Source organism: Actinacidiphila alni, assembly GCF_900112845.1.
Taxonomy (GTDB): Bacteria; Actinomycetota; Actinomycetes; order Streptomycetales; family Streptomycetaceae; genus Actinacidiphila; species Actinacidiphila alni.
The window spans coordinates 114,559-170,666 of record NZ_FONG01000005.1 but is presented as its reverse complement, the minus strand read 5'-3'; the positions used below and the strand labels follow the sequence as shown (position 1 = coordinate 170,666).

The 56,108-nt window shown below is 72.0% G+C and carries 56 protein-coding genes, 3 tRNA genes and 1 pseudogene (2 of these 60 only partly in view); 26 read left to right on the top strand and 34 right to left on the bottom strand.

The annotated features are described in order from the left end of the window. The 6 genes from BM076_RS10585 to BM076_RS10560 form a co-directional block, all read right to left on the bottom strand. Positions 1-478: the 5' portion of a TetR/AcrR family transcriptional regulator gene (locus BM076_RS10585; RefSeq protein WP_177246399.1), read on the bottom strand. Its footprint begins 86 nt before the window's first position; 478 of the gene's 564 nt are visible here — the first part of the coding sequence; it begins with the start codon at positions 476-478; its stop codon lies off the left edge, out of view. Positions 479-556: 78 nt separating this feature from the next. Further along, on the bottom strand, positions 557-985 hold the full coding sequence (locus BM076_RS10580; RefSeq protein WP_093713186.1) for a MaoC family dehydratase: 429 nt from the start codon (positions 983-985) through the stop codon (positions 557-559). Continuing rightward, positions 985-1,446 carry a MaoC family dehydratase N-terminal domain-containing protein gene (locus BM076_RS10575; protein ID WP_093713185.1) on the bottom strand — a complete coding sequence of 154 codons (462 nt, stop codon included), beginning with the start codon at positions 1,444-1,446 and terminating at the stop codon, positions 985-987. The genes BM076_RS10580 and BM076_RS10575 overlap by 1 nt, the downstream gene beginning before the upstream one ends. Before the next feature lie 159 nt (positions 1,447-1,605). Continuing rightward, positions 1,606-1,770 carry a 50S ribosomal protein L33 gene (rpmG, locus tag BM076_RS10570; protein ID WP_004571794.1) on the bottom strand — a complete coding sequence of 55 codons (165 nt, stop codon included), beginning with the start codon at positions 1,768-1,770 and terminating at the stop codon, positions 1,606-1,608. Positions 1,771-1,856: 86 nt separating this feature from the next. Further along, positions 1,857-1,929: transfer RNA gene (locus tag BM076_RS10565), tRNA-Met, on the bottom strand. A gap of 45 nt (positions 1,930-1,974) precedes the next feature. Then, positions 1,975-2,047: transfer RNA gene (locus tag BM076_RS10560), tRNA-Thr, on the bottom strand. 310 nt (positions 2,048-2,357) lie between these two features. Between BM076_RS10560 and BM076_RS10555 the strand changes: the two genes are divergently transcribed. Continuing rightward, positions 2,358-3,767: an amidohydrolase family protein gene (locus BM076_RS10555; protein ID WP_107416949.1), complete on the top strand. Its 1,410-nt coding sequence runs from the start codon at positions 2,358-2,360 to the stop codon at positions 3,765-3,767. Positions 3,768-3,776: 9 nt separating this feature from the next. Next, positions 3,777-4,439: an NAD(P)H-binding protein gene (locus BM076_RS10550; protein WP_093713183.1), complete on the top strand. Its 663-nt coding sequence runs from the start codon at positions 3,777-3,779 to the stop codon at positions 4,437-4,439. A gap of 2 nt (positions 4,440-4,441) precedes the next feature. On the opposite strand, the gene BM076_RS10545 is transcribed toward BM076_RS10550, so the two are convergent. Together BM076_RS10545 and BM076_RS10540 are read right to left on the bottom strand one after the other, a co-directional pair. Further along, entirely contained in the window at positions 4,442-5,287 is an 846-nt protein-coding gene (locus tag BM076_RS10545; protein WP_093713182.1) for a MerR family transcriptional regulator, read from the bottom strand. A gap of 112 nt (positions 5,288-5,399) precedes the next feature. After that, positions 5,400-5,481: transfer RNA gene (locus BM076_RS10540), tRNA-Tyr, on the bottom strand. 223 nt (positions 5,482-5,704) lie between these two features. Here BM076_RS10540 and BM076_RS10535 point away from each other — a divergent pair. Beyond that, positions 5,705-6,193, top strand: a complete 489-nt coding sequence (locus tag BM076_RS10535; protein WP_093713181.1) for a YajQ family cyclic di-GMP-binding protein — start codon at positions 5,705-5,707, stop codon at positions 6,191-6,193. A 99-nt stretch (positions 6,194-6,292) separates the two neighbouring features. Here BM076_RS10535 and BM076_RS10530 read toward each other — a convergent pair whose 3' ends face one another. From BM076_RS10530 to BM076_RS10460, 15 genes are all read right to left on the bottom strand, one after another. Continuing rightward, the gene (locus tag BM076_RS10530; RefSeq protein ID WP_093713180.1) at positions 6,293-6,958 is read right to left on the bottom strand and encodes a hemerythrin domain-containing protein; all 666 of its coding nucleotides are present in this window, start codon (positions 6,956-6,958) and stop codon (positions 6,293-6,295) included. Between the two features lie 114 nt (positions 6,959-7,072). Further along, entirely contained in the window at positions 7,073-7,525 is a 453-nt protein-coding gene (locus BM076_RS10525; protein WP_093713179.1) for a peroxiredoxin, read from the bottom strand. A gap of 51 nt (positions 7,526-7,576) precedes the next feature. Continuing rightward, positions 7,577-8,470 carry a MarR family winged helix-turn-helix transcriptional regulator gene (locus BM076_RS10520; protein WP_177246398.1) on the bottom strand — a complete coding sequence of 298 codons (894 nt, stop codon included), beginning with the start codon at positions 8,468-8,470 and terminating at the stop codon, positions 7,577-7,579. A 28-nt stretch (positions 8,471-8,498) separates the two neighbouring features. Beyond that, complete coding sequence (locus BM076_RS10515) at positions 8,499-8,891, bottom strand: YccF domain-containing protein (RefSeq protein WP_093713177.1); 393 nt, start codon at positions 8,889-8,891, stop codon at positions 8,499-8,501. Further along, positions 8,888-9,745 carry a zinc metalloprotease HtpX gene (gene htpX, locus BM076_RS10510; protein WP_093713176.1) on the bottom strand — a complete coding sequence of 286 codons (858 nt, stop codon included), beginning with the start codon at positions 9,743-9,745 and terminating at the stop codon, positions 8,888-8,890. The genes BM076_RS10515 and htpX overlap by 4 nt, the downstream gene beginning before the upstream one ends. A gap of 138 nt (positions 9,746-9,883) precedes the next feature. Beyond that, positions 9,884-11,455 carry an NADH-quinone oxidoreductase subunit N gene (locus BM076_RS10505; protein ID WP_093713175.1) on the bottom strand — a complete coding sequence of 524 codons (1,572 nt, stop codon included), beginning with the start codon at positions 11,453-11,455 and terminating at the stop codon, positions 9,884-9,886. Beyond that, positions 11,455-13,020, bottom strand: coding sequence for a complex I subunit 4 family protein (locus tag BM076_RS10500; protein WP_177246397.1), 1,566 nt, complete (start codon positions 13,018-13,020; stop codon positions 11,455-11,457). The genes BM076_RS10505 and BM076_RS10500 overlap by 1 nt, the downstream gene beginning before the upstream one ends. Before the next feature lie 7 nt (positions 13,021-13,027). Then, entirely contained in the window at positions 13,028-15,022 is a 1,995-nt protein-coding gene (locus BM076_RS10495) for an NADH-quinone oxidoreductase subunit 5 family protein (RefSeq protein ID WP_093713173.1), read from the bottom strand. Then, positions 15,019-15,423 carry an NADH-quinone oxidoreductase subunit NuoK gene (gene nuoK, locus BM076_RS10490; protein WP_093713172.1) on the bottom strand — a complete coding sequence of 135 codons (405 nt, stop codon included), beginning with the start codon at positions 15,421-15,423 and terminating at the stop codon, positions 15,019-15,021. The genes BM076_RS10495 and nuoK overlap by 4 nt, the downstream gene beginning before the upstream one ends. Then, positions 15,423-16,010, bottom strand: coding sequence for an NADH-quinone oxidoreductase subunit J family protein (locus BM076_RS10485; protein ID WP_093713171.1), 588 nt, complete (start codon positions 16,008-16,010; stop codon positions 15,423-15,425). Before BM076_RS10485 ends, nuoK begins: the two co-directional genes overlap by 1 nt. Further along, the gene (locus BM076_RS10480; protein ID WP_093713170.1) at positions 16,007-16,576 is read right to left on the bottom strand and encodes a NuoI/complex I 23 kDa subunit family protein; all 570 of its coding nucleotides are present in this window, start codon (positions 16,574-16,576) and stop codon (positions 16,007-16,009) included. Before BM076_RS10480 ends, BM076_RS10485 begins: the two co-directional genes overlap by 4 nt. A gap of 3 nt (positions 16,577-16,579) precedes the next feature. Further along, positions 16,580-17,542 (bottom strand): complex I subunit 1/NuoH family protein, encoded by a 963-nt coding sequence (locus tag BM076_RS10475; RefSeq protein ID WP_093713169.1) that lies wholly within the window; start codon positions 17,540-17,542, stop codon positions 16,580-16,582. Beyond that, positions 17,539-18,576 (bottom strand): NADH-quinone oxidoreductase subunit C, encoded by a 1,038-nt coding sequence (locus BM076_RS37960; protein WP_093713168.1) that lies wholly within the window; start codon positions 18,574-18,576, stop codon positions 17,539-17,541. Before BM076_RS37960 ends, BM076_RS10475 begins: the two co-directional genes overlap by 4 nt. After that, positions 18,573-19,223 carry an NADH-quinone oxidoreductase subunit B gene (locus tag BM076_RS10465; RefSeq protein ID WP_093713167.1) on the bottom strand — a complete coding sequence of 217 codons (651 nt, stop codon included), beginning with the start codon at positions 19,221-19,223 and terminating at the stop codon, positions 18,573-18,575. The genes BM076_RS37960 and BM076_RS10465 overlap by 4 nt, the downstream gene beginning before the upstream one ends. After that, on the bottom strand, positions 19,214-19,582 hold the full coding sequence (locus BM076_RS10460; protein WP_245795955.1) for an NADH-quinone oxidoreductase subunit A: 369 nt from the start codon (positions 19,580-19,582) through the stop codon (positions 19,214-19,216). Before BM076_RS10460 ends, BM076_RS10465 begins: the two co-directional genes overlap by 10 nt. 248 nt (positions 19,583-19,830) lie before the next feature. Here BM076_RS10460 and BM076_RS10455 point away from each other — a divergent pair, with 248 nt between their 5' ends. After that, the gene (locus tag BM076_RS10455) at positions 19,831-21,027 is read left to right on the top strand and encodes a sensor histidine kinase (protein WP_093713165.1); all 1,197 of its coding nucleotides are present in this window, start codon (positions 19,831-19,833) and stop codon (positions 21,025-21,027) included. A 132-nt stretch (positions 21,028-21,159) separates the two neighbouring features. Next, positions 21,160-22,479: a sensor histidine kinase gene (locus BM076_RS10450; RefSeq protein ID WP_093713164.1), complete on the top strand. Its 1,320-nt coding sequence runs from the start codon at positions 21,160-21,162 to the stop codon at positions 22,477-22,479. Positions 22,480-22,792: 313 nt separating this feature from the next. Here the strand turns inward: BM076_RS10450 and BM076_RS10445 are convergent, their stop codons facing one another. After that, entirely contained in the window at positions 22,793-23,212 is a 420-nt protein-coding gene (locus BM076_RS10445; protein ID WP_218160063.1) for a hypothetical protein, read from the bottom strand. 195 nt (positions 23,213-23,407) lie between these two features. On the opposite strand from BM076_RS10445, the gene BM076_RS10440 reads away from it, so the two are divergent. Continuing rightward, a complete protein-coding gene (locus BM076_RS10440; protein ID WP_245795954.1) occupies positions 23,408-24,055 on the top strand; it encodes a TetR/AcrR family transcriptional regulator in 648 nt (215 codons plus the stop codon). Positions 24,056-24,159: 104 nt separating this feature from the next. Here the strand turns inward: BM076_RS10440 and BM076_RS10435 are convergent, their stop codons facing one another. Continuing rightward, on the bottom strand, positions 24,160-25,128 hold the full coding sequence (locus BM076_RS10435; protein WP_093713161.1) for a quinone oxidoreductase family protein: 969 nt from the start codon (positions 25,126-25,128) through the stop codon (positions 24,160-24,162). Positions 25,129-25,334: 206 nt separating this feature from the next. On the opposite strand from BM076_RS10435, the gene BM076_RS10430 reads away from it, so the two are divergent. From BM076_RS10430 to BM076_RS10420, 3 genes are all read left to right on the top strand, one after another. Further along, complete coding sequence (locus BM076_RS10430) at positions 25,335-25,994, top strand: response regulator transcription factor (RefSeq protein WP_093713389.1); 660 nt, start codon at positions 25,335-25,337, stop codon at positions 25,992-25,994. A 125-nt stretch (positions 25,995-26,119) separates the two neighbouring features. Beyond that, positions 26,120-28,087 (top strand): 2-oxoacid:acceptor oxidoreductase subunit alpha, encoded by a 1,968-nt coding sequence (locus tag BM076_RS10425; RefSeq protein WP_245795953.1) that lies wholly within the window; start codon positions 26,120-26,122, stop codon positions 28,085-28,087. Further along, positions 28,080-29,144: a 2-oxoacid:ferredoxin oxidoreductase subunit beta gene (locus tag BM076_RS10420; RefSeq protein WP_093713159.1), complete on the top strand. Its 1,065-nt coding sequence runs from the start codon at positions 28,080-28,082 to the stop codon at positions 29,142-29,144. Before BM076_RS10425 ends, BM076_RS10420 begins: the two co-directional genes overlap by 8 nt. Before the next feature lie 158 nt (positions 29,145-29,302). Here the strand turns inward: BM076_RS10420 and BM076_RS10415 are convergent, their stop codons facing one another. Then, positions 29,303-29,659, bottom strand: coding sequence for a winged helix-turn-helix transcriptional regulator (locus BM076_RS10415; RefSeq protein ID WP_093713158.1), 357 nt, complete (start codon positions 29,657-29,659; stop codon positions 29,303-29,305). 106 nt (positions 29,660-29,765) lie between these two features. Here BM076_RS10415 and BM076_RS10410 point away from each other — a divergent pair, with 106 nt between their 5' ends. The 3 genes from BM076_RS10410 to BM076_RS10400 all read left to right on the top strand — a co-directional run bounded on the left by BM076_RS10410 (position 29,766) and on the right by BM076_RS10400 (position 33,275). Next, positions 29,766-30,623: an NmrA family NAD(P)-binding protein gene (locus tag BM076_RS10410; RefSeq protein WP_093713157.1), complete on the top strand. Its 858-nt coding sequence runs from the start codon at positions 29,766-29,768 to the stop codon at positions 30,621-30,623. Positions 30,624-30,738: 115 nt separating this feature from the next. Further along, complete coding sequence (gene rarD, locus BM076_RS10405) at positions 30,739-31,683, top strand: EamA family transporter RarD (RefSeq protein ID WP_093713156.1); 945 nt, start codon at positions 30,739-30,741, stop codon at positions 31,681-31,683. A 167-nt stretch (positions 31,684-31,850) separates the two neighbouring features. Further along, complete coding sequence (locus BM076_RS10400) at positions 31,851-33,275, top strand: Ig-like domain-containing protein (RefSeq protein ID WP_093713155.1); 1,425 nt, start codon at positions 31,851-31,853, stop codon at positions 33,273-33,275. An 83-nt stretch (positions 33,276-33,358) separates the two neighbouring features. Here BM076_RS10400 and BM076_RS10395 read toward each other — a convergent pair whose 3' ends face one another. Continuing rightward, positions 33,359-33,781, bottom strand: a complete 423-nt coding sequence (locus BM076_RS10395; protein ID WP_093713154.1) for an ATP-binding protein — start codon at positions 33,779-33,781, stop codon at positions 33,359-33,361. 362 nt (positions 33,782-34,143) lie between these two features. Here BM076_RS10395 and BM076_RS10390 point away from each other — a divergent pair, with 362 nt between their 5' ends. Both BM076_RS10390 and BM076_RS10385 read left to right on the top strand, forming a co-directional pair. Next, the gene (locus BM076_RS10390; RefSeq protein WP_093713153.1) at positions 34,144-35,019 is read left to right on the top strand and encodes a helix-turn-helix domain-containing protein; all 876 of its coding nucleotides are present in this window, start codon (positions 34,144-34,146) and stop codon (positions 35,017-35,019) included. Next, positions 35,016-35,216, top strand: a complete 201-nt coding sequence (locus tag BM076_RS10385; protein WP_093713152.1) for a DUF397 domain-containing protein — start codon at positions 35,016-35,018, stop codon at positions 35,214-35,216. The genes BM076_RS10390 and BM076_RS10385 overlap by 4 nt, the downstream gene beginning before the upstream one ends. An 89-nt stretch (positions 35,217-35,305) precedes the next feature. On the opposite strand, the gene BM076_RS10380 is transcribed toward BM076_RS10385, so the two are convergent. After that, complete coding sequence (locus tag BM076_RS10380) at positions 35,306-36,115, bottom strand: NAD-dependent protein deacetylase (RefSeq protein ID WP_407640643.1); 810 nt, start codon at positions 36,113-36,115, stop codon at positions 35,306-35,308. On the opposite strand from BM076_RS10380, the gene BM076_RS38295 reads away from it, so the two are divergent. Next, positions 36,042-36,533, top strand: a complete 492-nt coding sequence (locus BM076_RS38295; RefSeq protein WP_407640642.1) for a hypothetical protein — start codon at positions 36,042-36,044, stop codon at positions 36,531-36,533. The genes BM076_RS10380 and BM076_RS38295 overlap by 74 nt on opposite strands. Here the strand turns inward: BM076_RS38295 and BM076_RS10370 are convergent. From BM076_RS10370 to BM076_RS10355, 4 genes are all read right to left on the bottom strand, one after another. Beyond that, on the bottom strand, positions 36,523-37,452 hold the full coding sequence (locus tag BM076_RS10370; RefSeq protein ID WP_093713150.1) for an ABC transporter permease: 930 nt from the start codon (positions 37,450-37,452) through the stop codon (positions 36,523-36,525). The genes BM076_RS38295 and BM076_RS10370 overlap by 11 nt on opposite strands. Beyond that, positions 37,439-38,398, bottom strand: a complete 960-nt coding sequence (locus BM076_RS10365; protein ID WP_093713149.1) for an ABC transporter ATP-binding protein — start codon at positions 38,396-38,398, stop codon at positions 37,439-37,441. The genes BM076_RS10370 and BM076_RS10365 overlap by 14 nt, the downstream gene beginning before the upstream one ends. 91 nt (positions 38,399-38,489) lie before the next feature. Further along, positions 38,490-39,788, bottom strand: a complete 1,299-nt coding sequence (locus BM076_RS10360) for a LolA family protein (protein ID WP_093713148.1) — start codon at positions 39,786-39,788, stop codon at positions 38,490-38,492. 279 nt (positions 39,789-40,067) lie between these two features. Further along, a complete protein-coding gene (locus tag BM076_RS10355; protein WP_093713147.1) occupies positions 40,068-41,087 on the bottom strand; it encodes a polyprenyl synthetase family protein in 1,020 nt (339 codons plus the stop codon). Positions 41,088-41,452: 365 nt separating this feature from the next. Here BM076_RS10355 and egtA point away from each other — a divergent pair, with 365 nt between their 5' ends. The 11 genes and pseudogenes from egtA (at position 41,453) to BM076_RS10305 (ending at position 53,586) form a co-directional block, all read left to right on the top strand. Further along, positions 41,453-42,736, top strand: a complete 1,284-nt coding sequence (gene egtA, locus BM076_RS10350) for an ergothioneine biosynthesis glutamate--cysteine ligase EgtA (RefSeq protein WP_093713146.1) — start codon at positions 41,453-41,455, stop codon at positions 42,734-42,736. Positions 42,737-42,964: 228 nt separating this feature from the next. Then, a complete protein-coding gene (gene egtB, locus BM076_RS10345; RefSeq protein WP_093713145.1) occupies positions 42,965-44,266 on the top strand; it encodes an ergothioneine biosynthesis protein EgtB in 1,302 nt (433 codons plus the stop codon). Then, positions 44,266-44,985 (top strand): annotated as a pseudogene (gene egtC, locus BM076_RS37365) (ergothioneine biosynthesis protein EgtC); the annotation flags it as partial. The gene egtB and the pseudogene egtC, both read left to right, overlap by 1 nt. Before the next feature lie 162 nt (positions 44,986-45,147). Then, a complete protein-coding gene (egtD, locus tag BM076_RS37360) occupies positions 45,148-46,125 on the top strand; it encodes an L-histidine N(alpha)-methyltransferase (protein ID WP_245795982.1) in 978 nt (325 codons plus the stop codon). A 201-nt stretch (positions 46,126-46,326) separates the two neighbouring features. Then, positions 46,327-47,007, top strand: coding sequence for a Crp/Fnr family transcriptional regulator (locus BM076_RS10335; protein WP_093713143.1), 681 nt, complete (start codon positions 46,327-46,329; stop codon positions 47,005-47,007). A 194-nt stretch (positions 47,008-47,201) separates the two neighbouring features. Beyond that, entirely contained in the window at positions 47,202-48,008 is an 807-nt protein-coding gene (locus BM076_RS10330) for a hypothetical protein (protein ID WP_093713142.1), read from the top strand. After that, a complete protein-coding gene (locus BM076_RS10325; protein WP_093713141.1) occupies positions 48,005-50,242 on the top strand; it encodes a hypothetical protein in 2,238 nt (745 codons plus the stop codon). Before BM076_RS10330 ends, BM076_RS10325 begins: the two co-directional genes overlap by 4 nt. After that, a complete protein-coding gene (locus BM076_RS10320; protein ID WP_093713140.1) occupies positions 50,239-51,507 on the top strand; it encodes a hypothetical protein in 1,269 nt (422 codons plus the stop codon). Before BM076_RS10325 ends, BM076_RS10320 begins: the two co-directional genes overlap by 4 nt. Continuing rightward, the gene (locus BM076_RS10315) at positions 51,504-52,007 is read left to right on the top strand and encodes a Pycsar system effector family protein (RefSeq protein ID WP_245795950.1); all 504 of its coding nucleotides are present in this window, start codon (positions 51,504-51,506) and stop codon (positions 52,005-52,007) included. Before BM076_RS10320 ends, BM076_RS10315 begins: the two co-directional genes overlap by 4 nt. Before the next feature lie 44 nt (positions 52,008-52,051). After that, on the top strand, positions 52,052-52,927 hold the full coding sequence (locus BM076_RS10310; protein WP_093713387.1) for a class I SAM-dependent methyltransferase: 876 nt from the start codon (positions 52,052-52,054) through the stop codon (positions 52,925-52,927). Between the two features lie 77 nt (positions 52,928-53,004). Beyond that, positions 53,005-53,586: a TetR/AcrR family transcriptional regulator gene (locus BM076_RS10305; RefSeq protein ID WP_245795949.1), complete on the top strand. Its 582-nt coding sequence runs from the start codon at positions 53,005-53,007 to the stop codon at positions 53,584-53,586. 73 nt (positions 53,587-53,659) lie between these two features. Here BM076_RS10305 and nuoN read toward each other — a convergent pair whose 3' ends face one another. Together nuoN and BM076_RS10295 are read right to left on the bottom strand one after the other, a co-directional pair. Beyond that, positions 53,660-55,300, bottom strand: a complete 1,641-nt coding sequence (gene nuoN / locus BM076_RS10300; protein WP_093713138.1) for an NADH-quinone oxidoreductase subunit NuoN — start codon at positions 55,298-55,300, stop codon at positions 53,660-53,662. Between the two features lie 26 nt (positions 55,301-55,326). Further along, positions 55,327-56,108, bottom strand: partial view of an NADH-quinone oxidoreductase subunit M gene (locus BM076_RS10295; RefSeq protein WP_093713137.1) — the 3' portion only. The gene runs 814 nt beyond the window's last position; only the last 782 of its 1,596 coding nucleotides appear in the window; its start codon lies beyond the right edge, outside the window; the stop codon is at positions 55,327-55,329.

Genomic DNA, 56,108 nt, shown 5'->3' with positions numbered 1-56,108 from the left:
TGCCGTACGCCAGGAAGGTCGTCGTGTCGTCGATGTTCGCGCCCAGCTCGATGTGCACGGTGTCCCACAGCGCCTGCCACCCGGCGCGGACGGAGACGCCGAATTCGTGGTCGCCGGACGCCTCGGCCGCGGCGACCGCGACATAGATCTGCATCTGCATCAGCAGCCGTTCCGGATCCTCGTGGATCAGCTTCTGATACGCGGTCGCCATCGCCTCCAGCTTCTCCTGGGGGTCCTGGCTGCCGGACTCCTCGGCGGCGTCGACGAAGACCTTGCGGGTGGTCTCCATGCAGTGGTCGGCCGCCGCGAGGAACATGGCCTGTTTGTTCGGGAAGAGCCGGAAGAGATACGGCTGCGAGACGCCCACGCGGCGGGCGATCACCTCGGTGGAGGTGCCGTGGTAACCGCCGCGGGCGAATTCGCTCATCGCCGCGCGGACGACGCTCTCGCGCCGCTCGTCTGCGCTCATCCTGACCATGCCGACTAGGTTAGTGGTCCATAACTAACCTAGTCAACCCATGGGACGCTTCTCGTGCGTCGTCCGATGTCCTCCGGCTCAGGCGAGCCGGACCACCGCGCGGGACATGCCGAGCACCTTCTGGTCCGCCGAGGTGGCGACGAGGTCGACCCGGACCTGACCGTCGTCCAGCTTGGCGGCGACCTTGGCGCTGACCTCGATGACCGCGCCCTTGTCGTCGTTCGGCACGACGACCGGCTTGGTGAAGCGCACCCCGTACTCCACGACCGCGCCCGGGTCGCCGGCCCAGTCGGTCACCACCCGGATCGCGGACGCCATGGTGAACATGCCGTGCGCGATGACGTCGGGCAGGCCGACCTCGCGGGCGAACTTCTCGTTCCAGTGGATCGGGTTGAAGTCGCCGGACGCGCCCGCGTACTGCACGAGCGTGGCGCGGGTCACCGGGAAGCTCTGCGCGGGCAGTTCGTCGCCGACCTCGACGTCCGCGTATCCGATCGTCGCCGCCATCAGGCGCCCTCCCCGTCCTGGGCCGCGCGGGCGACCAGCTTCGTCCAGGCGGTCACCACGTGCGCGCCGGACGCGTCGTGGACCTCGCCGCGGATGTCGATGATGTCGTTGCCCGCGAGCGACTTGACCGCCTCGATGGTGGAGGTGACCGTCAGCCGGTCGCCGGCCGTCACCGGGCGCGTGTAGGCGAACTTCTGGTCGCCGTGCACGACGCGGCTGTAGTCCAGGCCGAGTTCGGGGTCCTGGACGACCTGGCCCGCGGCCTTGAAGGTGATCGAGAAGGCGAAGGTCGGCGGCGCGATGACATCGCGGTGGCCGAGCGCCTTCGCCGCCTCCGGATCGGTGTACGCGGGGTTGGCGTCGCCGACCGCCTCGGCGAATTCGCGGATCTTCTCCCGGCCGACCTCGTAGGCGGGGGTGGGCGGATAGCTCCGCCCCACGAAGGACTGGTCCAGAGCCATCGGCACCTCCGGTGCGGGACGTGTGTGCTGATTGCGTGCGGTGATTCCGTGCGGTGATTCCTGTGCCGAATCCCGTGCGCGGCCAATGCCGCGAGGCCGCCCCCGGCGACGGGGACGGCCTCGCGGTACTGCTACGGCCTGATGTGCGAGCGGGCTGCGTCAGCGCGTTTCGCGGTGCGCGGTGTGCGCGTTGCAACGCGGGCAGTGCTTCTTCATCTCAAGACGGTCCGGGTCGTTGCGCCGGTTCTTCTTGGTGATGTAGTTCCGCTCCTTGCACTCCACGCAGGCCAGCGTGATCTTCGGGCGGACGTCGGTGGCGGCCACGTGAGTGCTCCTTGACGAACGGGGGTGATTTGAACATGAGAATAGTAGCCGATTGAGGGACCGATCCCACAATCGGCTACGGAGAGTAGCGGCGACCGGACTTGAACCGGTGACACAGCGATTATGAGCCGCTTGCTCTACCGACTGAGCTACGCCGCTTCGACGAACTGGCCCCCGCCTGGCGGCGGGGAACCGATCCATCAGAGCCCCAATACGGAATCGAACCGTAGACCTTCTCCTTACCATGGAGACGCTCTACCGACTGAGCTATTGGGGCGAGCGAGGAAGACATTACACGGTCCGCAGCGATACGTGAAATCCGTATCGGGCAGGGCACATCGGGCGTCGTGGAGCCCGCGGACCCGGCGCGGCGTCCGGCCCCGCGGCCCGCCCCCGGGCGCTCCGGCGACGCGCCCCCGACGTCCTCGCGGCGCGCCCGCGCGCGACCCCTCCGGTACGACTAATGCCCTCCTGTGCCTTCCTGCGAGGTGTGTGCCGTGCTGACCCCTAGGCTCTGCTTTGCGTGATCTTGTGCCTTGCGTGACCTTGCCTCCCGCCGCCCGCCCTGCACGCACCGGAGGAGCGCGATGACCGACAGCCCTCGCGACAGTGCCCGCGGCACCGCCGCGGAAACCACCACCCTGCTGCTGTGCGGCGCCCGGCTGACCGACGGCCGGACCGTGGACGTACGGCTCAGCGGCTCCCAGATCGAGGCGGTCGGCACGGCCGGCAGCCTCGCGCCCGCCGCTTCCCCCCGTACCCCGTCGCACGCGCCCGATGCCCGGGCCAACGGCGCCCGTACGGATTCGCGTACGGATCCCCGTACCGCTTCACGTGCCGATTCCCGTAGTGACGCCCGCGCGGATTCCCGCGCCGCCGCCCGCGCGGACTTCCGTACCGACTCCCGTGCGGGCGACGGCACCCGGATCGACCTGCGCGGCTATCTGCTGCTGCCCGCGCCCGCCGAGCCGCACGCGCACCTGGACCTGGCGCTGACCGCGGGCGCCGCGGGCCCGCCGTCCGACGACCCCGCCGATGTGCAGCGCCGCGCCACCGAGGCCGCGCTCCTCCAACTCGGCCACGGCGCCACGGCGGTGCGCAGCCACGTCCGGATCGGCGACGTCCAGGGGCTGCTCGCGCTGGAGGCCGTCCTCCAGGCGCGGCGGGCGCTGCGCGGCCTGGTCGAGGTGCAGGCCGTCGCCGTACCGCGGGTGCTGACCGGCGCGGCCGGCGCCAACGGGCTGGCGATGCTGCGCGACGCGCTGAAGATGGGCGCCACGGTGGTGGGCGGCTGCCCCGATCTCGATCCCGACCCGAGCGGGTACGCCGAGGCCGTCGTCTCGCTGGCCGGCGAGTTCGGGGTGCCGGTCGATCTGCACACCGCCGCCGACGATCCGGGCCGGCTGGCCCGGCTCGCCGCGATGGCGGGCGGGCTGCGGCCGGGCGTCACGCTCGGGCCGTGCCAGGGCCTGGCCGCGCTGCCGCCGGAGGCCGTCGACTGCGCGGCGCAGCGGCTGGCCGCCGCCGGGATCTCGGTCACCGCGCTCCCGCAGGGCGGCTGCGGCGGTCTCGGCTCGGCCCGGCGCGACGCCGCGCTCACCCCGGTGCGCCGGCTGCGCGCGGCGGGTGTCCGGGTCACCGCGGGCAGCGGCGCGCTCGGCGACCTCGCCAATCCGGTCGGCCGCGGCGACCCGTTGGAGGCCGCCTTCCTGCTCGCCTCCTACGGCGAGTGCGGCGCGGCGCAGGCGTACGACACGGTCAGCGGCCGGGCCCGCGCCGTCCTCGGGCTGCCGGAGGTACGGGTCGAGGCCGGCTTCCCCGCCGAGCTGCTCGCGGTGCGCGGGGACGGTGTCGAGGGCGTTCTCTCCCTCGCCTACAGCCGGATCGTCATCCACCGCGGCCGGGTGGTCTCCCGTACCAGTGCGGTGCGCGAATACTGCGACTCGGCGAGCGAGGCCGTCCTCGACCTCCCCCGCCAGTCGCACCGCGAGGCGTAGCGTCGCGGTATGCGCATCGTGATCGCTGGTGGACATGGACAGATCGCCCTGCGGCTGGAGCGTCTGCTCGCCGCGCGGGGGGACAGCGCGGCCGGGCTGATCCGCGACCCCGCCCAGGCCGACGACCTGCGGGCGGCCGGGGCCGAACCCGTGGTGCTCGATCTGGAGTCGGCCGGGGTCGAGGAGGTGGCCGCGGCCCTGGCCGGCGCCGACGCCGCCGTCTTCGCGGCCGGCGCGGGCGCGGGCAGCGGCGCCGAGCGCAAGCAGACCGTGGACCGCGGCGCGGCCGTACTCTTCGCCGACGCCGCCGAGCGCGCCGGGGTCCGCCGCCACCTCGTCGTCTCCTCGATGGGCGCCGACGCCGACGCCTCGGGCAGCGACCCCGTCTTCGCCGCGTATCTGCGGGCCAAGGGCGCCGCCGACGACGACATCCGGTCCCGTACGGGCCTGGACTGGACGGTCCTGCGCCCCGGCGCCCTCACCAACGACGCGGGCAGCGGCCTGGTCCGTCTCTCCCCCACCACCGGCCGCGGCGCCGTCCCCCGCGACGACGTCGCCGCCGTCCTCGCCGAACTCCTCCACACCCCCGCCACCGCCGGCCTCACCCTCGAACTCGTCTCCGGCAACGACCCCGTCCCGGCAGCGGTCCGCGCCGCCGCCGGGACGTCCTGAGGTCAGATCCGGACCACCGGCTGCTGGAGTTCGGTCACCCACGCGTCCCGGTCGTCCGGGCACTCCAGGCTGACCTCGCGCGGATAGCCGTCCGCGCGGTAGCCGTTGTCGTCGATCCAGCGGGCCAGCGCCTGCACGGTGGGCAGTACCGCGTCCATCGACCCGCGGTGCACGACGGTCGCCGCCTGCGCGACCTCCGGCAGGTCCCGTACGCGGAAGGGGCCGTCGTCGCGCAGCGGCCCGGCGACCTGGACGGCGGCGTGGACGGTGATCCGCCCGTCGGCCCCGCCGGCGGTGTCCCCGGCGTCCCCGGTGTCCTCGTACAGGGCGACGCCCGGTCCCGCCAGGTCGACCCGCGCCGCCGCCAGCTGGCGGAACAACTCCTCGTAGAGCGGCCCGATCACGGGCCCGATGTCCTCGGGCTCGTAACTCGGGGCGATCCCGGTCAGCTCCGCCACCCGCACCGCGGGCACGCTCTTGAGCACCACATCATTGGTCGGCATGCGTCCCTCACTCTCGATTGCCCGGAGCCTCGCCTCGACCTGGGCCAGTCGCGCTTCCGCCGCCGCCATCGCCGTCTCCAGCTCGGCCCGCCGCAGCCGCAGCATCCCCCGCAGCTCCTCGGCGCCGACCTTCTCGTCCACGATGTCCCGCACCTGCCGCAGGGTGAACCCCAGATCCTTGAGCGCCACGATCCGGTTCAGCCGCGCCAGCTGCGCACCCTCGTAGGAGCGGTACCCCGTGCCGGCATCCACCCGCACCGGCCGCAGCAACCCCATGGCGTCGTAATGCCGCAGCATCCGCACCGACACCCGGCCGTGCCGGGCGAAGTCCCCGATTCCGAACATGACCCCTATCCGACCGCCTGACACGGTGTGAGAGTCAACCCGCCGCTTCTCCCCGGAACGACCAAAGGGGCCCGCGCCCAGCAAAAAAGCTGGTCACAGGCCCCTCAAGGTGTGGCGGCACGTGGATTCGAACCACGGTAGGCTAAGCCGACGGATTTACAGTCCGCTCCCATTGGCCACTCGGGCATACCGCCATGGGACGACGCCCGCGGATCCGCTGGTGGGCGGGGTGCCGGGGCGACGACGTAAACGATACCCGATGCGCGGGGGTGGTCCGCCACCGGATTGATCAGTGGCGGGCGTCGCGACCCCGGCAAGATCCACACGGCAGGCCCTAGTCTTTGGGGATGGTGGTCCGGGGACGGGCCGCTTTTGTGATGGAAGACAGGCACGCGACACGCAAGGAGCCCACTGAAGATGGCCGACTCCAGTTTCGACATCGTCTCGAAGGTCGAGCGGCAGGAGGTCGACAACGCCCTCAACCAGGCCGCCAAGGAGATCTCGCAGCGGTACGACTTCAAGAACGTCGGGGCCTCGATCGCCTGGTCGGGCGAGAAGATCCTGATGGAGGCGAACTCCGAGGAGCGGGTGAAGGCGATCCTGGACGTCTTCGAGACCAAGCTGGTCAAGCGCGGGATCTCGCTGAAGGCGCTGGACGCGGGCGAGCCGCAGTTGTCCGGCAAGGAGTACAAGATCTTCGCGTCGATCGAGGAAGGCATCTCCCAGGAGAACGCCAAGAAGGTCGCCAAGATCATCCGGGACGAGGGTCCCAAGGGCGTGAAGGCCCAGGTGCAGGGTGACGAGCTGCGGGTCAGCTCGAAGAGCCGGGACGACCTCCAGTCGGTGCAGGCGCTGCTCAAGGGCAAGGACCTGGACTTCGCGCTGCAGTTCGTCAACTACCGCTGACGGCAAGGACCCGGCGGGGCGTGTGCGCGTCCCACCGGGTCCAGGCGTGCGGCCAGACGTACGGCCGGGTGTGCGGCAAGGAGCGAGCCGCGTCGGCCGTCAGGCTTTGCCGTACTCCACCGACCAGGGGTTCAGCTCGGCGTACTGCTGCTTCCACGCGTTGCGGTACTGGGCCGCGAGCGGCGGCGGGAAGATGGCGAGCACCTCGGCCGTACGCTCCGGGGTGGCGCCGTCCAGCAGCCAGGGGATGTAGCGCGGCGCGAGGCCGAGGCCGATCTGATTGCGCTGGCTGTCGGCGAACAACGCCCAGTCGGCCGGGGAGAGTTCGCGCTCGATGAGCGGCAGCGCGGCATCCTCCTCGTGGGTGAGGTGGGCGTTGATCTCGGTGGCGAAGGCGTCGACGGTGTCGCCGAGGCCGGCGTGGCCGCCCTCCTGGTCGGCGAGGGCCGCGTCGATCGCCGCGATCAGCGGGTCGATGCGGTCGTGCTCGGCCTCCATCGCGTCGAGGAGTTCGAGGTCGTCGTCGCGGCCGGCGAACTGGCCGCGCAGCTTCGGCCACAGCACGTCGTCCTCGGCCGAGTGGTGGATGGTCAGGAACCGCTTGAAGAGGTCCCAACCGAAATGGGTCGCGGTGAGCCGGGTCGGGTCGTCGCCCGTGACGGCGGCGGACTTGGCGATGATCGCCACATCGCGCCGCAGTCCGTCGTGGAAGGCGTACATCATCGTCAGGTCGACGTATTCGCCCGGCTGGTGCGGAGTGGTCATCAACATGTCTCCCTGGAACTGAAGTTGCCAGTGGATCAGTAGGAACCCGCCACACCGAGGCTATAGTCAGCCCGGAGAATCGTCAATCTGTATATCTATCTCGCACTTGAACCATTACTGGAGCTGCTTGACGACCTTCAGCGCGTCCTCGATGTGCCCGCCGATGTTCATCTGCGAGGAGAAGGCGTGCCGGATGACGCCCTCGCGGTCGATGACGAAGGTGACCCGGCCGGGCATGACGCCGCCGAGGCTGGTCGCGCCGTACTGCTTGCGCACGGCCTTGTCGGTGTCCGCGAGCAGCACGAACGGCAGCCCGTGCGCGCCGGCGAACTGCTCATGGGTGGCGACCGAGTCGGAGCTGACCCCGATCACCTCGGCGCCGGCGTCGGTGAAGCTCTCGTAGCTGTCGCGGAAGGTGCACGCCTCGGTGGTGCAGCCGCGGGTGTTGTCCTTGGGGTAGAAGTACAGCACCACGACCTTCTCGCCGAGGAAGTCGCCGAGGCTGACGGGCTTGCCGGACTGGTCGGGCAGGGTGAAGTCGGGTGCCTTGGTGCCGACTTGGAGCATGCTCACGGTGATACCTCCAAAATGAGGAAGCGATGTGGGGGAAAAGCGTGATCAGACGTCCGCGCGCAGCAGCTTGGTGAGCAGCGCCTTCAACTCGGCCCGCCCTTCGGTGCCCAGGGTGCGGCCCATGTCCGCCTCCGCCGCCTCGACGGCCCGCCGGGCGGTGGCCAGCGCCGTACGGCCCGCGTCGGTCAGCCGCAGGGCGTAACGGCGGCGGTCGGCCGGGTCGCGCTCGCGCACCACCCGGCCCGCGCTCTCCAGGTCGTCGACGATTTGCAGGATCGCCTGCTCGCTGATGCCGAGCCTGCGGGCGAGCAACTGCTGCGAGCAGGCGTCGTCCGCGAGAACCGTGAGCGCCCCGAAGTGCCGTGCTTGCAGGCCGACATCGGTCAGCGCGTCCTCGATGCGGCGCCGGACGAAATGGTGCGACTGGGCGATCAGCGAGCCCGTACGGAACACGCCGTCGGCGGCGGGCGTACGGGCCAGCAGGGTGCCGAGCAGCGCGTCGAGACGGGCCCGCTCGGCGGGGTCGAGGGCGGCGGTGAGGCGGTCGTCGCCCGCGGCCATCGCGGGCTCCATCGCCTTGACGGCGCTGCGGCCGTCGTCGGTGAGGGCCAGGACGTACGAGCGGCGGTCGCCGGGATTGCGGGCCCGGGTGACCTGCCCGGCCCGCTCCAGACGGTCGATCAGCTTGACCATGGTGGTGCGGTTGATGCCGAGGCGCTCGCCGAGGTCCTGTTGCGAGTACGCGGCGGGCGCGGTGAGGGCGTCGAGGATCTGGAAGTCGCGGGCGCCGGCCGCGCCCTCGCCCCGGCCGTCGCCGAAGTCGGGCGCGAGGCGGTTGGCGCGGATGTACGCGCGGCGCAGCAGATGCGCCGCGTATTCGGCGAGGGCGGGCGGGAGTTCCGCGTCCGCGGTCTCGACACTGAGCGCGTAGTCGTCCACCGGCCGCACCTCCGCTGGTGAGAGTAGCTCAGCGGGTGGCGAACGGCCGGTCCGTGGGCACGATCTCCTTGCCCAGCGGCATCAGCGACAGCGGGATCAGCTTGAAGTTGGCGATGCCGAACGGGATGCCGATGATCGTCACGCACAGCAGCACACCGGTGACGATGTGGCCGAGCGCCAGCCACCAGCCCGCGAGGATCACCCACAGCACATTGCCGATGAGCGAACCCGCGCCCGCGTCCCGCCGCTCGACGGCGGTGTAGCCGAACGGCCAGAGCGCGAAGATCCCGATCCGGAAGGCGGCGATGCCGAACGGGATGCCGATGATCGTGACGCACAGGAGGAGTCCTGCGAGGAAGTAGCCGAGGCACATCCACAGACCGCAGAGGATGAGCCAGATGATGTTGAGGATCGTCTTCACCGCTGGCCTGCCATGTCTTCGAGGCGGGAGATGCGCTCGGCCATCGGCGGATGGGTCGAGAACAACTTCGAGGCGTCGCCCGGGCGGAAGGGGTTGGCGATCATCATATGGCTGGCGGTCTCCAGGCGGGGCTCGGGCGCCAGAGGTCGTTGCTTGGTGCCCGCGTCCAGCTTGCGCAGCGCGGAGGCCAGCGCGAGCGGGTCGCCGGTGAGCCGGGCCCCGGAGGCGTCCGCCTCGTACTCCCGGGAGCGGGAGACGGCGAGCTGGATGAGGGTGGCGGCCAGCGGGCCCAGGATCATCATCATGAGCATGCCGATGATGCCGGGGCCGTCGTCGTCGTCCGAGCGGCCGACCGGGATCAGCCAGGCGAAATTGACCAGGAACATCACCACGGAGGCCAGCGCGCCCGCGACCGAGGAGATCAGGATGTCCCGGTTGTAGACGTGGCTCAGCTCGTGCCCGAGCACCCCGCGCAGCTCCCGCTCGTCCAGGATGCCGAGGATGCCCTGGGTGCAGCAGACCGCGGCATTGCGCGGATTGCGGCCGGTCGCGAACGCGTTGGGCGCCTCGGTCGGCGAGATGTACAGCCGGGGCATCGGCTCACGGGCGGCCGTGGACAGCTCCCGCACGATCCGGTACAGCTCGGGCGCCTCGAATTCGCTGACCGGACGGGCGCGCATCGCGCGTAGAGCGAGCTTGTCGCTGTTCCAGTACGCGTACGCGTTCGTGCCCAGCGCGACGACCAGCGCCACGATGAGTCCCGTACGGCCGAAGAAGCTGCCGATGACCAGGATGAGGGCCGACAGACCGCCGAGGAGTACGGCGGTCTTCAACCCGTTGTGCCGGCGGTGCACGGTGCGCCCTCCAGATGCGTGCGTCGGGGGGAACCTCTCCCCCTTAGGAGAACCTCCTGTCCAGAACAACGCCACCCGAGCGCCGCTGGTTCCCTCACGCGCACGCAGCGCTACCGCCCCACGGGGATCACCCGCAGGTCACAGGAGCGAGCCCTGGGCGTAGCGCAGGATCAGCTGCGGGGCGCCGGACAGCACGATCCCGGCGGCCGCCGTCAGCGCAATGGCGGCGACGAGGCCGACGGGCGTACGGGACACGGCGGTCGCGCCGCCGTCCGCCGGGAGCTCCGCGAGGGACGCGGAACCCTCGGGCGCGCCCTCCGGGCGGGCGAAGAGCAGCGCCGTCCAGCGCAGGTAGTAGACCAGCGCGATGACGACGTTGACGGCCATGATCACCGCGAGCCAGCCGTGCTGGGCGCCGACCGCGGACGAGAAGACCGCGACCTTCGCGAACAGGCCGATGATGCCGGGTGGCAGCCCGGCCAGGCACAGCAGGAAGAAGCCGAGCGCGAGGGCGGCGGCCGGGCGGGACGCGTACAGGCCGCGGTAGTCGCTCAGCCGGCCCAGCGGCGCGGTGCGCGAGACCAGCGCGGCCACGGCGAAGGCGCCGAGATTGACCACCGCGTACATCAGCGCGTACGCCACGGTGGTGCCGATTTCGTGCGCCGGGCTGTCGGCGTCCGAGGCGGCGGCCAGCGGCACCAGCAGATAACCGGCCTGGCCGATGGAGGACCAGGCCAGCAGGCGTACGGCGCCGCGCTCGACGCCGGGCCGCTGCCGGAGCGCCCCGACGTTGCCGACGGTCATGGTGAGCGCGGCCAGCACGCCGAAGGTCGGGCCCCACACGTCGTCGTAGGGGCGGAAGGCGATCACCGACACCAGGATCAGCCCGGAGAAACCGGCCGCCTTGCCGACCACCGACAGATACGCGGCGACCGGCAGCGGTGCGCCCGCGTAGGTGTCGGGCACCCAGAAGTGAAAAGGCGCCGCGGCGAGTTTGAAGGCGAACCCCACCAGAGTGAGGGCCGCGCCGACCTTCGCCAGGGTGGCGAGCTGCGCGGGCGCGTGGGCGAGGCCGTCCGCGACGGCCGCCAGGTGCAGGGTGCCGGTGGCCGCGTAGACGAAGCTGATGCCGAGCAGCGAGACGGCGGTGGCGGCGACCGAGGACAGGAAGAACTTCAGCGCGGCCTCGCTGGAGAGCCGGTCGCCGCGCCGCAGCCCGACCAGCGCGAAGGCGGGCAGCGTCGTCACCTCAAGGGCGACGATCAGGGTGGCCAGGTCGCGGGAGGCGGGCAGCAGGGCGGCGCCGGCGGCCGAGGACAGCAGCAGGAACCAGTATTCGCCGGCCGGGAGGTCGTCCTGGGTGTTGACCGACAGCAGCGCGGTGAGCAGCGCGCCGCCCAGCACCAGGGCCTGGACGACCAGCGTGAAGTGGTCGGCCGCGTACGAGCAGCCGGCCGTCGCCGTCGCCTGCCCGTCGTGCAGCGGCCGCATCTTCTCGTCGGTGAGGCAGAAGGTGGCGTGCCGGCCGGCCCGCAGCGGGATCAGGCTGAGCGCGGCGAGCGCGAGGCCGCCGACGGTGACCCAGGCGAGCAGCTCCTTGCGCTCCTTGGGCAGGAACAGGTCGGCGACCAGCACCGCGACGGCGAGGACGGCCGGGATGGCGGCGGGGGCGAGCGCCGTCCAGTCGACGGACTGCACGAGGGACGGCATCAGTTGCCTCCGAGGAGGGTGTGCACGGCCGGATCGGTGAGGCCGAGCAGGACGGCGGGCCACAGGCCCGCCAGGACGGTGAGCGCCGCCAGCGGTGTCCAGGCGGCGAATTCGTACCCGCGCACGTCGGCGAGCGCGGGCTGCGCGTCGACGGTCCCGCGGTCGCCCATGCAGACCCGGCGGACCACGACCAGCAGATACGCGGCGGTCAGCAGGGTGCCGAAGGCGGCGACGGCGGTGAAGGTCAGATACGCGGGGCGGCTGAGCCCGTCGGCGGGTTTGAAGGCGCCGAACACCGACAGCATCTCGCCCCAGAAGCCGGCCAGGCCCGGCAGTCCGAGGGAGGCGACGGCCGCGAAGGCGACCAAGCCGCCGAGGCGCGGCGCCCTGCCGTACAGGGCGGCGCCGGTGCGGCCCGCGAGGGTGTCGAGGTCGCTGGAGCCGTAGCGGTCCTTGACCGCGCCGACCAGGAAGAACAGCAGGCCGGTGATCAGGCCGTGGGCGATGTTGGCGAACAGCGCGCCATTGACGCCGGTCGGGGTCATGGAAGCGATGCCGAGCAGCACGAAGCCCATGTGGCCGACCGAGGAGTACGCGATCAGCCGCTTGAGGTCGCCGCCGTTGCCCTGCCGGGCCAGCGCCAGGCAGGCCAGCGATCCGTAGACGATGCCGACGACGGCGAAGGCGGCCAGATACGGCGCGAAGGTGTGCATGCCGTCCGGCGCCATCGGCAGCACGATCCGGACCAGGCCGTAGGTGCCCATCTTCAGCAGCACGCCCGCCAGCAGGACGGAGCCGACGGTCGGGGCGGCGGTGTGGGCGTCCGGCAGCCAGCTGTGCAGCGGCCACATCGGGGCCTTCACGGCCAGGCCGACGCCGATCGCGAGGACCGCCAGCAACTGCGTGGAGTGACTGAGCGATGACCCGTTGTCAGTGGCGAGTGCCACCATGTCGAATGTGCCCGCCTTCACCCCGATGAGGAGCAGGCCCAGCAGCATGATCACCGAGCCGAGGAGGGTGTAGACGATGAAGCGCAGCGCGGACTTCTCCCGTTCCCCGCCGCCCCAGCGGGCGATGAGGAAGTACATCGGGATGAGGACCATTTCGAAGGCGAGGAAGAACAGCATCAGGTCGAGCACGGCGAAGGTCGCGAGCGTGCCGCCCTCCAGGAGGAGGAGCAGCGCGACGAACGCCTTGGGGCTCGGGCCCTCGGGCATTTTGAAGTAGCTGTAGAGCGCGCAGAGGAAGGTCAGCAGCGCGGTCAGGACGAGGAGGGGGAGCGAGATGCCGTCGACACCGAGGTGGAGATGGATCCTGAGTGCGGAGATCCAGTTGAGGTCCGTGGTGGCCTGCATCTTCGCGGGGTGGTCGTGGTCGAAGCCGGCCGCGAGGACGATCGCCAGGACGAGGACGGCGCCGGTGACGGTGACGCCGTGGCGCAGTACGGCCTGGTCGGGGCCGCGGCCCTTGAGGCCGGGCGGCGCCGGGAGCAGGGCGCCGACCGCGCCGAGCAGCGGCAGGACCAGGAGCGCCGCGAGGACGTACTGAAGGGCGGTGTCGTTCACTTCGGGCTCAGCCTCCGACGGCGACGAGGACGGCGAGGACGACCGCACCGGCCAGCAGCGCGCTGAGGTAGGTCTGGATGTTTCCGGTCTGGGCCTTGCGGACGGCCGCGCCCAGCAGCCGCGGCGCGCCGCCCGCGCCGCGGACGTAGGTCTCGATGACGTCGCGGTCCAGGAAGCGGACGAGCTGGGCGGCGGCCAGCACGGGCCGGACGAACAGCGCGCCGTACAGGGCGTCGAGGTGGAAGCCGTGGGCCGCGTGCCGGTGCAGCCTGCCCAGCAGCAGGCGGCCCGGGTCGCCGGGGTCGTCGGCGGCGGCGATGTCGCCGTAGACCTCTTCGTGGGTGGCGATGGCCTCGGCCTCGACGAGGGCGGGTTCGGCGTCCGCGTCGCCCTCGGCGGTGACGACGGCGCCGGCCGGGACGGCGAGCCGGGTGGCGGCGACGGCCTTCCAGGCGCCGTAGGTGATCAGGACGCCGACCAGGGCGAGGCCGGTGCCGAGGACGGAGGTGAGCAGGGTCGGGCCGAGCGGGGCGCCGCCGAACCAGTCGGGCAGCTCGCGGTAGGCCAGGCCGCCGAAGGCGATGGTCGGAACGGCCAGCACCCACAGGACGCTGGTCATGACGACCGGCTGCCTGCCGTGGTCGGGGGCGTCCGGGCCGCTGCCGCGGAAGGCCAGCAGGAACAGGCGGGTGGCGTATCCGGCGGTCAGGACGGCGGCGGCCAGACCCGCGACGAAGACGGTCCAGCCGACGGCCTGCGGGACGTGCGCGGTGTCGCCCGCGGAGGCGTGCTCGGCGGCGCGCAGCACGGACTCCTTGGAGAAGAAGCCGGACAGCGGGGGGAGGGCCGCGAGGGCGGCGAGCGCGATGCCCATCGTCCACATGGCGTCGGGGACGCGCTTGGCGAGCGACCCGGTGCGGGACATCGTGGTGAGCGAGTTGGTGCCGGCGGCGTGGATGACGACGCCCGCGCCGAGGAAGAGCAGCGCCTTGAAGGCGCCGTGCGACAGGAGGTGGAAGACGGCGGCGTCGCGGTCGCCGACGGCCAGGGCGGCGGCCATGTAGCCGAGCTGGCCGATGGTGGAGTAGGCGAGCACCCGCTTGATGTCGTCCTGGGCGAGGGCGGCCAGGCCCGAGCCGATCATGGTGACGGCGGCCATCGCGGCCAGTACGGCCAGGGCGGCGGCGGACGCGGTGAACACCGGCAGCAGCCTGGCCACCAGGTAGATACCGGCCGCGACCATGGTGGCGGCGTGGATCAGCGCGGACACCGGGGTGGGGCCGGCCATCGCGTCGGGCAGCCAGGTGTGCAGCGGGAACTGCGCGGACTTGCCCGCGACACCGGCGAGCAGCAGCAGCGCGATCACCGTCGGGTGGTGCAGCTGCCCGTGGGTGGCGGCGGTGAGGATGCCGTTGATCCGGAAGGTTCCGGCGTCGGCGGCGAGCGCGAACACCCCGATGAGGAAGGGGACGTCGCCGAGCTTGGTGACCAGGAACGCCTTGATCGACGCCGACCTGGCGGTCTCGGTCTCCCAGTAGTGCCCGACCAGGAAGTACGAGCAGATGCCCATGATCTCCCAGCCGACCAGCAGCACCATCAGGTCGCCGGAGTAGACGACCAGGAACATGGCGGCGGTGAACAGCGAGACGAGCGCGGCGTACGACGGATAGCGCGGGTCGTCGCGCAGATAGGCGGTGGAGTAGAGCTGGACGCAGGTGGCGACGAGGCCGACGAGCACGGCGATCAGGACGGCGAAGCCGTCCAGGTGCAGCGCCAGGTAGATGGGGGCCGAGCCGGTGTCGGCGAGCTTGTGGGCGGCGTCGGTGGGGTCGCCGGTGCCCTGGCGGGCGGCGACGACCGCGGCCAGCACGAAGGACGTGGCGGTGGGCAGCACGGCCAGCGGGCGGACGAAGCCGGGGGCGCGGCGGCCGAGCAGCAGTCCGGCGGCGGCGCCCAGGAAGGGCAGCAGGGGGACGAGCGCGGCAAGGGCGGTCAGGGTCACGCGGTGGCCTCGGCGTTCTGGTCGGCGGCCGTGCCGTCGGCGGCGCCCGCTCCGGACGCGGTGCCGTCACCGTGCCCGGGCGCGCCGTGTTCCGGGGGCTCGGCGAGGTCGGTGAGCCGGTCGACGTCGGAGCTGCCGCGGTTGCGGTAGACAAGCAGCACGATCGCCAGGCCGAGGCCGATCTCGGCGGCGGCGATGGTGATGGTGAACAGCGTCAGGGCCTGGCCGGAGTGGACGACGTCGCGCAGCCAGACGTCGAAGGCGACCAGATTGAGATTGACGGCGTTGAGCATCAGCTCGACGGACATCAGGACGAGGATCGCGTTGCGGCGGGCGAGGACGCCGTAGACGCCGACGCAGAAGAGGAGGACGGCCAGGACCGCGGGGTAGGCGAGGTGCATCAGCTCTTCTCCTTGCCCGTGCCGGATGTGCTGCCGGCTCCGGCGGATTCGCCGTCGCGGCGGGACAGCACGATCGCGCCGACCAGGGCGGCGAGCAGCAGCACCGACAGCGCCTCGAAGGGCAGCACCCAGTGCCGGAAGAGGCTCTCGCCGGTGGCGTGCGAGGAGCCCTGCACGACGCCGTGCAGATCGACCCAGGTGGAGCGGAAGGCGTCCACGACCACCCACACCAGGGTGACCGCGGCGGCGGCCGCGACGCCGAGGGCGACCCAGCGGTTCTCGGAGTCGGCGTCCGGGGAGCGGCCGATGGGCGCCTTGGTGAGCATCAGTCCGAACAGCAGCAGGACGACGACGGAGCCGACGTAGATCAGCACCTGCACCCAGGCGATGAACTCGGCGGTCAGCAGCAGGTATTCGACGGCGAGGCCGCCGAGGGCGACGACCAGCCACAGCGCGGCGTGCACGAGCTGCCGGGTGGTGACGGTCAGCAAGGCGGCGCCGAGGGTGGCCAGGCCCACCAGGACGAAGGTGATCTCGACGCCGGTCGGGGAGAGGAAGCCGGGGTGGTGGGCGGCGACGTGGTTCATGCCGGGGCCTCCCCGTCGGTGCCCGCGGCTTGTGCCGCCTGCCGGGCGGCCTCGGCCTTCTCCGCGGCCTTGCGGGCGGCGGCGATCTCCTTGGGCTCCTCGGCCGCCGGGTCCAGCGCGGGCGGCGCGGGCACCGTCCACATCCATTCGCGCAGCTTGTCGCGCTCGTGGGTGAGGTCGAGGATGTCGGTCTCGGCGTACTCGAACTCCGGCGACCAGAACAGCGCGTCGAAGGGGCACACCTCGATGCAGATGCCGCAGTACATGCACAGCGAGAAGTCGATGGCGAAGCGGTCCAGGACGTTGCGGCTGCGCTCGCGCCCGCCCGGCGTGGCGGCCGGGGTCGTCTCCTTGTGGGAGTCGATGTAGATGCACCAGTCGGGGCATTCGCGGGCGCACAGCATGCAGACCGTGCAGTTCTCCTCGAACAGCGCGATGACGCCGCGCGAGCGCGGCGGCAGTTCGGGGAGCGCGTCCGGGTACTGGTCGGTGACGGAACGCTTCGTCATGGTCCGCAGGGTGACGGCCAGGCCCTTGGCGAGGCCGGCTCCGGGGATGGGGGCCATGGCTTAGGAGATCACCACCTTGACGACGCCGGTCAGGGCGATCTGGGCGAGGGAGAGCGGGATGAGGACGGTCCAGGCGAGCTTTTGCAGCTGGTCCTCGCGCAGCCGTGGGTAGCTGACCCGGAGCCAGATCACGACGAAGGCGAGGGCCGCGGTCTTGACCAGGGTCCACAGCCAGCCGAGGCCGTCGGACCACGGGCCGTGCCAGCCGCCGAGGAACAGGACGGTGGTCAGCGCGCACAGCACGACGATGCCGGCGTACTCGGCGAGCAGGAACAGCGCGAAGCGCAGGCCGGTGTACTCGGTGTACGCGCCGAAGATGATCTCGGAGTCGGCGACGGGCATGTCGAACGGGGGCCGCTGGAGTTCGGCCAGGCCCGCGGTGAAGAAGACCAGGCCGCCGACGATCTGCCAGGGCGTCCACCACCAGTGGTACGACTCGACGATGCCCGGCAGCGAGAGGGTGCCGGCCGCCATCGCCACGGAGGCGGCGGTGAGGAGCATCGGCAGCTCGTACGCCATCAGCTGGGCGGCGGTGCGCAGGCCGCCGAGCAGCGAGAATTTGTTGGCCGAGGCCCAGCCGGCGATCAGGGAGCCGAGGACGCCGACGCCCATCACGGCCAGTACGAAGAACAGGCCCGCGTCCAGGGCCTGCCCGACGAAGCCGTCCGGGCCGACCGGGATCGCGATCAGCACCACCAGATACGGCAGCAGCGCGATCGCCGGCGCGAGCTGGAAGATTCTCCGGTCCGCCTCGGCCGGTACGACGTCCTCCTTCTGCGCGAACTTCACGCCGTCCGCCACCAGCTGGGCCCACCCGTGGAACCCACCGGCGTACATCGGCCCGAGCCGCCCCTGCATGTGCGCCATCACCTTGTGCTCGGTCTGCCCGACGAGCAGCGGAAACACCAGGAACACGACGAGCACGCCCACGAGGCGAAGCAGCACATCAAGGGTGTCGTTCACGCCCCCTCACCCCCTTCGCCCACGGCGGGCTTGTGCGCAGGCCCGCCTTCGCCTGCGGCGGGCTTGTGCGCGGGCGCGGACTCGCCGCCCGCTGCGGGCTCTTCGCCTGCGGCGGGCTCGGTCGGCGGCGCGGCTTTGCCCGCGGCCGGACTTTCGCCTGCGGCGGGCGACTCGCTCGCGGCGGGCTTTTCCGCAGGCGCGGGATCTTCGGCTGCCGCGGGCTCGGTCTGCGGCTCCTGCGGTTGTTCCCACGGGGCGTCCGGGACGCGTTTGCGCGGGGGCGCCGCGGGGGCGGGCGGGGGTGTCTGGCTCGCGGAGCCTTCGGAAGCCGAGCGGGTACGACGGGGCGGGCGCTCGCCGGGGGCCGCGGTCTGGCTGGCGGAGCCTTCCGTTGCGGTGCGGGTGCGGCGGGGCGGGCGCTCGCCCGGGGGGGCGGTTTTGCGGGGCGGGCGGGCGGGGGGTGGGGGGAGTTGGCCCTTCTGGGGGCCCCAGTCGTTGGGGTCGGGGACGCCCGGGGGCTGCATCTGGCGGCGCTTGGGCCCGCCGTCGTGGGACTCCCCCGGCTCCTTGGCGCCCGGCCACGCCTTGGCGACGCGGGCGGCCAGGACGAAGTCCTTGCGCAGGGGGTGCCCCTCGAACTCCTCGGGCAAGAGGAGGGGCGCCAGGCCGGGGTGCCCGGGGAAGTCGACGCCGAACATCTCGTGGGTCTCGCGCTCGTGCCAGGCGGCACCGGCGTACAGGCCGGTGGCGGTCGGCAGGGCGGCGGCCTCGTGCGGCACGGTCGTCCGCAGCAGCAGCCGGCGCACCCCGCCGTCGAGGGCGACGACATGCGCGCAGACCCGGAAGCCGGTGCCGGGTTCGTCGACCGCGCTCAGCCAGTCGAAGTACGTGCAGCCGAGGGTGTCGCGCGCGGCGGTCAGCGCCGCGATCCACTCACCGGGCGGCACGTCGACCGTCAGCAGGTCGTACGCCTCCTGCGCGACGGCGCCCTCGCCGAAGATCTCCGCGGCCTCGCGCGGCAGCCACCCCGTCACCGCGCCCCCTCCGACGGCGAGGCGGGCGGAGCGGGCGGCGTGACCAGGCCGCTGGTCAGCGCGGCGGCCGAGGGCCGGGAGCCCCCCGCGCCGGAGGCGGCACCGTACCGCTCCCCCAGCGACTCCCGCGCGATCTTCTCCTGGAGCTTGAGGATGCCCTGGAGCAGCGCCTCGGGCCGCGGCGGGCAGCCGGGCACGTACACGTCCACCGGGATGATCTGGTCGACGCCCTTGGTGACGGAGTACGAGTCCCAGTACGGGCCGCCGCAGTTGGAGCAGGCGCCGAAGGAGATCACGTACTTCGGCTCCGGCATCTGCTCGTAGAGCCGCTTGACCGCGGGCGCCATCTTGTCCGTGACGGTGCCGGAGACGACCATCAGGTCGGCCTGGCGCGGCCCGGGCGCGAACGGGATCACGCCGAGCCGGATGAAGTCGTGCCGGGACATGGACGCGGCGATGAACTCGATGGCGCAGCAGGCGAGGCCGAAGTTGAAGACCCACAGGCTGTAGCGGCGGCCCCAGTTGAGCACCACCTTCATCGGCTCCGGCGCCAGCCGGGACAGCACGCCGAGCCTGCGCGGCTCGGGCAGCACCTCCGGCACGACAGGAGAAGCGGTGGGGACGGTCACGGCCGGGTTCACGTCCATTCCAGGACGCCCTTCTTCCATGCGTAGAGCAGCCCGACCGCGAGGAAGCCGATGAAGACGAACATCTCCACCAGCGTCGTCGCGCCGAAGCCGGGCGCGGCGAAGACCGTGGCCCACGGGAACAGGAAGATCGCGTCGACGGCGAAGATGACGTACAGGAAGGAGTACACGTAGTACTTGATCTGCGTGTGCGCCCAGCCCTCCCCCACCGGGTCGACCCCGCACTCGTAGGTGAGCATCTTCTCGCGCGTCGGCACGACGGGCCGCAACAGGCGGCCGGACGCGAAGGCGACGGTCACGAAGAGCACGCCGACGACCGCGACCAGGCCGACGACCGAGTAGCCGTGGAAGTAGTCCACGTCCGTAGTCCGCCCCTCGTTCACTCGTTGACCCGTGGTGTCCAGCGATCCTTGTGGATCTTTAGACGATCTATACGGAGGGAGTCTAGGCCCTGGCTTCACAGGGATACGCCCCCCGTGTCGGTGGCGATGCCGGTGACAACCCCACCGTCCTGGGGACAACCCCCACCGTCCTGGGGATAACCCCACCCTCGCCCGGCCTACGCACCCCATGGCGCGGTCGTGCCGTTCACCGGCAGGCTTGAGCCATGAACACCTCGTCCGCGTCCCGCCACCCCGTCGCACCGGAAAAGCTGCCGCCCGTGCGGTTCGCCTACGACCGTGTGACGTGGAAGGAGATCGGGTACCTGCTGCTGAACCTGCCGGTGTCGATCATCGGCTTCGTCTACGTGGTGACCGTGATCACGGTGGGCGCGGGCCTGTCGATCACGGTGATCGGACTGCCCCTGCTGGCGTACGGGCTGGCCGGCTGCCGGCTGCTGGGCCGGCTGGAGCGCAGCCGGGCCCGTGATCTGCTGGGCGTGCGCGTCGAGGAGCCGCGGCCGATGCGGACCGGCACCTTCGGCTTCCTGCCGTGGCTGTGGGCGTCGCTGAAGGACCCGGTGGCGTGGCGGACCGGCCTCTACTACGGGATCCGGCTGCCGTGGGGCATCCTCACCTTCACCCTGACGCTGGTGTCGCTGTTCGTGCTGTGGCCGGTGCTGCCCTTCATCGCCCGCGGGCTGACGACCGTCGACCGGGCGATGGTGCGCGGGCTGCTCCAGCCCTCGGACCAGCTGGAGCGGCGGATCGCGGAGCTGGAGTCGGGCCGCGGGGTCGTGGTGGACACCGCCGCCGCCGATCTGCGCCGCATCGAGCGGGATCTGCACGACGGCGCCCAGGCCCGCCTGGTGGCCCTCGCGATGGACCTGGGCCTGGCCCGGGAGAAGCTGCTGGAGGACCCGGAGGCGGCGGCCAGGATGGTCGGCGAGGCGCACGGCGAGGTGAAGGTGGCCCTTCAGGAGCTGCGCGACCTGGCCCGCGGCATCCATCCGGCGATCCTCACCGACCGCGGCCTGGACGCGGCCCTGTCGTCGGTGGCGTCCCGCTGCACGGTGCCGGTCGCGGTGACCGTGGACCTGCCCGCGCGGCCCGCGGAGGCGATCGAGGGCATCGCGTACTTCACCGTCTCCGAGCTGCTGCAGAACGTCAGCAAGCACAGCCGGGCCCGGCAGGCGTCGGTGGACGTGTGGCGTACGGACGACCGGCTGATGGTGCAGGTACGGGACGACGGGCGGGGCGGCGCCGATGTGTCGGGCGGCTCGGGCCTGGCCGGGCTCGGTGAGCGGCTGCGCTCGGTGGACGGGCTCTTCGTGGTCAGCTCGCCGGTCGCGGGGCCGACCGTGGTGACGGCCGAACTGCCGTGGCGCGACCGGGAGTTCCGCCGCGACACGGCCCGCCGCTGAGACCTCCCGCCGGGGCGGGCGGTAGGGCTAACCCCACCCCGAGGACGCCGATCCGCACCATGGGCGCGGGCGCGCGATCCGGCCACTCTTGAGGTACGGAAGAGAAGAAGAAGCAGAGGGGACGGACCGACCATGGCTTACGGCATCCCGCCGGCCGGGCGCGAGCGCGAGCACCGCCTGCCGCCGGCGCTGCGCGCCCCGTTCGAGGCGCGCACATGGCGCGAGTTCGGCTACCTGCTGCTGAATCTGCCGATGGGCATCACCGGCTTCGTCTGGACCGTGACGATGTTCTCGCTCGGCGCCGGCCTGCTGATCACTTTCATCGGGCTGCCGGTGCTGGTGCTGGCGCTGGGCGGCTGCCGGGCGATCGGCTCGGTCGAACGGTCCCGGGCCCGCTCGATGCTCTGGCTCGACGTGGAGAACCCGCGCCCTGTACGCGCCAAGGGCGGCCTGCTCGCCCGGCTGGGCGCGCAGCTCGGCAGCGGCGTCAACTGGCGGCACGCCCTCTACACGCTGCTGCACTTCCCGTGGGGCGTCTTCACCTTCTCCGTCGCGATCAGCTTCTTCACGTACGGCTGGGGGCTGCTCACCTATCCACTGTGGCGGTGGGTCTTCCCGGTCTACTTCGGGCAGGACGGCCTCCAGATCTACGGCAGCGACGACGGCCGGCACGGCTGGTGGCTGCACACCCCGCTGGACATGGCGCTCAGCGTCGCCGTCGGCGGCACCCTCGTCCTCACCATGCCCTGGGTGGTCCGGGGGATGGCGCACGTCGACCGCGTCCTCGTCTCCGGACTCCTCGGGCCGTCCCGGCTGGCCGACCGCGTCACGGAGCTGGAGTCCGACCGGGGGGTCGTCGTCGACACCGCGGCGGCCGATCTGCGGCGGATCGAGCGGGATCTGCACGACGGTGCGCAGGCGCGCCTGGTCGCGCTCGCCATGGACCTCGGCCTCGCCAAGGAGAAGCTGCTGGAGGACCCGAGCGCGGGGGCTCTCATGGTCGAGGAGGCGCATGGCGAGGTGAAGATCGCGCTTCAGGAATTGCGGGATCTGGCGCGCGGGATCCATCCCGCGATTCTCACCGACCGGGGGCTCGGGCCGGCTCTGTCCGCCGTGGCGGCGCGGTGCACGGTGCCGGTTTCCGTGACCGTGGATCTGCCGGCGCGGCCGGTGCCCGCGATCGAGGGGATCGCGTACTTCACCGTCTCGGAGCTTTTGCAGAACGTCAGCAAGCACAGTGGCGCTTCGCGCGCCAGCGTCGATGTCTGGCGGGCCGACGACCGCCTCATGATGCAGGTCATCGACAACGGTCGCGGTGGTGCCGCCCTTTCCGGCGGCTCCGGTCTCGCCGGCCTCGCCGAGCGGCTCGACTCCGTCGACGGGATCCTCGCCGTCGACTCCCCCGCCGGCGGCCCCACCCACATCACCACCGAACTCCCCTGGCGGGCGTAGCCCGCCACCCCGCCCCCGCGGAGAAGGGCGCCCTCCTGCGGAGTGCGGTGCCCGAGGTCTCGCTCCTGCGGAGGACGGTAACCCTCAGGGGCGCGGGGAACTGCGCGCTCAGCCCACGCCGGGGCGCAGGAAAAAAACCGCCCCCAGCGGGGCAGACGCTGTTGTTTTTGCGACCACCGGCCGGTGGGGGCTGAGCGCGCAGTTCCCCGCGCCCCTAAAAGACCTGACTCACCGCACTCCGCAGGAGACCTCACGCGCCCCACCCCCCGGAGGGGCACCGCACTCCGCACGGTGCGGGTACGGAGGGCGCGGGTTAGGCGCAGATGAGGTCCCGTACTCCTTGGAAAGCGGCGAACTCGTCGCGCTGCTCGACAGGAAGCTGGTACGCGGCAGCGGTGATCTTGGGGACGGAGGGGATCACGGTGAGCCGGAAGGACTGCCCGTCCGTCGTGGCGACGTGGAACCGCCCTTGGAGGTCCCGCTTCTTCACCGCTCCGCGGTTCGCATCGGTGATGGTCACCGGAGACCCGGCGACGATCGCCCCGTTCTCCTCGTCGACCGGAAGAATCACCAGCTCGGTGCTGCCGGGCCGGAAGCCCACCGCGTAGTTGTAGACGGTGGTGCTGCGGAAGACGACGAAGTTCTTCTGCTTCATGTCCGAGGCGTAGACCTTGGTGTAGCTGCCGCCGTCCGGCACGGCCGCGTCGAAAGCGGCGTGTATCGCCGCTTTCATCTCTTCTTTGCTCGCCACTGTGCTTCCTCACGCTCTGGAGCCCTGACCTTGAGGGCGTTGACTGTACAGCCGGTCAATGGAAAATCCCAACCTCAACGGCCGCCTCCGCAAGGGGAGTTGGCGGGTGGGGTAACAATGGGGGCGGTGCCAGGGTTGTCCCGGGCGGGCGGGGAGGACGAGCAGGGAGGAGACGGGGTGTCGCCACGATCGGCGGAGGCCAACGAGGAATTGCGGGGCCGGTCGCGGGAGCGGATCCTCGCGGCGGCCCTGGCGGTCTTCGCGGAGAAGGGTTTCCACGACGCCACGGTCTCGGAGATCACCGCGCGGGCCGGGGTGTCCCGGGGGCTGCTCACGTACTACTTCCCCGGCAAGCAGAGCCTGGTGGACGAGCTGCTCGACCGTTACCTGGACGAGGTGGCCGCCGTCCTGGACGTGACCGGCGGCCCGGACGAGCGGCTGGCGGCGGTCATCGACGGCATCGTGCGTACGGCGGCGACGACGGTGCCGGTGCAGCGGATGGCGCTCAGCCTCGTGGTGAACCCGGCCACGCACCCGCGGTTCGCGGCGGCCGAGGCGCGCAAGGAGGAGCGGGTGGTGGCCCTGGAGGACGGCCTGCGCGAGCTGTTCGCCGCGCGCGGGGCGGAGGATCCCGCGCTGGAGGAAGTGCTGCTGCGCAGCGTCCTGGAGGGCGTCATCTTCAAGATCGCGGTCTACGCCGAGGAATATCCGGTCGAGGCCGTCCGCCGCCGCCTCCACGCGATGTACGACCTGCCGTCACCCGCCACCGACCTCTTCCCCGGCCGCCCCAGGCCGGACCGCATGCGGGCTTCGCGCTTGCCGTAGCGCGTCGGGAAACAGACAGCGTCTGCCCAGCTGGGGACGGCTTTTTGTCTGCACCCCCACGGTGGCTGGTCGCAGTTCCCCGCGCCCCTACGGGGCAGCCCCTTTCAGGCGATGGCCAAAAGCACCTTTCCGCGGCTCGTGCCCTCCTCCAGGGCGTGGTGGGCCTGGAAGGCCGCGGCGAGCGAGAGTTCGGCGGTGACGTCGAGGCGGATGGCTCCGGAGGCGAGGAGGGAGAGGGCGGCGAGGGCGTGGCCGCGGACGACGGACGGGGCCCGGCGGCCGAGATCGCCGATGTTGTAGCCGGAGAGGGAACGATTCTGCTTCCACAGCGGGAGGACCGGCAGCGACAGGTCGGGCTCGCGGGCGGCGTCGCCGTAGACGACGACACGCCCGAAGGGGGCGAGGACGTCGAGGCTCGCGAGCCGGGTGCGGCCGCCGACCGGGTCGAGGACGACGTCGACCTCGGTGCCGGTCGCGGCCAGGTCGGCCGGGAAGGTGTCCCGCAGCAGCACCGCGTCGTAGCCGAACCGCTTGGCGTACTCCGCCTTCTCCGGGGTGCGGACCGTGCCGTGGACGGCGGCGGCGCCCAGCGCCCGGGCGATCTGGGCGGCGGCCGAGCCGACCCCGCCGGCGGCGGCGTGGATGAGAACGGAGTCCCCGGCGGTGAGCCGCGCGGCCCCGGCGAGGACGCCGTACGCGGTGGTGAGGACGAGCGCGGCGCCGCCGCCGTCGCGCAGCGAGATCCCGTCGAGCGGGAAGGCGAAGTCGGCGGGCGCGACGGCGTATTCGGCGTATCCGCCGCCGTCGGGCAGGTAGGCGGCGACGTGGTCGCCGAGGGCCAGCCCGGCCACGTCGTCGCCGAGCGCGGCGATCTCGCCGGAGACCTCCATACCGGGCACCGTGATCCCGTCCGGCGGACCGAAGTCGCCGAGCCGGTGCTGCACTTCGCCGTAGTTGACGCCCGCGTACGCGACGCGGATCAGCACCTGTCCCGGTCCGGGTTCGGGGACGGGGAGTTCCACCGGCCGCAGCACCTCGGGACCACCGTTGACGTCGAAACCGACCGCGCGCACACGCTCTCCTCTTGCCCTGTGTCGTATCCGTACTTGTGCCCGTACGTGTGTCCGTACGTGGGTCCGTCGAGCCGCTCTCGTACGACCCGTGCCGGACCCGCGGGCGCAACCTTGCCCGCTGGAACCGTATTCCCCATGACCGCGTCGATGCTGGGATGCTGGGGAAGACAGGGTCGTTACGGGGGCTGGAACGGGTGGAGGACAAGGTGCGGGTGGTCATCGCCGAGGATTCGGTACTGCTTCGGGAGGGCCTGACCCGGCTGCTGACCGACCGGGGCCACGACGTGGTCGCCGGTGTCGGTGACGCCGAGGCGCTGATCAAGGTCGTCCGGGAGCTGGCGGACGAGGGCGCGGCGCCCGACGTGGTGGTGGCGGACGTCCGGATGCCGCCCACGCACACCGACGAGGGGGTGCGGGCGGCGGTGCGGCTGCGCAAGGACTACCCGGACATCGGGGTGCTGGTGCTGTCGCAGTACGTGGAGGAGCAGTACGCGACGGAGCTGCTGGCGGGCAGCAGCCGCGGGGTGGGCTATCTGCTCAAGGACCGGGTGGCCGAGGTCCGCGAGTTCGTGGACGCGGTGGTGCGGGTCGCCGAGGGCGGCACCGCGCTGGACCCGGAGGTGGTGGCGCAGCTGCTGGGCCGCAGCCGCAAGCAGGACGTGCTGGCCGGGCTGACGCCGCGCGAGCGCGAGGTGCTGGGGCTGATGGCCGAGGGCCGGACGAATTCGGCGGTCGCCAAGCAGCTGGTGGTCAGCGACGGAGCGGTCGAGAAGCACGTCAGCAACATCTTCCTGAAGCTGGGCCTGGCGCCGAGTGACGGGGATCACCGTCGCGTCCTGGCGGTCCTCACCTACCTGAACTCCTGATTTGTTGACACTCTGTCTAACAGTACGTCGGGCGGTCGCATCCACATTCCGGGACGTACGGGGAAGGCGACCCTTACCGACGTACGATGACCGGTGAGCCGCCGCCTCGAGGGAGGTCCGTTTCAGTGACCAGCCAGGTCAGCAGCAGCAGCTCCGCGACCGCGGAGCCGCCAGCGCAGGAGCCGTCGCATCCGCCGGTGATCGGTGACGTCCTCGGCGAACAGCGCAAACCGGTGAAGGAGACGAGGCGCCTGGACCGGGTGATCATCCGCTTCGCGGGTGACTCCGGGGACGGGATGCAGCTCACCGGGGACCGTTTCACCTCGGAGACCGCGTCCTTCGGGAACGATCTCTCGACCCTGCCGAACTTCCCGGCCGAGATCCGCGCCCCCGCAGGCACCCTGCCGGGGGTGTCGTCGTTCCAGCTGCACTTCGCCGACCACGACATCCTCACCCCCGGCGACGCGCCCGACGTGCTGGTGGCGATGAACCCCGCCGCGCTGAAGGCGAACATCGCGGACCTGCCCCGCGGCGCCGAGATCATCGTGAACACGGACGAGTTCACCAAGCGCGCGATGGCGAAGGTCGGCTACGCCGCCAGCCCGTTGGACGACGGGTCGCTGGAGGCGTACGCGGTGCACCCGGTGCCGCTGACCACGCTGACGGTGGAGGCGCTCAAGGACAGCGGTCTGGCCCGCAAGGACGCCGAACGGGCGAAGAACATGTTCGCGCTCGGCCTGCTGTCGTGGATGTACCACCGGCCGACCGAGGGCACCGAGTCCTTCCTGCGCAAGAAGTTCGCGAAGAAGCCGGACATCGCCGAGGCGAATGTCACCGCCTTCCGCGCGGGCTGGAACTTCGGCGAGACGACCGAGGACTTCGCGGTCAACTACGAGGTGCAGCCCGCCTCCAGCGCCTTCCCGGCCGGCACCTACCGCAACATCTCCGGGAATCTGGCGCTCGCGTACGGCCTGGTCGCCGCCGGCCAGCGCAGCGAACTGCCGCTGTTCCTCGGCTCGTACCCGATCACCCCGGCCTCGGACATCCTGCACGAGCTGAGCCGGCACAAGAATTTCGGTGTGCGCACCTTCCAGGCCGAGGACGAGATCGCCGCCATCGGCGCGGCGCTCGGCGCGGCCTTCGGCGGCTCGCTGGCGCTGACCACGACCTCAGGCCCCGGTGTGGCGCTGAAGTCGGAGACGATCGGCCTGGCCGTCAGTCTCGAACTGCCGCTGCTGATCATCGACATCCAGCGCGGCGGCCCGTCCACCGGCCTGCCGACCAAGACCGAGCAGTCCGACCTGCTCCAGGCGATGTACGGACGCAACGGCGAGGCCCCGGTGCCGGTCGTGGCGCCCTGCACCCCGGCCGACTGCTTCGACGCGGCCCTGGAGGCGGCGCGCATCGCGCTGACCTACCGCACCCCGGTCATGCTGCTCTCCGACGGCTATCTGGCCAACGGCTCCGAGCCCTGGCGCATCCCGGACGTGGAGGACCTGCCGGACCTGCGGGTACGGTTCGCGACCGCGCCCAACCACACGGCCGCGGACGGCAGCGAGGAATTCTGGCCGTATCTGCGCGACCCGGAGACGCTGGCCCGCCCCTGGGCGGTGCCCGGCACGCCCGGCCTCGAACACCGCATCGGCGGCATCGAGAAGCAGGACGGCACCGGCAACATCTCGTACGACCCGGCCAACCACGACTTCATGACCCGCACCCGGCAGGCCAAGATCGACGGCGTCCAGGTGCCGGACGTCGTGGTCGACGACCCCGGCGGCGCCGCGCGCACCCTGGTGATCGGCTGGGGTTCGACGTACGGGCCGATCACAGCGGCCGTCCGGCGGATCCGGCGTGAGGGCGGCTCGATCGCCCAGGCGCACCTGCGCCACCTCAACCCCTTCCCGGCCAATCTCGGGGAGGTCCTGCGGGCCTACGACAAGGTCGTGGTGCCCGAGATGAACCTCGGCCAGCTCGCCCACCTCCTGCGGGCGAAGTATCTGGTCGACGCCCATTCATACACGCAGGTCACGGGGCTGCCGTTCAAGTCCGAGCAGCTCGCGAAGGCTCTCGTGGAGGAGAGTGCGAATGATTGAGGCGCTGTCGCTGGTGCCCAAGGCCGAGGCGAAGCAGTCGATGAAGGACTTCAAGTCCGACCAGGAAGTGCGGTGGTGCCCCGGCTGCGGGGACTACGCGATCCTGGCGGCGGTCCAGTCCTTCATGCCGGAGCTGGGCCTGGCCCGCGAGAACGTGGTGTTCGTGTCCGGGATCGGGTGCTCGTCCCGCTTCCCGTACTACATGAACACCTACGGCATGCACTCCATCCACGGCCGCGCCCCGGCCATCGCCACCGGGCTCGCGAGCTCGCGCCGCGACCTGAGCGTGTGGGTGGTCACCGGTGACGGCGACGCCCTCTCGATCGGCGGCAATCACCTGATCCACGCGCTGCGGCGCAACGTCAACCTCAAGATCCTGCTGTTCAACAACCGGATCTACGGGCTCACCAAGGGGCAGTACAGCCCCACCTCCGAGGTCGGCAAGATCACCAAGTCGACGCCGATGGGGTCGCTGGACGCGCCCTTCAACCCGGTGTCGCTGGCGATCGGCGCCGAGGCGTCCTTCGTGGCCCGGACCGTCGACTCCGACCGCAAGCACCTCCAGTCGGTGCTGCGGGCCGCCGCCGAGCACTCGGGCACCGCGCTGGTGGAGATCTACCAGAACTGCAACATCTTCAACGACGGTGCTTTCGAGGTCCTGAAGGACCGGGAGTCGGCGCTGGACGCCGTCATCCGGCTCGAACACGGCGAGCCGATCCGTTTCGGCGCGCCCGCCGAGGACGGTCTCGGCTCCAAGGGCGTCGTCCGCGACCCCGCCACGGGTGACCTGAAGGTCATCGACGTCACGGTGGAGGGCGCCGCGGGGGTGCTCGTCCACGACGCTCATGCGGCTTCGCCTACGACGGCCTTCGCCCTGTCCCGGCTCGCCGACGCCGACACCTTGCACCACACGCCGATCGGCGTTCTCCGGGACGTCTCCCGGCCCGTCTACGACACGGAGATGGCCGAGCAGCTCGAAAAGGCCGTTGTCCAGCAGGGCAAGGGCGACCTTGCGAGCTTGCTCGCCGGTCGTGACACCTGGACTGTCGTCGGCTAGTCCGACGAAGGGTGCCCCGTCAGGGGCGCGGGGAACTGCGCGACCAGCCACGACGATGGCTGTACGTCACCACCGGCCCCAGAGGGGCAGATCGGTTGTCTTCGGACCACCGGCCCGGTGGGGGTTGAGCGCGCAGTTCCCCGCGCCCCTAAAAGACCTCAGGCCGCGCCTGACGCCGAGGCGTCGTAGGACTCGCGGGCCGCGAGGACCTCCTGGGCATGGGTGGCCGTCCATTCGGACAGTGACCGTACGCGGGAGGCGGCCTCCTCGCCGAGAGGGGTGAGGGAGTAGGTGACGTGCGGGGGGATGACGGGCAGGGCCCGGCGGAGGACGAAGCCGTCACGTTCGAGAGTCCGCAGCGTCTGCGTGAGCATCTTCTCCGTGACGATCCCGATCGACCGCCGCAATTCGCTGAAGCGACGGGTACGGCCACCGTGCAGCTCGATGAGGACGAGAACGCCCCACCGGCTGGTGACATGTTCGAGGATCCCCCGCTCGGGGCAACTTGCGTCCATGTGGGTACCTTACTTCAAGGTGGGTACTTTCCCGAGGTTAGTGCCCGGCGTACGGTGAGTGAGTCACGCCGTAAGCCGCACACAGCACAAACAGGGAGAAAAAGACATGAGCTTCGTCGTCACCGGAGCCACCGGCCACCTCGGCCGCCTCGTCATCGACGAGCTGCTCACCCGCGTCCCCGCAGGGGACATCGCCGCGGTTGTCCGCGACGCGGACAAGGCCGCCGACCTCGCCGCGCGGGGCGTCGAGCTGCGGGTGGCGGACTACAGCCGCCCCGAGACGCTGAAGGACGCCTTCCACGCGGGCGACCGCGTGCTGCTGATCTCGGGCAGCGAGGTCGGCAAGCGCGTCCCGCAGCACGCGGCCGTGGCGGACGCCGCGAAGGAGGCCGGCGTGGCGCTGCTGGCGTACACAGGGGTGCTCGGCGGCCCGGACGCCGACTTCGCGCTGGCGGACGAGCACAAGGCGACCGAGACGCACATCCTGGGCACGGGCGTGCCGTACACCTTCCTGCGCAACGGCTGGTACACCGAGGTGTTCTCCGAGAACCTGGCCCCGGTGCTGGAGCACGGCGCCGTCGTGGCCAACGCGGGCGACGGCCGGGTCGCCTCGGCCGCCCGCGCGGACTACGCCGCCGCCGCGGCCGCCGTCCTGACCGGCGAGGGCCACGAGAACACGGCGTACGAGCTGAGCGGCGACGTCGCGTGGAGCTTCGCCGAGTACGCGGCGCTGGTCGGCGAGCTGACCGGCCGGGACATCGCGTACAACAACGTGCCGGGCGAGACCCGCAAGGGGATCCTGGTCGGCGCGGGCCTCCCCGCGGGCTTCGCCGACATCCTGGTGGACGTCGACTACGCCATCGAGCGCGGCCTGCTGGCCCGCACCAGCGGCGACCTGTCCCGCCTCATCGGCCGCCCGACCACCCCGCTGCGCGACACCCTGGCGGCGGCCCTCGCCTCCTGACCCCGGGGACCCGTACCGGCCTGTCATGACCGTGGAGTGGAACGGACATGACAGGCCGGTACGGGTCCCGCTACCGTCGCGTCAGCGGGGTGGAGCGGCGGCGGGAGGGGTCCGGATGAACGAGCAGCGCGTGGGACTGGTCTACGGTTTCGCCGCGTACGGCATGTGGGGCCTGTTCCCGCTGTTCTGGCCGCTGCTGGAGCCGGCCGGGGCGATGGAGATCCTGGCCCACCGCATGGTGTGGTCGCTCGTCGTGGTCACCGTGATCCTGCTGGTACTGCGCCGCTGGGCGTGGATCTCCGCGCTGGTGCGGCAGCCGAGGAAGCTGGGGCTGGTCGCGCTCGCCGCGACCGTCGTCTCCGTCAACTGGGGCATGTACATCTGGGGCGTCAACTCCGGCCATGTGGTGGAGACCTCGCTCGGCTACTTCATCAATCCGCTGGTCACCATCGGGCTCGGGGTCCTCGTGCTGCACGAGCGGCTGCGCCCGGCGCAGTGGGTGGCGGTCGGTATCGGCGCGCTCGCCGTCGTGGTGCTCGCGATCGGATACGGGCGGCTGCCGTGGGTCGCGCTGACCCTGGCCTTCTCCTTCGGCGCCTATGGGCTGGTGAAGAAGCAGATCAATATGGGCGGGCTCGAATCGCTTGCCGCCGAGACGTCCGTGCAGTTCCTGCCCGCGCTGGCTTTTCTGGTCGTGCTCGGCGCCCGTGGTGACTCGACCTTCACCCATCACGGCCCGGACCACGCCGCCCTGCTCGCCACTTGCGGCCTCGTCACGGCGATCCCGCTGATCTGCTTCGGCATGTCCGCGACGCGGCTGCCCTTGTCGACCATCGGTCTGATGCAGTACCTCGCGCCGGTCTTCCAGTTCCTCATCGGCGTCCTCCACTTCCACGAAGCGATGCCCGCCGAGCGCTGGGCGGGCTTCCTCCTCGTCTGGTCCGCCCTCGTCCTCCTCACCTGGGACGCCCTCCGCACCGCCCGCGGCTTCCGCACCCGGGTGCCCCTCTCCCCCACAGAGGTGGCCGCTCCCTCTCCCGCGGAAAAGGGTGCCCGATAGGGGCGCCCACTTCCGCAGGGGTGCGGGTACGCCGGATGGGTGGAGGGGAAGGGCCGGGCGGGCGATGTGCGGCGCCGTACCGGTTGCGGTATTTGACGATGGGTCATCCGGAAGGACGTACGCGGCCGGCGTCAGGGCCGGCCCGTCCGACGTACAGGAGACCCGCCGTGCGCAAGCCCCTCACCAGAAGAAAGGCCCGCGCGCTGCTCGCCGCCGCGACGGCCGCCCTCGTGATCCCGCTGACAGCGGGCGTCGCCGCCGCCGCGGGCTCCTCGTACGGCACCTGGAGCACGGGCGGCACCCTGCACGTCCCGGTGACCGGCTTCCCGGACGCGACCTGGACCACGAACAGCAACACGCCGTCGACCCCGTCCGGCGCCTCCACCTTCCTCAACGACTCCACGCCCTTCGGCGCGGCGTACGGCAGTTCGCGCGGCCAGAACTACCTGGCGCTGCGCTCGGCGCCGGGCGGCGCCGACTCCACGACGACCGTCACCTTCGCCGCCGCGACCCCGGTCGGCTGGGGCTTCACCCTGGGCGACGTGGACGCCGACACCGTGCGGGTCAGCGCGACCGGCCCCGGCGGCGTCCCGCTGACGACGGCGCAACTCGGCTTCCAGTCGTCGTTCAACTACTGCCAGGGCACGCCGAAGCCGTCCTCCTGCACCGGCAGCGGCCCCTTCACCGATCAGCCCACCTGGGACGCCGGAAGCGCGACCCTGGTCGGCTCGGGCACCGACACCAGCGGCGGCGCCGGCTGGTTCCGCCCGACCGTGCCGGTCACCTCGCTGACCATGACCTTCCACGTCCTGACCGGCATCCCCATCTACCAGGTCTGGATGGCCGCCCCCAGCGCCGACATCAGCGGCCGGGTCGTCTCCGACTGCGGCATCCCGCCGGGCACCGAGGTGCGGCTGCGCACCGCGACGGGCGCCGCCGTCACCGACTCCTCCGGCCAGCCGGTGACCGCCGCCGTCGACGCCGACGGCGGCTACTCCTTCTCCGACGTCGGCACCGCCCGCTACCGCGTCGAACTGCCGGTGCCCGCCGGATACACCGCGAGCGGCCCGACGAGCCGCACGGCCGACACCACCAACGGTGACGTCGAGGGCGCCGACTTCCGGATCGGCTGCACGCCCGAGCCCGAACCGCCGGTCGTCGTGCCGGAGAACAGCGGCCCGGTGGTCATCCCGATCATCCCCGAGCGTGACCCGGACACCCCGGTGATCGTCCCCGAGCCGCCGGACCACGGCACGGTCGACGTCGAGGGCGACCACCTCGTCTACACGCCGGACAAGGGCTACACCGGCACGGACTCCTTCATCTACGAGGTGACGACAAAGGACGGCGGCCACAAATTCGTGAAGGTGGCGATCGACGTCGTCAAGCCGAAGCCCAAGCCCACGCCGACCCCGACGCCCAAGCCGTCGTACGCTCCCCCGGCCAACCACCCGGCGCCCCAGCAGACCGGCCCCGAACTGGCCAACACCGGAGCGGACGGTTCCACCGACACGGCGCTCGCGCTGATCGCCGCCGGGCTGCTCGGTACCGGTGCCGTCACCGTCCTCGCCGCCCGCAGGCGCCGCCGCTGACCCGTTCGTACGCGCGCCGTACGCACACCCCCGCGCCCGCCGGACCCCGTGTCCGGCGGGCGCGGTCGTGTCCGGGGGCCGCCTCAGTCGGCCGCCCGGCCGCACTCGGCCCACACCATCTTGCCGACGCCCTCCCGGTCCCCGACGCCCCAACGGCCGGGCCCGGCAACGGCGTTCACCAGCGCGAGGCCGCGTCCGGACTCGTCGTCCTCCGCCGCCGCCCGCACCTCGGGCCGCCCGTCCCCCGCGTCGTGCACCTCGATGCGTACGCCGCCCGCCGTCCGTACGTACCGCGTCTGTACGTCCCGCCCCGCGACCCGCGCGTGCACCACGGCGTTCGTGAATAACTCCGAGAGGACGAGTACCGCCGGGTCCGTCAGGTCCTCCATCCCCCACCCTTTGAGGGCGGCCTCCAACTCGTGCCGGGCGCGCCCGACCGAACGTGGCGTACGCGGCCACAGCCGCGCCACGACTCCGGCCTCGACGCCGGACGGTTCCTTGTGCATGGGGTGCCTTTCGCTTGTCGGCGGGTGCCACGCGGATACGGCGGACGCCGGGGCCCCGTGTCGCCACGCCGGGGCCCCGGCGGAGGACACTCCCGGGCGCCCACGGGGGAGGGCGTCGCCTGGGGTCCTCAGCCCCCGCCGGCCAGGCGCGGCAGCCTGTCCGGCGGGAATCGGTTGAAGGCGTGACGGTTCGTCACACCCCTGCGCACTCAGTGCGAACTAGCGCGTAGTTTGAGGGTAGGCTCACGTTGCGCTAGTCCGCAACCGAATCCACCGCATAAATGCGGTCGGGCGCATGTACGACCACGAACTGGCCCTACAGTGGACCTTGTTGGGCCGGTCACTGAGAGAGGGAGGGGACCATGCCCGCAGGAGGACGGCCGACCGTTCGCAGCAGGCGACTCGGGACCACACTGAGGAGATATCGCCAGGTCGCAGGGCTTGACCAGCCCCAGGCCGCCGAGATCATCGCGTCCTCCCAGACCCGGGTCAGCCGCATCGAGAGCGGCCATGTGACGGCCCGGCCGCTTGAGATCCGAGCGATGCTCAAGGCGTACGGAGTCGAGGACCCCGAAGTCCGTCCTCGCCTGGAGGACTTGGCGAAGAGCGCCAACCGGCGCGGCTGGTGGCTGGAGCACGCAGCGCACCTACGCGCGGACTACCTCGACCGTATCTCCCTGGAGGACGACGCGACCTACATCCGGGAGTGGCAGCCCACGTTGATCCCCGGACTCCTGCAAGTCCCCGCCTACGCCGAGGCGGTAATCCGCAGCGCGCCGAATTTCATCGCCCCGAGCCGAGTGGCGCAACTGCTCAAAGTGCGCGAGGAACGCAAAGCCAAGATTGACGAGCGTGAGGACGCGGTGAATTACACGGCCATCATCTGGGAGCCGGTCGTCGTGCAGCCGATCGTCAAACCCGAGGTATATCGCGATCAGCTCGCTTATATCCTCGAAGCGGGAAAGCGGCATAACGTCACACTGCAAGTGCTGCCCGTTTCTGCTGGCCTGAAGGCCGGTATGCCGTCGGCCTTTTCGTCGTTCTCCTTTGAGTCCGAGCCGACCTCGGAGGCCGTGACCTTGGAAAATCTCCGAGGGTCGTCCATTCTTGAGGCCGATGAAGATCTCACCGTTTACACAAACGCTTTTGACCAGCTAAGATCAGCGGCACTGGACCCCGATGCAAGCGCGCGGCTCATTCGGGGCGTACTACAGAGAAGCAAGGACGAGACAAAGTGACCCCTAAGGTAATAGGGCCGTACCGGAAATCGACGTACTCCGGTCCGGAAAACAACTGCGTAGAGGTCGCCGCCACGGCAACCGGCGGTCGTGCCGTACGCGACAGCAAGGACCCTGCGGGTCCGAGCCTCTACTTCACGCCCACCGAGTGGGCCGCCTTCCTCGCCGGAGCGCGGAACGGCGAGTTCACCCACTGAACCGATGAACCACTGAGCGCACCACGTGCGACGTGAAGGCCCCCGGAGTCGCCACCGGGGGCCTTCACCGTATCCGGCAGCCCGAGGCGCTACGCGCCAAGAGCTTCGGCGACCGCCGAGAGGGTCGGGCCCAGGGGCAGGTCCAGCCGCAGAGCGGCAAGGGCGTCGCCGCGCGTCGGGCCCTGGTTGACCAGGGCGATCGGCGTGCCCGCGCGCGCCGCACGGCGGACGAAGCGCAGGCCGGACATGACGGTGAGGGACGACCCGAGGACGAGCAGGACGGACGCGGCGTCGACCAACTCGTAGCAGCGGTGGACCCGTTCCGGAGGAACGTTCTCCCCGAAGAAGACGACGTCCGGCTTGAGCATGCCGGTGCCGCACACCTCGCACGGCACCGTACGGAAGTCGGCGGCGCGGTCGGGCGCGAGATCGGCGTCGCCGTCGGCGTTGATCGCGGCGGCGGAGGCGCGGAAACCGGGGTTGGCGGCGTCGAGGCGGTCGTCCAGGCGGGTGCGGGCGCTGAGGTCGCCGCAGCCGAGGCAGATGACGCGGTCGAGCCTGCCGTGCAGGTCGATGGTGGCGGGGGCGCCGGCGGCGGTGTGGAGGCCGTCGACGTTCTGGGTGATGACGCCGGAGACGGCGCCCGCGCGGACGAGCCGGGTGACGGCGTGGTGGCCGGTGTTGGGGCGGGCGTGGGCGATGGCCTGCCAGCCGACGTGGCTGCGGGCCCAGTAGCGGCGCCTGCTGGCCTCGTCGCCGGTGAATTCCTGGTACGTCATCGGCGTCGTGCGCCGCTGCCGGCCGGTGACACCCCGGTAGTCGGGGATGCCGGACTCGGTGGACAGGCCCGCGCCGCTGAGCACGGCCGCCGGGCGGCCGGACAGGAAGCGGGCGAGCACGTCGGCGCCGCCGCGTACGGCGTCCTCGGTGGCGGCGGTCCCGGTCGCGGGGTCCGCTGCGGCGGCGGTCATGGCACGCGTGTCCATACCTGGCAGCGTACGCCCGGCTCCGGCCGCCCCGGTGTCCCGCACGGGGCGGGACAGCGCGGCGGTGCTCGCGTACGAGGAGGAGTTCGCCACCGTCCTCATGGCGTCCGGGCTGGCCAGGATGATGTCCCGGGTGCTGGTCTGCCTCTACACCACCGACGCGGGCGGCCTCACCGCCGCCGAACTCGCCGCCCGGCTGGAGAACATCGCCCGCTTCCTCGACTTCGTCAGCGAGGGCATCCTGCGCTCGGCCGAGCAGGCGCGTGAGGTGCTCTCCACGCAGGGCGCGTACCGGGGGCGCGCCGTCCGCCGGGTCCGCGTCAGGCGGTGACGTCCCGGGAGGTGAAGCGGGCCCAGGCGGCCGAGCCGAAGACGGCCGCGTACAGGGCCTGGAGGCCGAGGTTCTTCCCGATGCCGGTCCAGGTGACGGGGTCGCGCAGGATGTCGGCGAAGCTCAGCCAATAGTGCGGGAAGAGGTAGGGCTGGAGGGCGTGCAGCTGGGGGATGTTGTCGATGATCTGGACGGTGATCAGCAGGCCGACCGTGGCGGCCATCGCGCCGATGCCGCTGTCGGTGAGCGTGGAGATGAACAGGCCGAGCGCGCCGATCCCGATCAGTGAGGCGGCGACGAGGACGGCGATCAGCAGGCAGCGCAGCATGCCGTCCGACAGCGAGATCGTCGTGCCCGACAGCAGGGTGACGTCGCCGACCGGGAACAGCGCGAAGCCGACGATCAGCGCGGACACCGTCACCACGAGGGTCGCGGCCAGGCAGAAGGCCAGCACCGAGGCGTACTTGGCGAGCAGCAGGCGGGTGCGGCCCGCCGGGGCGACCAGCAGATAGCGCAGGGTGCCGCCCGCGGCCTCACCGGCGACGGAGTCGCCCGCGACGACGCCGATCGCCATCGGGAGGAAGAAGGGCAGCGTCGCGGCGAGCGAGGCGAAGGTCAGGAACAGGCCGTTGTTGCTGACCTGCTCGATGAAGGCCGGTCCGTCTCCCCCGTTGGGCCCGCCCCCGCCGACGCTGCCGCCGTCCCGCGTCTCGATCCGTACCGCGATCCCGACCAGCAGCGGCACCCCGGCCAGCACCGCGAACAGCGCGAGGGTGCGCCAGCGGCGGAAGACGGTGACCAGCTCCGACCGGAAGAGCCCGAGGCTCCACACGAGCCGCGGCGCTCGGGGGGCCGGAGCAGGGGCCTGCTCGGCCTCCGCCGCGTCCGGCGGCTGCGCTGCCGTCTCAGCCCGCGACATCGAAGCCCTCCCCCGTCAGTGCGACGAACGCGTCCTCCAGCGATGCGCGTTCCTGGCCGAAGGCGCGGACGCGGACGCCGGCGGTGACCAGCGCCGCGTTGAGGTCGGCGAGGTCGGGCGGGTCGGTGGCGGGCAGGTCGCCGGTGACGCGGCCGGCCTCGGTGTGCAGGCCGGTGACGCCGTGCCCGGCCAGGACGCGGGCGGCGTCGGCCGGGTCCGGGGTGGTGACCGCGAGCCGGCCGCGGGTGCCCGCGGACAGGTCGGCCACCGGGCCCTGGGTGAGCAGCCGGCCCCTGGCCATGACGGCCGCGTGCGTACAGACCTGCTCGATCTCGTCCAGCAGGTGCGAGGAGAGGAAGACGGTGGTGCCCTCCGCCGCCAACTCCCTGACCAGCGAACGGATTTCCCGCATCCCCTGCGGATCGAGCCCGTTCGTCGGCTCGTCCAGCACCAGCAGTTCGCGCGGCTGGAGCAGGGCCGCGGCCAGGCCGAGCCGCTGCTTCATGCCCAGCGAATACGCCTTCGCCTTCTTCCCGCCCGCCGCCGTGAGCCCCACCCGGTCCAGCGCCGCCCCGACCCGGGCCCGGCGGGTGCGCGGGTCGGCGGTCGGGTCGGCCGCGTCGTACCGCAGCAGATTGTCGCGGCCGGACAGGAAGCCGTAGAGCGCCGGGCCCTCGATCAGCGCGCCGACCTTCGGCAGCACCGTACGCACCGCGTCCGGCATCGGGCGGCCCAGCACGCGGGCGCTGCCCGCGGTCGGGGCGATCAGGCCCATCAGCATGCGGATCGTCGTGGTCTTGCCCGAGCCGTTGGGGCCCAGGAAGCCGAAGACGCTGCCGCGGGGCACCCGCAGGTCCAGGCCGTCCACGGCGAGCGTGCCGCGGTAGCGCTTGGCGAGACCGCGGGTCTCGATCACCACGTCGGCCGCGGCGGGCGGCTGCTGCATCCCTCTCCTTCGTACGGGGGCCGGGGCTCCCGGGCGGGCCGAGCGCTGCCTTTGCACGGCAGATGTCGGCCCGCCCGGATCAGGGCACTGCCTACTTCGCCGCCGCGTTCGCCGCGTCCGTCAGCGCGGACTGGGTGACCGCGCCCACGTACACGGTGCCGTCGTCCGTCACCAGGGCGTTCACCAGCCGGGTGTGGAAGACCGTGCCGGACCCGAACTTCCCGCTGACGTGCTTGCCGAAGCTGTCGAGCAGCGACGAGGCGTCGCCGCCCCTGCCGTTCTTCTCGGCGCCCGACGGCAGGCCGCCCGGCGCCTTGATGACGGCGATGGAATCCCAGCCCGAGCCGATGACGGTGGGCTCGGCGCCCTTGCCCGCGCCATTGGCCCCGGTGAGCCCGGTGACCCCGTTGAAGCCGTCGAAGCCCTTGGGGCCCTTGGTGACGACGTCCGAGCCCTGTCCGGCCTCGGTCACCTTGGTGCCCTTGGGCGGGGTGAAGGTGAAGGTCGAGGCGGACGGCTTGCCGAAGCCGACCTTCGTGAAGCCGATGTCCACGATCGCCTTGCCGCCGCCCTTGGGCGACAGCGTGAACTTCAGCGGCACCCCGGTCTTGGAGTCCACCGCGATCCGTATCGCGCCGACCGTCGTCCTGTCGGCCTTCTGCGGGGTGACGACCAGCTGGTAGGCGCTGCGCCCGGCGACCCGGGCGGTGCCGTCCACGGTGATCGCGGCCGTGCCGTCGGCCGCCTCGATGATCTCCTTGGCCGCCGCCTGCGGGGTGGCCGGGAAGTCCTCGGGCCGCTGCTGCTTGCCGCTGTCCCGGCCCGCGTCCTTGGGCGCGGTCGCGTGATACGCCTGGTTGGAGGCGCTGTCGTAACCCCAGACCTCCGTGCCGTTGTGGATCAGGCTGTACTCGGCGGCGGTCTCGATGATCGAGACCTTCTGCCGGTCCGGGCCGTCCACCGCCACGTGCAGGGTGTGCGAGCCGGCCAGCAGCTGCGGCAGCCGGCTCTGCGGGGCCGCCGCGGACGTCTTGCCGTCGTGCCCGGAGCCTTCGCCGGAGCCCCCGGCGCCGCTGAACAGGCTGCTTGCCGCGCCGCCGGACAGGGCGCTGGGCAGCCCCAGGTCCGTGCTGATCTTCACCGACCCGGACAGGGTCTGGGTGTCGGACGCGGCGATCTTCGTGAGCAGCTGCTCGGCCGTGATCGAGGGCAGGGACGGGCTGCCGGTGTCCGCGAGCGCGGGCACGAGGCTGATGGTCGCCGCCGCCACCCCCGCCACCGCGACGGGCACCGCGTAGCGCACGGCTCTGCGCCGACGCCCCCCGCCGGGCTCGTCCGCATCCGGGAAGTCCGGATACTGCTCCGGCTGTGCCGGTTGGATCGGTGCCATCGCGTCTCTACCTCCGTCGTCGCGGCGGTCACTGCCTCGCACTCGTCCACTCCCCGGACCCATTGTCGCCCGGTCCGCCGTGAAGTGGTGTCTCCGTGGTGCCTCCATCACACCAAAACGGCCACTCCGGCACATCAGCCGACGGACGCAACTCCACGTACAACCCCGGGATGACGAACCCCGAGACCGTACGCGGGTCGGCGCACACCCACATGGGCTACGCGAGGCCCGGGCCGCCCGGACACCGGGACGCGGGCCCCGGGCCGCCCGGTCACGGCCTCAGGCCGCGCGGTGCACCACGATGTCGCAGAGCGCCGCGAGCGCCAGCTTGGCCGTGCACTCCGGCAGCGGCGCCAGCGCGGCGCGGGCCTCGTCGGCGTACCGCAGGGTGTCGCGGCGGGCCTGCTCCAGCGCCGGGTGGGCGCGCAGCAGCGCCAGCGCCTCGCCGTGCAGGGCGTCGTCGGTGAGATCGCCGTCCAGGAGCTGGTTGAGCCGCCGGTCGGCGGCCGAGACGCTGCCGCCGGCCTGCTGGTACCAGCGGCGTACGTGCAGGATCGGCAGCGTCGGGATGCCCTCGCGCAGGTCGGTGCCGGGGGTCTTGCCGGACTCGGCGCTCTCGCTGGTGATGTCCAGCAGGTCGTCGGCGAGCTGGAAGGCGGTGCCGATCCGCTCCCCGTACTGGGTGAGGGTGCTGACCACGGACTCCTCGGCGCCGGACATCATCGCGCCGAAGCGTCCGGAGACCGCCATCAGCGAGCTGGTCTTCCCGGCGAGGACTTCCAGGTAGTGGTCGATGGGGTCGCGGCCCTCGCGCGGCCCGACCGTCTCCATGATCTGCCCGGTGACCAGCCGCTCGAAGGACTCGGCCTGGACGCGAACCGCCTCGGGGCCCAGGTCGGCCAGGATGTGCGAGGCCCGGGAGAAGAGGAAGTCGCCGGTCAGCACGGCCACCGAGTTGCCCCAGCGGGCGTTGGCGCTGGGCACGCCGCGGCGCACCTCGGCCTCGTCCATGATGTCGTCGTGGTAGAGCGTGGCCAGGTGGGTCAGCTCCACGACGACGGCCGCGGGCACCACCCGTGGCGCGTGCGGGTCGCCGAACTGCGCCCCGAGCATCACCAGGAGCGGCCGGAAGCGCTTGCCGCCCGCCTTGAGCAGGTGGCGGGCCGCGTCCGTGATGAACGGGACATCGCTCTTGGTGGCCTCCAGCAGGCCCTCTTCGACGGCCGAGAGACCGGCCTGGACATCGGCATCGAGGGCCTCGTCCCACACGCTCAGCCCGAAGGGCCCGACGACGGTCACGAGGGGTACTCCTGTCGCTGATCTGGCTTCTGGCGGGGTCTGAGGGGCGGCACTGTCTACACGGGCAGCGTACCCGGGGAGCTGTGGATCATCGCCGGGGCATCGCACTCGCGCGAGGCGTTCCACCGGGCCGAACCCCGGCATGCCGGTTATGCTCCGTATTGCCGTTTTTAGTGACAAAAAAGACGCCCGGAACGGATGGTGGCCGATTCGGGCGGTTGACCAAAGAACGTTCACCATTACGTAAGACGATCCCGCCTCATGGTCAACTACACTCGCGGCAGCAACAAGTGACATGTCCTCGCTTCTGGGTAGACCCGGGTAGATCCCCGGGGGACCCCCGACGAAAGAGAGGAGGTGGATCGATGGCAGCCGACCTGCGGGAGGACGAGGCGGAGGCCCACGTGCGCGGTGTGTGCTTCAAAACAGGTCCGCCCGCACGTACAGGCGTGGAATTGGAGTGGCTGGTCCACGACCGCTCCGATCCCCGGTCACTGATATCCGTCGACCGGCTGGACGCGGCGCTCGCGCCCGTCGAACGGCCGGGCGGGCTGCCCCACGGCAGCAGGCTCACCCGTGAGCCCGGCGGACAGGTGGAGCTCAGCTCCCGGCCCGCCGACACCCTCGCCGCCTGCGTGAACAACATGGCCGCCGATGCCGCGGCCCTCCGGCAGGCGCTCGACGAGGCGGGACTCACCCTCGTGGGACGCGGGCTCGACCCGTTCCGCGACCCTCCCCGCGTGCTCGACCATCCCCGCTACCGGGCCATGGAGAGCTTCTTCGACCGCGACGGCCCCTGGGGCCGCACGATGATGCGGCGCACCGCCGCCCTCCAGGTCAACCTGGACGCGGGCGACGACTCCGACGGCACCGCCGGTTACCGCTACCGCTGGCGCCTCGCGCACCGCATCGGCCCCGTGCTGGTCGCGGCCTTCGCCAATTCGCCGCTCCAGGGCGGTGTGCCCACCGGGTGGCTGTCCACCCGGCAGGCGGTCTGGGGCCGGATGGACCCCGGCCGCACCCGCCACCCGCGGCACCACGAGGACCCCCGTACCGCCTGGGCGCGGTACGCCCTCGACGCGCGGCTGCTGTGCGTCCGCGAAGGACCCACCGACAGCAGCGCCGAATGGGGCCGGGAACGGACCGACTGGTCGGCGCCCGAGGGCCTGACCTTCCGCGGCTGGCTGAGGGGCGCGCCCGGCGTACGGCCGCCCACCGTCGACGACCTCGACTACCACCTCAGCACGCTCTTCCCTCCGGTCCGCCCGCGCGGCTGGCTGGAGATGCGGATGACCGACGCGCAGGACGGCGACGACTGGATCGTGCCGACCGTGCTGACGGCGACGCTGCTGGACGATCCCGTCGCCGCCGAGGCCGCCTTCGCGGCGACCGCGCCGCTGTGCCCGGACGGGCCGGACGGCGGGCCGCTGCCGTCCGACGAGATGTGGCGGCGCGCGGCCAGGTACGGACCCGCCGATCCGGTGATCGGCACGGCCGTACGCGCCTGCTTCGCCGCCGTCGCCGACTCGCTGGAACGTTCCTGCGCGCCGGAGGAGCTGCGGCGCGCGGTGGCCGGTTTCGCCGAGCGCTATCCCGAACGCGGACGATGTCCCGCCCACGACCTGTTGGACGCGCTGCACCGCGTCTGACCTTCCGGAAGGCATGTCGTGACACACCCTCGTACCGACGGCCGGAACACGGCCGAAAGCAGTGCCTCACCCGGCACTTCTGCTTCTTCTGGCACTTCGCTCACTTCTGACGCGTCCGCCACCGCTTCTCAGTCGTTCTCGGGGGCGCGGGACGCCGTCGCCGCCGTCGCCGCCGATCCCGTCAAGGCGCGGGCGCTGGCCGCGCTGGAGACCGCGCGGCGCCGCACCATGGCGCTCACCGACTGCGTGGACGACGCCGATCTGGCCGCCCAGCACTCCCCGCTGATGTCGCCGCTGGTCTGGGACCTCGCGCACATCGGCAACCAGGAGGAGCTGTGGCTGGTCCGCGAGGCGGGCGGCAGGCCCGGCCTGCGCCCCGACCTCGACCACCTCTACGACGCCTTCCAGCACCCGCGCGCCGACCGCCCCGCGCTGCCGCTGCTCGGGCCCGACCAGGCGCGCGGCTACGTCTCGCGGGTGCGCGCCGAGACCGTGGACGTGCTCGCGGCCGTCGACACGGCGCCCGCTTCGTCACCCGCGCCGGAGCTGGAACGGGCCGAGCGGCTGCTCGCCGACGGCTTCGTCTTCGGCATGCTCGCCCAGCACGAGCAGCAGCACGACGAGACGATGCTCGCCACCCATCAGCTGCGGCGCGGCCCGGCCGTCCTGGAGGCGCCCGAGCCGCCGGCCGCGCCCGCCGACGCGGCCGTCCTGCCGTCCGAAGTCCTCGTCCCCGGCGGCCCGTTCACCATGGGCACCAGCGACGAGGCGTGGGCGCTGGACAACGAACGCCCGCACCACACCGTGGACGTCGCCCCCTTCTGGCTGGACACCGTGCCGGTCACCAACGGCGACTACCTGGCCTTCATCGCCGCCGGCGGCTACACCGACCCGCGCTGGTGGACCGAGGCCGGCTGGCGGCACGTCCAGGAGGCCGGGCTCGAAGCTCCGCTGTTCTGGTCGTACGACACCGCCGCCGGTGTGTGGACGCGGCGCGTCTTCGGCCGCACCGAGCCCGTACGCACCGACGAGCCGGTCGTGCACGTCTGCTGGTACGAGGCCGACGCGTACGCCCGCTGGGCCGGGCGGCGGCTGCCGACCGAGGCGGAATGGGAGAAGGCCGCCCGGCACGACCCGGCCTCCGGGCGCTCCCGGCGCTACCCGTGGGGCGACGCCGACCCGGGCCCGGAGCACGCCAATCTCGGCCAGAAGCATCTGCGGCCCGCGCCCGCCGGCAGCTACCCGGCCGGCGCCGCGCCGTGCGGGGCACGGCAGTTGATCGGTGACGTGTGGGAGTGGACGTCGTCGGACTTCGCCGCCTACCCGGGCTTCGAGGCGTTCCCGTACAAGGAGTATTCGGACGTCTTCTTCGGGCCCGACTACAAGGTGCTGCGCGGCGGTTCGTTCGGCGCCGACCAGGTGGCGGTGCGCGGCACCTTCCGCAACTGGGACTACCCGATCCGGCGGCAGATCTTCGCCGGCTTCCGCACGGCGCGGGACGCCTCGCCCTCGGACGACGGGCGCGGCTGATGTGCCGTCATCTCGCGTACGTCGGGCCGCAGGTGACGCTGGCCCGGCTGCTCACCGAGCCGTCCCGCGGGCTGTACGAACAGTCCTGGCAGCCGCGGCGCCAGCGGTACGGCACGGTGAACGCGGATGGTTTCGGGGTGGGTTGGTACCCGCAGGACCCCGCCGTCGGTGAGGGCGACTCCGACGAGGGCTTCGCGCTGCCCGGCCGCTACCGGCGGGCCGTACCGGTCTGGGCGGACGCCAACTTCACCGAACTGGCCCGCACGATCCGCAGCGGCGCCGTCCTGGCCGCCGTACGGTCCGCGACCGCCGGGACCACGCAGGACGAGTCGGCGGCCGCGCCCTTCCGGGACGGGCGCTGGCTGTTCAGCCACAACGGCGCGGTCGCGGACTGGGCCCGGCTGCCGACCGACCTGACGGCCGCCGAGCTGCTCGGCCTTGAGGCGCACAGCGACTCGGCCCTGCTGTGGGCGCTGCTCACCCGGCGGCTGCGGCAGGGGCAGCCGCCGGGCGGGGCGCTGGCGGCGGTGGTCCGGCAGGTCGCGGCGGCGCGGCCCGCGGCCCGACTGAACCTGCTGCTCACGGACGGGCGGACGATCGCGGCCACGGCGTACGGGGACACGCTCTGGTACCGGCTCGGCTCTGATCCTGGTTCTGGTTCCGCTTCCGGCTCCGTCCTCGTCGCCTCGGAGCCGGACGACGCTCCGGGCGACTGGCACGAAGTCCCGGACCGGTCGCTGCTGTTGGCGACCACGGCGGGCGTACGGGTCATGCCGTTGCGCCCGCCGGGAGCGGTATGCCGCTCCCCACTCCCCCCTGCGCACGACGACACGACGAAGGACGCCCTACGCCAGCACCCCCGACGCAAGGATCCGCACGTCATGAACGAGAGCCGCTTCACCCTCGACGACCGGCTGCCCGCCGACTACTTCACCGCGTCACTGCGCGCCGACGTACTCGGCGGCCTCGCCACCGCGCCGCGCACCCTGCCGCCCAAGTGGTTCTACGACAAACGCGGCAGCGACCTCTTCGAGCAGATCACCCGGCTGCCTGAGTACTACCCGACCCGCGCGGAACAGGAGATCCTCACCCGGCGGGCGCCCGAGATCGCCGCGCTCACCCGGGCCGCGACGCTGATCGAGCTGGGTTCCGGTTCCTCCCGCAAGACGCGGCTGCTGCTCGACGCGCTCACCGCCGGCGGCACCCTGGCGCGGTACGCGCCGCTGGACGTCAGCGCGTCCGCCCTCGAAGAGGCCGGTGAGGCGATCGTCCGCGACTACCCGGGGCTGCGGGTCGCCGCGACCGTCGCCGACTTCGAGCAGGGCCTGGCCCTGTCCGACGAGCCCGGCCCCCGGCTGCTGGCCTTCCTCGGCAGCACCATCGGCAATTTCGACGCGGAGCAGCGCAAGGTCTTCTACCGCACCCTGGCGCTCTCCCTCACCAGTGACGACGTGCTGCTCCTCGGCGCCGACCTGGTCAAGGACACCGGTGTCCTGATCCGCGCCTACGACGACGCCACCGGGGTCACCGCCGAGTTCAACAAGAACGTGCTGCACGTCCTCAACCGCGAACTCGGCGCCGACTTCGAGGCGGACGCCTTCGAGCACGTCGCGGTCTGGAACACCGAGCACGAACGCGTCGAGATGCATCTGCGCTCGCGCGCCGCCCAGACCGTCAAGGTCCGCGACCTCGACCTCTCGCTCGACCTCGCGGCCGGCGAGGACCTGCGCACCGAGATCTCCTGCAAATTCCGCCGCGAGTCCCTCACGGCCGAGCTCAAGGAGGGCGGCTTCACCGTCCGCCACTGGTGGACCGACCCCCAGTCCCGCTTCGCCCTCCTCCTGGCCGTCCCCAACTGACACCGCACCTCCACACCCCCGGACGCCTAACACCCCCCACCCCGGGGCACCCTTGGATCGGCCGACCCCCCGGCGCACTGCGGGCACCGGGGGGCCGGCTCATGCCTGGCCGGAATCGCGGTGTTTCAATCGTCCCGTTCACCTGATACAGGTCGCACGCCGGAGCTATGCTGAGCGCCCTTCGAGCCGGTTAGGGGCCGTATGGGGTTATTCGGCGAGCGCCGTCCGTTCCTGGAGAAGCTGACGCACACCGACTGCCTGGCGCTGCGCGCGCTCGGCTCCCGGCGTTCGTTCGAGCCGCAGGAACACCTGGTCACCGAGGGCGGTCAGGGCACCGATGTCCTGCTGATCCTGTCCGGCTGGTGCGCGATCCGCCGCTCCACCGAGCGCGGCCCGATCATCCTGGCGCTGCGGACCGCCGGTGAACTCGTCGGTGAGATGGCCGCGTTGGACGGCCGCCCGCGCAGCGCGACAGTGAGCGCGCTCGGCCCCGTGGAGGCGCTGGCGATCGCCGGGGACCGCTTCCGGCACTTCATGGCGGCCCGGCCGTACGTCACCGGGCTCGTCATGGCACAGCTCACCGAGCGGCTGCGCAGCGCGGACGACGAGCGCCGCGCGCTGGCGTCCGGCACCGTCCTGGAACGCCTCGCCACCTGTCTGGTCCAGCTCTGCGACCGCACGGGACCCGCGCCGGACGGATCGGTGGCGATCAGTCCCCCGCTGTCGCAGAGCGAGATCGCCGCGGCGGTCGGCGCGACCCGCGAGGCGGTCGCGAAGGCGCTGCGGCTGCTGCGCGAACAGGGCCTGGTGACGACCGGGCCCAAGACCGTCGTCGTCGCCGACGTGGATCTGCTGCGGCTGCTCGGTTCGGGCGCCGCGTAACCGGCCGCCGGTGAACGGGCCGCCATGCGGACGGGCCGCCGTACGGACGAGCCGCCGTGCGGACGAGCCGCCTGAACGGCCGCTGTGTAAACGGCTACAGCGCGCCGCGCCCGGCCCGGGCACATTCGTGGGAAGCAGCAAACGGCGCAGGCCGCGGGACGCGGGACGCGGGAACGAAAGGCGAGGCGACGGCGATGGACGGCGAGAGCGACTACGGATTCATCATCAATGTGGACGCCCAGGGCTCCGGCGCCCTGCGCGACCCGGACCGCCCCGCGTTCCGCGCCCGTATCTACCACGTGGTCGAGACGGCGTTCAGCAGGAGCGGCATCAGCGACGCCCGGGTGTTCCAGGAGGACCGGGGCGACGGCATCCTCGCCGTGGTCGAGCCGTTCCGTACCGAGCGGATCGCCGGGGAATGGGTGGAACACCTCCACCAGGAACTGCGGAAGGTCAACCGGGACCTGGCCAGGCCGATCCGGCTCCGCGCGGGACTGAACATCGGTCCCTACACGCCCGACGCGAAGGGCTTCTCCGGCGCCGCCGTCGACCTGGCCAACCGGATCGGCAACTGCGCCGAGGCCAAGGCCGTTCTGGCCGCGGCCGACGGCGCACCGCTGCTGGTCGTCGTCTCCGACCGGCTCTACCAGGACGTCATCCGGCACGGCGGCCGGTGGATCGAGCCGGACCACTACCGCCAGTTCGAGGTCTCGCTCCAGGAAGGGCCGCAGCGGCCCTGGTTCCTGGTGCCGGGACGCACAGCACCGCCGCTCCCCGGGCGAGGTGACGGCACCGCGCTCCAGGGGGAGGACGCGGGCCCGTCGCCGACAGAGGAAGAAGGGGGCGGGGAGCGGCGGTCCCCCTCCGGAGGGGGCGCCTGCGAGGAAGCCCCCTCCGGAGGGTTCGCCTTCGGGCCGGTCACCCACAGCGGCTCAGGCTCCGTCTTCCAGGGCCATATCCACGGCGTCACGATCGATCACCGCCAGGGCGGCCGCAGTTGAGCGCCGACGGCCAGGCCGCCGAGCAGGGCCAGGACCGCCGGGGCGGCGAAGCGTCCGACGGCGGCCACCCGCCGCAGAAGGGCACCGCCGAGGAGAGCCGGCCGGCCGCGGACGACGGCCTGTTCCGCACCGGCGACACCGGTCCGGGCGCGAAGGAGGGCCGGGCCGCGGCCGGCGGCGCCGAGGCGCGGATCGCCCGCGAGTCGCGGGCGGCCTTCTCGCTGCACGACGCGAGCACGTACATCGGCGGCACCGTGGGCGCGGTCAACTTCCTGCTCGGCGGCGGGCCGCGACTGCTGGCCGGGCCGCTGCCCGACGACGAACTGACGCGGCTGCGGCGGCGGTTCAGCAAGCCGCCGGGATACGACGACCTCAAGCGGCGGCTGCGCGACGACCACTTGGTCGTGCTGTCGGGACAGCCCGGCACAGGACGGATGTACACCGCGCTGTCCCTGCTGGACGACCTCGCGCTGGGCAAGGTGTCCCGGCTCGACCCCGGTTCCGACCTGACAGCACTGGGCGACGAGGGCAACCCGGTCGAGGACGCGCACGGCTACGCCCTGGAGCCGCTCGACGGCCGGCTGCCCGCGGAGCTGCACCTGGACCGGCTGTGCCGGCTGCTCGCCGACCGCGGCTCCTTCGCGGTGCTGCTCACCGTCCCCGGCGCGGGCGACCAGGCGTCCGGGCAGGACCGCTACCACCACGCGCACGAGCCGGCCGCGACCGAGGGCGTGCTCGACGCGCAGGTGCGGGCCGAACTGGAGGAACACGGCGGCGGGGACGGCCAGGGCGGCCCCGGCGCGGCGGAGTCACTGCCGGCCGCGGCGCTGCGGGTGGCGGCCGCGCCGGAGATCCGCGGCGCGCTGGGCCTGGAGTCCCTGCTGCCCGCCGAGGCCGCCCGGCTGGCCGGGCTGGCCGCCCGGCACGTCACCGGCGGACTTCCGCTGCCCCGGCTGACGGCGGAGTGCCGGACCTTCGCCGCCGAACAGGTCCGCCAGTGGTTCGCCGGGGGCGCGCGGGCCGAGACGCTGCCCGCGCTGCGCGACGCCGCCTACCGGATCGCCCTCGCCGTACTCGGCAACAGCTCCTTCAACAGCGTCGCCGAGGCCGCGGAACTCCTCGTCTGGGAGCTGTCGGTGACCGTGGAGCCCGAGCGGGTGATCGGACGCCCGCTGCTCAGCGACGGACTCGAAGCACGGCTCGCCTCCGCCCGTGCCCGCACCCAACTGCGCGACCTGCCCGTGGTCGGCGGCGCGGACATCCCGGTGCGGACCGTACGTTTCCGCGGCGCCGCGCTCGCGCCCGCCGTCCTGGCCCATCTGTGGGTGCACCACCACAACATGCGCGGGCCGGTGCTGCGCTGGCTCGGCTCGCTCTGCGAGGACCCGCGGGCCGATGTCTGGACCCGGGCCGCGGTCGCGGCGGGCGAGCTGTGCCGGCACGACTGCGCCCACACCGTGAGCGAACTCCTCGGCCCGATGGCCGCCTCGACCCAGGCCAGGCGGGGTCTCTTCGTCGCGACCGCGCTCGAATCCGTACTGGACGACCCGCAGGTGGGCGGAGCGCTGCGCGCCCTGGTCAAGCAGTGGGGCGAGAGCGACGACGGCGATCTGCGCTGGACGGCCGCCGCCGTGCTCAGCCGCGGCACCGCCACCGCCACCTTGGCGCAGGCGCTGGGCGCGCTGGGGCGGATCGGCACCTGGGAGGACGGGCGGCTGCGGGTCGCCGCGGCGGACGGCGTGGTGCACCTGCTCGGTTCCGCACCGGTCGCGGAACCGCTCGTCCGGATGCGCGGCTGGCTGGACGACAGCCGCCGCGAATTCCAATACCTCGGCCTGGTCGCCGCGGTGCTGCTGGCCGACTTCCGGGTCGAGGACGTGTGGAATCCGGCGCCGGAGCTGACCGGCCGGGAGAAGTGGCCGCTCGCGCTCGCGATCACCGCCACCCGTACGGAACTCGGCCCCACCGTGGCCGGTCTGCTGTGGACGGCGCTCAACACCGGGCCGTCCTACAAGGTCGCGCTCGACGCGGTCGCCGACTGGCTGCGCACCTGCCACAACACGCCGTGGGAGGGCGAACTCCTTCGGTTCCTGGGGCTGTTGACGCTGACCCAGGACGACCGGAACCGACTGCTGTCACTGATCAAAGAGCTGTCCGAGGACCCCGACGAACCCTTGGGACAGGAGCACACCCGCCGCCTCTGGCAGGCAGTACAGGAAGCAGGGAACCGATGACACAGCCCAACCGCCCGGGCAAGAGGCCGACGCCACCGCTGCCCGACCTGGCGGACAACCTCCCCGGCCCGTTCATCGACGAATTCGTGCCCGAGGTCTCCTACAAGCACCGCGGCGCGTCCTTCGCCGCCGTCGCCTTCTACCGCAACGGCGGCCACAGTGTGATCACCGTCAACGGTTCGAAGGACCACAACAAGCCGACGTTCGGCAAACCGCGGTCCATCTGCCGGATCGCCCGCGGCCGGTACCAGGCGTCCTTCGAGATGCTGCTCCCGACCTTGGGCGACCACGCCGATTTCAGCTGCGGGGTCGACGTCGAATGGGAGGTCGCCGACTTCCATCTGGCCGCCGAGAAACGGGTCAAGGACGTCGAGATGCTGCTGCGGCCGCGGCTGCTCGACCGGCTGCGGATCATCACCCGCCGGCACGGGCTGGGCGGCGCCCAGGCCGCGGACGAGGCGATCCAGCGTGAACTGAGCAGCGGGAAATGGGAGACCTTCGGCTCCGAATTCGGCCTGACCACCGAGGTGTTCGTCCGGATCGACCTGGGGCGGGCCGCCGCCGAGCACAATGCGGACATGGTCGGCGTGGGACACGGCGCCACCGTCCAGCTCGCCATCGACCAGGCCGCCGCGGCGCGCGTCCAGGCGAATCTGCCGGCCGCGCGCGACCTGATCGCGCAGGGTGAGACGGAGCGTTACGCGTATCTGCTGGCCCGGGAGCCCGAACGGGCCGAGGACATCCTCCGCGCCCTCCAGGTCCAGGCGCGGGAGCAACGGACGGGCGCGCTGGAGTATTTGAAGCACCTGATCGACCAAGGCGTGGTGCAGCGGCACCAGATCGACAGCTCGGTGCAGACGCTGCTCGACTACGCCCGTACCGTGGGCGACGCGGCCCTGGGCGGCGGTCTCGTCGCGGCGCCCACCGCGCTGCCAGCCACCGGACTGCCCACACCACCGGTCCCGGTCCCACAGGTGCTGCTTCAGCCGACGGGCTCGCCGCCCGAGGACGCCCGGCCGCAGCCACCGGCCACTCCCCCGCCCGCCGCGCCTCCCGCGTACACCGCCGCCCCGCCGCGCCCGCCGGCCCCGCCGACCGTCCCCGCTCCCGCGGCGCCCGCCGCTTCCGCCACTCCTGCCGCCGACGACGCCACCGCCACCGCCCCGCAGCAGCAGCCGACGCGGCCCGCGGGAAGCGGCGGGACCGGCACCGGCAAAGTGGACTATGTGCGCAAGTCGCGTCCGGCACGCGGCGGCCGTCGGTGACGACCGCCGCCGGCCCCGAGCCGGCCTCGGTCCTCTACGTGGCGGAGCATCTGCTCGACACCGCACGGGCGGATCTCGCGCGCTCGGACACCAAGGCGGCCGTGCTGCTCTCCAGCGCCCTGGCGATACCCGCCCTGCTGCTGGGCGGACGCTGGTCGCCCGGCGTGCCGGGGGGCGCGTGGCTGGCGCCGCTCGTCCTCGGCGGCCTGCTCTACGCGGCCGGCACCGGCCTGCTGGTCTGGGCGCTGCTCCCGCGCACCGGCACCGTCAGGACCGGGCCGGGCGTCACCTTCTTCGCCGACACCCGTGCCACCACCGACCAGCGGCTGCTCGCCGTCGCGGTGGCCGAGGCCGCCCGCGACCGGGTCGGCTGGCTGGTCACCCAGTTCATGGACGTCAGCCTCATCCTCACCACCAAATACCGGTGCCTGAAGTGGGGCGTACGCTGCCTCGCGCCGGGCCTGATCCTGTCCGGCCTCGCCCTGAGCGCGTCCGGCTGACCGGACGGGACGACGACCGCACCCGAGGGAGCACCGTGAACGCCTTGGACGACGCCCACGCCGACGCCGAGGGCTTCAATGCACTCGATGCCCTCGACGCTTTCGACGCTTTCGAGCGGCGGGCCTGGGAGGGGCGGGCGGAGGCGTACAGGGGGAGTTTCGCGGCGCTGTGCGCGTATCCGGTGGGGATGCTGCTCGACGCCGCCGGGGTCGGGGGCGGGGGCGGGAGCCGGAGGGTGCTGGACGCCGGGACCGGGCCCGGGACGGTGGCCGGGGCGGCGGTGGGGCGCGGGGCCGAGGTGGTGGCGGTGGACGCCGAGCCGTCGATGGTCGCGCTGGCCGCCGAGGCGGTGCCGGAGGCCGAGGTGCGGCATGCGGTGCTGCCGGAACTGCCGTTCCCCGACGGGCACTTCGACGCCGTGGTGAGCAATTTCGTGCTCAATCACGTGGGCCGGCCGCGGGCGGTGCTCGCGGCGCTGCGGCGGGTGACGCGGCCGGGCGGACGGATCGCCGTGACGATCTGGACGTCGCCGCACGCGCCGGGCCAGGCGCTGCTCGGGCGGGCGGTGGCCGAGGCCGGGGTGGAGCGGCCCGCCGACGCGCCCGCGCTGACGGCGGCCGAGGACTTCCCGCGGACCGAGGAGGGCCTGGCCGGGATCCTCGCGGACGCCGGGCTGCCGGGCGCGGTCACCCGGACGGTCGGCTGGGACCACCTCGTCGATCCCGAGGTGTGGTGGAGCGGCCCGGCGGCGGGCATCGCGACGGTCGGGCAGCTCCTCGTCGCCCAGCCGCCGGAGGTGATCGCGGAGATCCGCGCCGCGTACGACCGGCTCAGCGAGGAATTCCTGCGGCCGGACGGGCGGCTCGCGCTGCCGCACACCGCCCTGCTGGCCTCGTCCGTCGTCCCGGAGCGGCGCTGAGGTCTCCGTACGCGCTCCGTACAATGGAGGGCGAGGGTAAACGGAGAACCCTCCGGATCACCCCCGCAGGAGGAACCGTGCCCGACGCCGAGCCGCGCCCGCAGTCGCACCCGCACCCCCAGCGCTCCGACGCGCTGAAGAACCGGGAGGCGATCCTCCAGGTCGCCCATGACGCGCTCGCCGAGTCCGGGAACGCCTCGCTCAATTCGATCGCCAAGCGCGCGGGCGTCGGGCCCGGCACCCTCTACCGGCACTTCCCGACCCGCGAGGCGCTGATCCTGGCCGTCTACCGGCACGACATCGACCGCCTGGTCGCCTCCGTCCCCGACCTGCTGGCCGCGCACGCGGACGCGCCGCTGGACGCGCTGCGGCAGTGGTTCCTCACCCTCGCCCGCTACGTACGGATCAAGCACGGCCTCGGTGACGCCCTGAACTCGGCCGCCACCCAGGAGGTCACCAGCGCCACCTGGCCGCCGGTCAGCGCCGCCGTACGGGAGCTGCTGGACGCCTGCGAGCGCTCCGGGGACGTACGGCCGGGCCTCGATCCCGTCGACGTCGTCATGCTGCTCGGCTGCCTGTGGCGTACGCCCGAGACGCCGGAGGGCGCGGCCCAGGCCGAGCGGCTGCTGGAACTGGCCATCGCCGGCATGCAGCCGTAGGAGCGCCCCGCACACAGCGAACAGCCCCCGGGGCCCAAGAACAACGGCACCCGGGGGCTGTTCAGGAAAAGCGTCAGCGGACGAACACGCCCGCCTTGTCCGCCAGATCCAGGAAGTACTGCGGCGCGAGCCCCAGCACCAGCGTCACCGCCACACCGATCGCGATCGCGGTCGACGTCAGCGGGCTCGGCACGGCGACCGACGGGCCGTCCGGCTTCGGCTCGCTGAAGAACATCAGCACGATCACCCGGATGTAGAAGAACGCCGCGATCGCCGACGAGATCACACCGACGATGACCAGCGGCATCGCCCCGCCCTGCGCCGCGGCCTTGAAGACCGCGAACTTCCCCGCGAAACCGGACGTCAGCGGGATGCCCGCGAAGGCCAGCAGGAAGACCGCGAAGACCGCGGCCACCAGCGGGGAGCGGCGGCCGAGCCCGGCCCACCGCGACAGGTGCGTGGCCTCGCCGCTCGCGTCGCGCACCAGCGTGACGACCGCGAAGGCGCCGAGCGTCACGAAGGAGTACGCGCCCAGGTAGAACAGCACCGACGAGACGCCGTCCGGAGTGGTCGCGATGACACCGGCGAGGATGAAGCCGGCGTGCGCGACGGACGAGTACGCCAGCAGCCGCTTCACATCGGTCTGCGTCACGGCGATGATCGCGCCGACCAGCATCGTGAGGATCGCGACGCCCCACATGACCGGGCGCCAGTCCCAGCGCATGCCCGGCAGCACCACGTACAGCAGCCGCAGCAGCGCGCCGAAGGCGGCCACCTTGGTCGCGGCGGCCATGAAGCCGGTGACCGGGGTGGGCGCGCCCTGGTAGACGTCCGGGGTCCACATGTGGAACGGCACGGCGCCGACCTTGAACAGCAGGCCCATCGCGACCATGGCGACACCGATCAGCAGCAGCGCGTCGTTGCCGGTGGAGTCCGCGAGTGCCGGGGTCATCGGGGCGGTGCCGTCGATGACCGACGAGATCCCGCCGTAGGTGACGGTGCCGGAGTAGCCGTAGAGCAGGGCGATCCCGAAGAGCAGGAAGGCCGAGGAGAAGGCGCCGAGCAGGAAGTACTTGACGGCGGCTTCCTGCGACATCAGGCGGTTGCGGCGGGCCAGCGCGCACAGGATGTACAGCGGCAGCGAGAAGACCTCAAGGGCGACGAAGAGCGTCAGCAGGTCGTTCGCGGCCGGGAAGACCAGCATGCCGCCGACCGCGAAGAGCAGCAGCGGGAAGACCTCGGTGGTGGTGAAGCCGGCCCGGACCGCGGCCTTCTCCTGGTCGCCGCCGGGTACGGCCGAGCCCTGCGCCGCGAAGGAGTCGACGTGATTGCCGTGCGCCTTGGGGTCCAGGCGCCGCTCGGCGAAGGTGAAGACGGCGACCAGCGCGACCAGCAGGATCGTGCCCTGGAGGAAGAGCGCGGGGCCGTCCACGGCGACGGCGCCCATCGCGGCGACATGCGCCTTGGTGGTGCCGTAGCCCTTCTCGGCGAGCGCGACCACGGCGGCGAAGGCCGCCGCCAGGCCGACCACGGAGAGCACGAGCTGCGCGGTGTAGCGGGAGCGGCGCGGCAGGAACGCCTCCAACAGGATGCCCACCATCGCCACACCGAAGACGATCAGCACCGGTGAGAGCTGGGCGTACTCGATGTGCGGTGCCGGGATCTTGTCGGCGACCGGCGCCGCGGTCGTCCACAGGCTGTGGACGGCGCCCACGCCTGCGGCTCCCTTGTCTGCTGCGCTCACTTCTTCGCCTCCAGCGCGGGCTTGGGATCGGTCTTGTGCACGTCGGAGAGCGTGTGCTTGACCGACGGGTTGAGGATGTCGGTCACCGGCTTCGGGTACACGCCGAGGAAGAGCAGCAGCGCGATCAGCGGTGCCACCACGACCAGTTCGCGGACCTTCAGGTCGGACATGCCCTCGATCCCGGCCTTGACCGGGCCGGTCATCGTGCGCTGGTAGAGCACCAGCACGTACAGCGCGGCCAGCACGATGCCCAGGGTGGCGACGATGCCGATCACCGGGTAGCGGGTGAACGTGCCGACCAGCACCAGGAATTCACTGACGAAGGGCGCCAGGCCCGGCAGCGACAGGGTGGCCAGACCGCCGATCAGGAAGGTCCCGGCCAGCACCGGCGCCACCTTCTGCACCCCGCCGAAGTCGGCGATCAGGCGCGAGCCGCGCCGGGTGATCAGGAAGCCGGCGACCAGCATCAGCGCGGCCGTCGAGATGCCGTGGTTGATCATGTACAGCGCCGCGCCGCTCTGGCCCTGGCTGGTCATCGCGAAGATGCCCAGGATGATGAAGCCGAAGTGCGAGATCGACGCGTACGCGATCAGCCGCTTGATGTCCCGCTGGCCGACGGCCAGCAGCGCGCCGTAGATGACGCCGATCAGCGCGAGCACCAGGATCGTCGGCGTCGCCCACTTGGACGCCTCCGGGAAGAGCTGGAGGCAGTAGCGCAGCATCGCGAAGGTGCCGACCTTGTCGACGACCGCCGTGATCAGTACGGCGACCGGCGCGG

Coding starts and splice junctions, on each gene's coding strand:
- BM076_RS38295 (WP_407640642.1), top strand. CDS start 36,042: ATGCCGGACTCGGTGGACAGGCCCGCGCCGCTGAGCACGGCCGCCGGG.
- BM076_RS10450 (WP_093713164.1), top strand. CDS start 21,160: ATGGCTTACGGCATCCCGCCGGCCGGGCGCGAGCGCGAGCACCGCCTG.
- BM076_RS10550 (WP_093713183.1), top strand. CDS start 3,777: ATGCGCATCGTGATCGCTGGTGGACATGGACAGATCGCCCTGCGGCTG.
- BM076_RS10390 (WP_093713153.1), top strand. CDS start 34,144: ATGCCCGCAGGAGGACGGCCGACCGTTCGCAGCAGGCGACTCGGGACC.
- nuoK (WP_093713172.1), bottom strand. CDS start 15,423: ATGCACCTCGCCTACCCCGCGGTCCTGGCCGTCCTCCTCTTCTGCGTC.
- BM076_RS10415 (WP_093713158.1), bottom strand. CDS start 29,659: ATGGACGCAAGTTGCCCCGAGCGGGGGATCCTCGAACATGTCACCAGC.
- egtD (WP_245795982.1), top strand. CDS start 45,148: ATGAACGAGAGCCGCTTCACCCTCGACGACCGGCTGCCCGCCGACTAC.
- BM076_RS10420 (WP_093713159.1), top strand. CDS start 28,080: ATGATTGAGGCGCTGTCGCTGGTGCCCAAGGCCGAGGCGAAGCAGTCG.
- BM076_RS10320 (WP_093713140.1), top strand. CDS start 50,239: ATGACACAGCCCAACCGCCCGGGCAAGAGGCCGACGCCACCGCTGCCC.
- BM076_RS10445 (WP_218160063.1), bottom strand. CDS start 23,212: ATGAAAGCGGCGATACACGCCGCTTTCGACGCGGCCGTGCCGGACGGC.
- BM076_RS10370 (WP_093713150.1), bottom strand. CDS start 37,452: ATGTCGCGGGCTGAGACGGCAGCGCAGCCGCCGGACGCGGCGGAGGCC.
- BM076_RS10545 (WP_093713182.1), bottom strand. CDS start 5,287: ATGTTCGGAATCGGGGACTTCGCCCGGCACGGCCGGGTGTCGGTGCGG.
- egtB (WP_093713145.1), top strand. CDS start 42,965: ATGGCGCTCACCGACTGCGTGGACGACGCCGATCTGGCCGCCCAGCAC.
- egtA (WP_093713146.1), top strand. CDS start 41,453: ATGGCAGCCGACCTGCGGGAGGACGAGGCGGAGGCCCACGTGCGCGGT.
- BM076_RS10525 (WP_093713179.1), bottom strand. CDS start 7,525: ATGCTCCAAGTCGGCACCAAGGCACCCGACTTCACCCTGCCCGACCAG.
- BM076_RS10505 (WP_093713175.1), bottom strand. CDS start 11,455: ATGCCGTCCCTCGTGCAGTCCGTCGACTGGACGGCGCTCGCCCCCGCC.
- BM076_RS10410 (WP_093713157.1), top strand. CDS start 29,766: ATGAGCTTCGTCGTCACCGGAGCCACCGGCCACCTCGGCCGCCTCGTC.
- BM076_RS10530 (WP_093713180.1), bottom strand. CDS start 6,958: ATGACCACTCCGCACCAGCCGGGCGAATACGTCGACCTGACGATGATG.
- rarD (WP_093713156.1), top strand. CDS start 30,739: ATGAACGAGCAGCGCGTGGGACTGGTCTACGGTTTCGCCGCGTACGGC.
- BM076_RS10360 (WP_093713148.1), bottom strand. CDS start 39,788: ATGGCACCGATCCAACCGGCACAGCCGGAGCAGTATCCGGACTTCCCG.
- BM076_RS10480 (WP_093713170.1), bottom strand. CDS start 16,576: ATGGCCCCCATCCCCGGAGCCGGCCTCGCCAAGGGCCTGGCCGTCACC.
- BM076_RS10555 (WP_107416949.1), top strand. CDS start 2,358: ATGACCGACAGCCCTCGCGACAGTGCCCGCGGCACCGCCGCGGAAACC.
- BM076_RS10330 (WP_093713142.1), top strand. CDS start 47,202: ATGGACGGCGAGAGCGACTACGGATTCATCATCAATGTGGACGCCCAG.
- BM076_RS10455 (WP_093713165.1), top strand. CDS start 19,831: ATGAACACCTCGTCCGCGTCCCGCCACCCCGTCGCACCGGAAAAGCTG.
- BM076_RS10365 (WP_093713149.1), bottom strand. CDS start 38,398: ATGCAGCAGCCGCCCGCCGCGGCCGACGTGGTGATCGAGACCCGCGGT.
- BM076_RS10580 (WP_093713186.1), bottom strand. CDS start 985: ATGGCGGCGACGATCGGATACGCGGACGTCGAGGTCGGCGACGAACTG.
- BM076_RS10465 (WP_093713167.1), bottom strand. CDS start 19,223: ATGGACGTGAACCCGGCCGTGACCGTCCCCACCGCTTCTCCTGTCGTG.
- BM076_RS10395 (WP_093713154.1), bottom strand. CDS start 33,781: ATGCACAAGGAACCGTCCGGCGTCGAGGCCGGAGTCGTGGCGCGGCTG.
- BM076_RS10535 (WP_093713181.1), top strand. CDS start 5,705: ATGGCCGACTCCAGTTTCGACATCGTCTCGAAGGTCGAGCGGCAGGAG.
- BM076_RS10485 (WP_093713171.1), bottom strand. CDS start 16,010: ATGAACCACGTCGCCGCCCACCACCCCGGCTTCCTCTCCCCGACCGGC.
- BM076_RS10575 (WP_093713185.1), bottom strand. CDS start 1,446: ATGGCTCTGGACCAGTCCTTCGTGGGGCGGAGCTATCCGCCCACCCCC.
- BM076_RS10335 (WP_093713143.1), top strand. CDS start 46,327: ATGGGGTTATTCGGCGAGCGCCGTCCGTTCCTGGAGAAGCTGACGCAC.